Source organism: Bacillus sp. S2(2019), from assembly GCF_005144805.1.
GTDB classification, from domain to species: Bacteria; Bacillota; Bacilli; order Bacillales; family Bacillaceae; genus Bacillus; species Bacillus altitudinis.
This window is the reverse complement of record NZ_SWFL01000002.1, coordinates 804,787-862,457: the sequence shown is the minus strand read 5'-3', so window position 1 is coordinate 862,457 and position 57,671 is coordinate 804,787. Positions and strand designations below refer to the sequence as shown.

Annotated in this window: 49 protein-coding genes (2 of these 49 only partly in view); 29 read left to right on the top strand and 20 right to left on the bottom strand. The window is 41.9% G+C overall.

Features of this window, described 5'->3' with window-relative positions:
- From FBF75_RS09500 to FBF75_RS09475, 5 genes are all read right to left on the bottom strand, one after another.
- Positions 1-1,117, bottom strand: partial view of a response regulator aspartate phosphatase gene (locus FBF75_RS09500; protein WP_025208279.1) — the 5' portion only. Its footprint begins 62 nt before the window's first position; 1,117 of the gene's 1,179 nt are visible here — the first part of the coding sequence; it begins with the start codon at positions 1,115-1,117; the stop codon falls past the left edge of the window.
- A gap of 658 nt (positions 1,118-1,775) precedes the next feature.
- Positions 1,776-2,537 (bottom strand): ABC transporter ATP-binding protein, encoded by a 762-nt coding sequence (locus tag FBF75_RS09490; RefSeq protein WP_136944670.1) that lies wholly within the window; start codon positions 2,535-2,537, stop codon positions 1,776-1,778.
- 13 nt (positions 2,538-2,550) lie between these two features.
- Positions 2,551-4,878 carry an FtsX-like permease family protein gene (locus FBF75_RS09485; protein ID WP_099496976.1) on the bottom strand — a complete coding sequence of 776 codons (2,328 nt, stop codon included), beginning with the start codon at positions 4,876-4,878 and terminating at the stop codon, positions 2,551-2,553.
- Positions 4,875-6,128 carry an MFS transporter gene (locus FBF75_RS09480; protein WP_099496975.1) on the bottom strand — a complete coding sequence of 418 codons (1,254 nt, stop codon included), beginning with the start codon at positions 6,126-6,128 and terminating at the stop codon, positions 4,875-4,877. Before FBF75_RS09480 ends, FBF75_RS09485 begins: the two co-directional genes overlap by 4 nt.
- Before the next feature lie 69 nt (positions 6,129-6,197).
- Positions 6,198-6,848, bottom strand: coding sequence for a TetR/AcrR family transcriptional regulator (locus FBF75_RS09475; protein WP_008347371.1), 651 nt, complete (start codon positions 6,846-6,848; stop codon positions 6,198-6,200).
- A 160-nt stretch (positions 6,849-7,008) separates the two neighbouring features.
- On the opposite strand from FBF75_RS09475, the gene FBF75_RS09470 reads away from it, so the two are divergent.
- The 7 genes from FBF75_RS09470 (at position 7,009) to FBF75_RS09440 (ending at position 13,771) form a co-directional block, all read left to right on the top strand.
- On the top strand, positions 7,009-8,121 hold the full coding sequence (locus FBF75_RS09470; protein WP_048001209.1) for a CdaR family transcriptional regulator: 1,113 nt from the start codon (positions 7,009-7,011) through the stop codon (positions 8,119-8,121).
- 117 nt (positions 8,122-8,238) lie between these two features.
- Complete coding sequence (locus FBF75_RS09465) at positions 8,239-9,510, top strand: GntP family permease (RefSeq protein WP_099496974.1); 1,272 nt, start codon at positions 8,239-8,241, stop codon at positions 9,508-9,510.
- A 29-nt stretch (positions 9,511-9,539) separates the two neighbouring features.
- Positions 9,540-10,679 (top strand): glycerate kinase, encoded by a 1,140-nt coding sequence (locus FBF75_RS09460; RefSeq protein ID WP_136944669.1) that lies wholly within the window; start codon positions 9,540-9,542, stop codon positions 10,677-10,679.
- A 93-nt stretch (positions 10,680-10,772) separates the two neighbouring features.
- The gene (locus FBF75_RS09455) at positions 10,773-11,111 is read left to right on the top strand and encodes a zinc ribbon domain-containing protein YjdM (protein ID WP_017359922.1); all 339 of its coding nucleotides are present in this window, start codon (positions 10,773-10,775) and stop codon (positions 11,109-11,111) included.
- 328 nt (positions 11,112-11,439) lie between these two features.
- Positions 11,440-12,369 carry an ABC transporter ATP-binding protein gene (locus FBF75_RS09450; protein WP_136944668.1) on the top strand — a complete coding sequence of 310 codons (930 nt, stop codon included), beginning with the start codon at positions 11,440-11,442 and terminating at the stop codon, positions 12,367-12,369.
- The gene (locus FBF75_RS09445) at positions 12,366-13,316 is read left to right on the top strand and encodes an ABC transporter permease subunit (RefSeq protein ID WP_008347358.1); all 951 of its coding nucleotides are present in this window, start codon (positions 12,366-12,368) and stop codon (positions 13,314-13,316) included. Before FBF75_RS09450 ends, FBF75_RS09445 begins: the two co-directional genes overlap by 4 nt.
- A gap of 26 nt (positions 13,317-13,342) precedes the next feature.
- Positions 13,343-13,771, top strand: coding sequence for a DUF4064 domain-containing protein (locus tag FBF75_RS09440; RefSeq protein ID WP_007497283.1), 429 nt, complete (start codon positions 13,343-13,345; stop codon positions 13,769-13,771).
- 45 nt (positions 13,772-13,816) lie between these two features.
- Here the strand turns inward: FBF75_RS09440 and FBF75_RS09435 are convergent, their stop codons facing one another.
- The 7 genes from FBF75_RS09435 to FBF75_RS09405 all read right to left on the bottom strand — a co-directional run bounded on the left by FBF75_RS09435 (position 13,817) and on the right by FBF75_RS09405 (position 23,411).
- Entirely contained in the window at positions 13,817-15,145 is a 1,329-nt protein-coding gene (locus FBF75_RS09435) for a CitMHS family transporter (protein WP_017359919.1), read from the bottom strand.
- Between the two features lie 294 nt (positions 15,146-15,439).
- Complete coding sequence (locus tag FBF75_RS09430) at positions 15,440-17,506, bottom strand: beta-galactosidase (RefSeq protein WP_136944667.1); 2,067 nt, start codon at positions 17,504-17,506, stop codon at positions 15,440-15,442.
- Positions 17,507-17,529: 23 nt separating this feature from the next.
- A complete protein-coding gene (locus tag FBF75_RS09425; protein WP_136944666.1) occupies positions 17,530-18,738 on the bottom strand; it encodes a glycoside hydrolase family 53 protein in 1,209 nt (402 codons plus the stop codon).
- Between the two features lie 11 nt (positions 18,739-18,749).
- Positions 18,750-19,592 (bottom strand): galactooligosaccharide ABC transporter permease GanQ, encoded by an 843-nt coding sequence (gene ganQ / locus FBF75_RS09420; protein WP_007497274.1) that lies wholly within the window; start codon positions 19,590-19,592, stop codon positions 18,750-18,752.
- A 1-nt stretch (position 19,593) separates the two neighbouring features.
- Complete coding sequence (locus FBF75_RS09415) at positions 19,594-20,832, bottom strand: carbohydrate ABC transporter permease (RefSeq protein ID WP_045033662.1); 1,239 nt, start codon at positions 20,830-20,832, stop codon at positions 19,594-19,596.
- 145 nt (positions 20,833-20,977) lie between these two features.
- Positions 20,978-22,243: a galactooligosaccharide ABC transporter substrate-binding protein GanS gene (gene ganS / locus FBF75_RS09410; RefSeq protein WP_008347347.1), complete on the bottom strand. Its 1,266-nt coding sequence runs from the start codon at positions 22,241-22,243 to the stop codon at positions 20,978-20,980.
- A 172-nt stretch (positions 22,244-22,415) separates the two neighbouring features.
- On the bottom strand, positions 22,416-23,411 hold the full coding sequence (locus tag FBF75_RS09405) for a LacI family DNA-binding transcriptional regulator (protein ID WP_057078847.1): 996 nt from the start codon (positions 23,409-23,411) through the stop codon (positions 22,416-22,418).
- Between the two features lie 172 nt (positions 23,412-23,583).
- On the opposite strand from FBF75_RS09405, the gene FBF75_RS09400 reads away from it, so the two are divergent.
- Positions 23,584-24,483 (top strand): LysR family transcriptional regulator, encoded by a 900-nt coding sequence (locus FBF75_RS09400; RefSeq protein WP_025208260.1) that lies wholly within the window; start codon positions 23,584-23,586, stop codon positions 24,481-24,483.
- 16 nt (positions 24,484-24,499) lie between these two features.
- Here the strand turns inward: FBF75_RS09400 and FBF75_RS09395 are convergent, their stop codons facing one another.
- The 3 genes from FBF75_RS09395 to FBF75_RS09385 form a co-directional block, all read right to left on the bottom strand.
- Positions 24,500-26,176 carry a hypothetical protein gene (locus tag FBF75_RS09395; RefSeq protein WP_136944665.1) on the bottom strand — a complete coding sequence of 559 codons (1,677 nt, stop codon included), beginning with the start codon at positions 26,174-26,176 and terminating at the stop codon, positions 24,500-24,502.
- An 82-nt stretch (positions 26,177-26,258) separates the two neighbouring features.
- Entirely contained in the window at positions 26,259-26,669 is a 411-nt protein-coding gene (locus FBF75_RS09390) for a hypothetical protein (protein WP_076821413.1), read from the bottom strand.
- Between the two features lie 12 nt (positions 26,670-26,681).
- Complete coding sequence (locus FBF75_RS09385; RefSeq protein WP_136944664.1) at positions 26,682-28,166, bottom strand: lipase family protein; 1,485 nt, start codon at positions 28,164-28,166, stop codon at positions 26,682-26,684.
- 129 nt (positions 28,167-28,295) lie between these two features.
- On the opposite strand from FBF75_RS09385, the gene FBF75_RS09380 reads away from it, so the two are divergent.
- The 7 genes from FBF75_RS09380 (at position 28,296) to FBF75_RS09350 (ending at position 35,650) form a co-directional block, all read left to right on the top strand.
- A complete protein-coding gene (locus FBF75_RS09380; RefSeq protein WP_035704010.1) occupies positions 28,296-28,802 on the top strand; it encodes a DUF1433 domain-containing protein in 507 nt (168 codons plus the stop codon).
- Between the two features lie 81 nt (positions 28,803-28,883).
- Positions 28,884-29,366, top strand: a complete 483-nt coding sequence (locus FBF75_RS09375; RefSeq protein ID WP_136944663.1) for a DUF1433 domain-containing protein — start codon at positions 28,884-28,886, stop codon at positions 29,364-29,366.
- A gap of 97 nt (positions 29,367-29,463) precedes the next feature.
- The gene (locus FBF75_RS09370) at positions 29,464-30,399 is read left to right on the top strand and encodes a nucleoside hydrolase (RefSeq protein ID WP_099496961.1); all 936 of its coding nucleotides are present in this window, start codon (positions 29,464-29,466) and stop codon (positions 30,397-30,399) included.
- 116 nt (positions 30,400-30,515) lie between these two features.
- Positions 30,516-31,349, top strand: coding sequence for a MurR/RpiR family transcriptional regulator (locus FBF75_RS09365; RefSeq protein ID WP_169476088.1), 834 nt, complete (start codon positions 30,516-30,518; stop codon positions 31,347-31,349).
- A 193-nt stretch (positions 31,350-31,542) separates the two neighbouring features.
- On the top strand, positions 31,543-33,087 hold the full coding sequence (gene gntK / locus FBF75_RS09360; RefSeq protein ID WP_136944662.1) for a gluconokinase: 1,545 nt from the start codon (positions 31,543-31,545) through the stop codon (positions 33,085-33,087).
- 24 nt (positions 33,088-33,111) lie between these two features.
- A complete protein-coding gene (locus FBF75_RS09355) occupies positions 33,112-34,440 on the top strand; it encodes a GntP family permease (RefSeq protein ID WP_136944661.1) in 1,329 nt (442 codons plus the stop codon).
- A gap of 109 nt (positions 34,441-34,549) precedes the next feature.
- On the top strand, positions 34,550-35,650 hold the full coding sequence (locus FBF75_RS09350) for a DNA alkylation repair protein (RefSeq protein WP_052320660.1): 1,101 nt from the start codon (positions 34,550-34,552) through the stop codon (positions 35,648-35,650).
- A gap of 218 nt (positions 35,651-35,868) precedes the next feature.
- On the opposite strand, the gene FBF75_RS09345 is transcribed toward FBF75_RS09350, so the two are convergent.
- Positions 35,869-37,206 (bottom strand): amino acid permease, encoded by a 1,338-nt coding sequence (locus FBF75_RS09345; protein ID WP_007498042.1) that lies wholly within the window; start codon positions 37,204-37,206, stop codon positions 35,869-35,871.
- 318 nt (positions 37,207-37,524) lie between these two features.
- On the opposite strand from FBF75_RS09345, the gene FBF75_RS09340 reads away from it, so the two are divergent.
- A complete protein-coding gene (locus tag FBF75_RS09340) occupies positions 37,525-39,039 on the top strand; it encodes a methyl-accepting chemotaxis protein (protein WP_017358622.1) in 1,515 nt (504 codons plus the stop codon).
- A 41-nt stretch (positions 39,040-39,080) separates the two neighbouring features.
- Here FBF75_RS09340 and FBF75_RS09335 read toward each other — a convergent pair whose 3' ends face one another.
- Entirely contained in the window at positions 39,081-40,064 is a 984-nt protein-coding gene (locus tag FBF75_RS09335) for a Gfo/Idh/MocA family protein (RefSeq protein ID WP_008345742.1), read from the bottom strand.
- 144 nt (positions 40,065-40,208) lie between these two features.
- A complete protein-coding gene (locus FBF75_RS09330) occupies positions 40,209-40,568 on the bottom strand; it encodes a MerR family transcriptional regulator (RefSeq protein ID WP_007498034.1) in 360 nt (119 codons plus the stop codon).
- A gap of 311 nt (positions 40,569-40,879) precedes the next feature.
- Between FBF75_RS09330 and yidA the strand changes: the two genes are divergently transcribed.
- The gene (gene yidA / locus FBF75_RS09325) at positions 40,880-41,692 is read left to right on the top strand and encodes a sugar-phosphatase (RefSeq protein ID WP_008345739.1); all 813 of its coding nucleotides are present in this window, start codon (positions 40,880-40,882) and stop codon (positions 41,690-41,692) included.
- A 35-nt stretch (positions 41,693-41,727) separates the two neighbouring features.
- Here yidA and FBF75_RS09320 read toward each other — a convergent pair whose 3' ends face one another.
- A complete protein-coding gene (locus FBF75_RS09320) occupies positions 41,728-42,735 on the bottom strand; it encodes a helix-turn-helix transcriptional regulator (protein ID WP_136944660.1) in 1,008 nt (335 codons plus the stop codon).
- A gap of 125 nt (positions 42,736-42,860) precedes the next feature.
- Here FBF75_RS09320 and FBF75_RS09315 point away from each other — a divergent pair, with 125 nt between their 5' ends.
- From FBF75_RS09315 to FBF75_RS09305, 3 genes are all read left to right on the top strand, one after another.
- A complete protein-coding gene (locus tag FBF75_RS09315) occupies positions 42,861-43,568 on the top strand; it encodes a class I SAM-dependent methyltransferase (protein ID WP_136944659.1) in 708 nt (235 codons plus the stop codon).
- On the top strand, positions 43,565-44,659 hold the full coding sequence (locus FBF75_RS09310; RefSeq protein WP_136944658.1) for a saccharopine dehydrogenase family protein: 1,095 nt from the start codon (positions 43,565-43,567) through the stop codon (positions 44,657-44,659). Before FBF75_RS09315 ends, FBF75_RS09310 begins: the two co-directional genes overlap by 4 nt.
- Positions 44,660-44,851: 192 nt before the next feature.
- A complete protein-coding gene (locus tag FBF75_RS09305) occupies positions 44,852-46,123 on the top strand; it encodes an MFS transporter (RefSeq protein ID WP_046526804.1) in 1,272 nt (423 codons plus the stop codon).
- Positions 46,124-46,252: 129 nt separating this feature from the next.
- Here FBF75_RS09305 and FBF75_RS09300 read toward each other — a convergent pair whose 3' ends face one another.
- Entirely contained in the window at positions 46,253-48,076 is a 1,824-nt protein-coding gene (locus tag FBF75_RS09300; protein WP_136944657.1) for an acyltransferase family protein, read from the bottom strand.
- Between the two features lie 239 nt (positions 48,077-48,315).
- Here FBF75_RS09300 and FBF75_RS09295 point away from each other — a divergent pair, with 239 nt between their 5' ends.
- The 9 genes from FBF75_RS09295 to FBF75_RS09255 form a co-directional block, all read left to right on the top strand.
- Positions 48,316-49,191, top strand: a complete 876-nt coding sequence (locus tag FBF75_RS09295; RefSeq protein WP_035702610.1) for an aldose 1-epimerase family protein — start codon at positions 48,316-48,318, stop codon at positions 49,189-49,191.
- A gap of 60 nt (positions 49,192-49,251) precedes the next feature.
- Positions 49,252-50,196, top strand: coding sequence for a sugar-binding transcriptional regulator (locus tag FBF75_RS09290; RefSeq protein WP_048002487.1), 945 nt, complete (start codon positions 49,252-49,254; stop codon positions 50,194-50,196).
- Positions 50,197-50,280: 84 nt separating this feature from the next.
- On the top strand, positions 50,281-50,952 hold the full coding sequence (deoC, locus tag FBF75_RS09285; protein WP_017358631.1) for a deoxyribose-phosphate aldolase: 672 nt from the start codon (positions 50,281-50,283) through the stop codon (positions 50,950-50,952).
- A gap of 167 nt (positions 50,953-51,119) precedes the next feature.
- On the top strand, positions 51,120-52,301 hold the full coding sequence (locus FBF75_RS09280) for a NupC/NupG family nucleoside CNT transporter (RefSeq protein ID WP_017358632.1): 1,182 nt from the start codon (positions 51,120-51,122) through the stop codon (positions 52,299-52,301).
- A gap of 24 nt (positions 52,302-52,325) precedes the next feature.
- Positions 52,326-53,627, top strand: coding sequence for a pyrimidine-nucleoside phosphorylase (locus FBF75_RS09275; RefSeq protein WP_039164991.1), 1,302 nt, complete (start codon positions 52,326-52,328; stop codon positions 53,625-53,627).
- Between the two features lie 547 nt (positions 53,628-54,174).
- Positions 54,175-54,618, top strand: coding sequence for a MarR family transcriptional regulator (locus FBF75_RS09270; protein ID WP_008345718.1), 444 nt, complete (start codon positions 54,175-54,177; stop codon positions 54,616-54,618).
- Positions 54,619-54,632: 14 nt separating this feature from the next.
- A complete protein-coding gene (locus FBF75_RS09265; protein WP_008345716.1) occupies positions 54,633-55,271 on the top strand; it encodes a nitroreductase family protein in 639 nt (212 codons plus the stop codon).
- Positions 55,272-55,296: 25 nt separating this feature from the next.
- Positions 55,297-55,590: a putative quinol monooxygenase gene (locus tag FBF75_RS09260; protein WP_008345714.1), complete on the top strand. Its 294-nt coding sequence runs from the start codon at positions 55,297-55,299 to the stop codon at positions 55,588-55,590.
- Positions 55,591-55,779: 189 nt separating this feature from the next.
- Positions 55,780-57,671 carry the 5' portion of an immune inhibitor A domain-containing protein gene (locus FBF75_RS09255; protein WP_008345712.1) on the top strand. It continues 490 nt past the right edge of the window, so the window shows 1,892 of its 2,382 coding nt (coding positions 1-1,892); its start codon is at positions 55,780-55,782; its stop codon lies beyond the right edge, outside the window.

Sequence of the window (57,671 nt, the reverse complement as noted above, 5' to 3'; positions counted from 1 at the left end):
TAAACTCACTTTTTTCATCATAATTCCTCCAATTAAGTGTAGTGTGTTCCAATTGATAGGCATCCTTCAAAAAGAGGTATGCTTGGTGAATTGAACCCAGCTCTTCAAAGTGTTTGGCAGCTAGTGCACTTAATTCACGGGCACCTTCAACATCCTTTAATTCTTTCAGAATACTGATGTCATCGAAACAGGTTTGAGCTTTTTTGGATATGTCTTCAGTGAAATATAGGTGATAGAGAAAATTCATTTTTGCTGTATAGATGGGGTTTCTGTCTATTTCTTGTTTTTGTTTGACCAAGTCAAAATAATAGAGAGCTTGCGACTTTTCATCAATGGAGAGTAGCTCTTTTAGTAACATAAACATGGAGTGTTCGAAATAACAAGATGAAAGGTAGTTATCATCACTAAGAGCCTTTTCTAGGGCATCAATACATTTTTTTGATTCTCCAGCTTCGGCATATAGAATACTGATATTGTGATAAAGCTGTGATGCTAGAAAATGATCGTTTAATTGATTTGAGATGTGTAATGCTTTTGTGTAGTAATTCTCAGCTCTTTTGAAATCGCCAATATCCATGAAGTTGGTGGCTGCGATCACAAAAGCTGCTGCCAGTCTTCTTTCATAGCCATCATGACCTTTGAAAATATCGATAGCATTCTGAATATAATGAAGTGAAATCAGGCTTTGGTGAAGCATCATATATAGGTTTGCGACCTTCGTATGGAATTCTGCTACTTCTATTTCATCAGGAATGTTTTGTAGTTTTTTCTCAGCAATTTTAAACAGTCCGATGGCTGATGCATAGTCTCTGTTATATGAAGCGTAAAGGGCTTTATATAGGTAAAAATAATATTCAATTAAGTCGTTTGTTTTAGAAGGGTATTCTAGCACTGTCGGTTCATTCAGTTTTTTACCTCTTCGTTCATATAACATGAGCTTAAATTTGCCTTCTAGCAATGAATAGTAGGTCAAGACCTCCTGATTCTCTTCCATCTCTTGAAGTAATTCCTTTAATTCTGTGTAGATTGTCTTTGCATTGTGCACATCATGCTTACGAATGGCAATTCGCCAATCATTTAAACGGTTCCCCACCTGTTCAGCTGAAATGATTTTCATGGAAATTTCACCTCTTTAACATCCTTTCGCCTGTTTCAATAAAAAACGATATCACAATTTTTGGTAAAATATAATCGTTTCTGGGAGGTGATTGACAGGAGGTAATAAAAAGGACCTTATGTCATGAGATGTACGTTATTGTATTGATGATTGATTGTTTATTCAAATGAGTAAAATCTTTTTTTGGAAGTCTAAAAACGTGATAGATACTATTAGTTTTAAGTTTATGGTCGAAAATACCATCCAAATATATGAAATAAAGCTTTTTTAGCTATGAGAGAAGAACAATGAAAGGTCGATCTAGAAGGGAAAATCAGTTATGATGTTGCTAGATGATTTTGGAAAAGAAACTGGTAGTTACTGAGAAAGGTGAATATCCAAGACAAGTGTTGACCTTTCAGAAAGGATGTTGAAATGAAAAAAAGATTTCAAATGTTAAACTGGCAAATGACAATTGTGATGACGACGCTTTTACTTGTTTTAGTCACTCTTTATATCTCAAAGAGATACTTTTATAGCAAAGAAATTGAGTTGCTGACAGAATCTTGTCAACAAGAAGACGGCAAAATCATACTAGAAACAAATAGTATGACTATGGATTACTCCTTTGAGTGTAAGAAAAAATAAAACAGGCAGCTTTCTGCCTGTTTGACACCAATTAAAACCCTAAGTTTTGTAACCACTTGTTTAACAAGGCCTCTCGTTTCTCAGCGGTGAAGCGATCGTATTTTCCTAAATTTAAATGGGCTGAAATTTCACCGTCATTCATAAATAAAATTCTTTCAGAGCAAAGGGCCACTTTTGGATCATGGGTGACGAGAAGCAAAGTTGTTCCTTCAGAATTGATTTGTGAAAAAATATCCATGACTTCCTTTGTGGTGCTTGAATTAAGAGCACCTGTGGGCTCATCGGCAAAAAGAATGTTTGGTTCATTCATAAGAGCTCGACAGATAGAGGCTCTTTGGAGCTGTCCTCCTGATACTTCTGATAAATATCTATCAGCTAAATGATCAATATCAAGTTTCTCCATTAGATATTTTGCTCGTTCATTGACTTCTTTTCTCGTCATTTTCTTCGCTAAGTAAGCTGCAGCAATGATGTTATCAAATAGATTGAGGTTTTTTAGTAAGTGGCTGTGTTGAAAGACGAATCCCATCTCTGATAAGCGCAAAGCTGTTAACTGTTTGTCTGTCATTTCTGATAGCAGTTGACCTTTATATTTGATTTCTCCTCTGGAGGATGTCTCTATACCGCTAAGTTGATAAAGCAAAGAGGTTTTTCCGCACCCTGAAGGTCCCATAATGGTGACAAATTCTCCACGTTTAATGGTTAAGTGAATATTTCTAAGAATGGTCTGTTTTTGTCCTTTAAATGAATCAATTTGTAAAGACAATTGTTTCGCTTCAATTAATTGTTCCATGTGAAACATCTCCTTATGAAAGTGTATGACGGCTGATTTTACTAGAAAAAAAGGACTTCAATAACCACGAGATGACAGTTACATTCACCATAAACAGCAGGAGAGGATACACGATCCAAACCCATTTCGGGGCTAACCACTGAAGGCTGGATGCTCCTAATGATGCGCCGCCTGCACTTATCAACGCCGGACCAATAGTATGAACAGCGATTGCTCCAATGAAGGCACCAATAGAGAGAACGACGATAAAACTTGTTAAGTATTGATAGGTTAAATCTTTTTGAGAAAAACCAATCGTCCTTAACAAGTGAGTACGATTTGAATCTTTCGCCCTTAACATGTGCAGAAACATCATTAACATGAGGCTGGCTGTTCCAAAAGCTGCGATGGTTGAAAATAATGCAATCACTTTTACTAGAGATGCGGTGCTTCCTATTGTTTGATGCACATATTCTTTCGTATCTGTCACTTTTGCAGGAGACATATTTGTTTCAAGTGCTGCTTTTTTTCCTGCCATGTCTATTCCTTGTTTTAATTGTATTTGAATGGTTTTCCAAAGGGATGATTGAGGAAAAGGCTGAGATAATGCTTTAGCTGTTTTCCCTCCGTTGGTGACATCTTGATAAATGCCGGTAACCATTTTTTGAACTTGCTGTCCATTTGTGGCGAGAGTGACTTTTTCGCCTATCTTTTTCTGAAGTGAGTCAGCACTTAACACCGATAAAGCAATCTCTTCCTCCTTAAACGGTTCCCTTCCTTGTAAATAGGTGAGAGGGAATGCTGATAGATCACCTGTTTCTAAATAGAGCGTTTCTAGTGTATTCTCCATTGTTTTGGCTTGTAGAGAAGTTGTTTCATAGACGGCAGATGTTTGAATGTCTTGGTCTACGCTAATCATAGACTCTATTTTATTTGTACTTTTCTCTAAATGGTTTCCCTGCCGAATATCAATTCGAAGGTCACTTTTTCCTGAGCCAAGATATGTGACGAAATCGGGTGATTGTAATGTGTACCATAACTGAATCGGCATTAACATTAAAAATGTACAAAGCGCAATAATACAGGTAATTGTTGAATACACCTTTATTCGCGAGAACAGATCTTTCAAACCAAACCAAAAATTGACTGGGAGGAATCTGTTTTTCTGGAGGTGCATAGGAATTTGTTTTTTACGGCTTGGTGAGCTTATGCCGCCTTGAATGGCTTGAGCGGCTGATATTTGACCAAATCTCCTTAGGACAGTATAGCTGAATGAGATGACGATCATTGCCGTCAAAATTGATACCAAAAGCGGGATCACCTGATGAATAAAAGAGAGGCGATTCCCCATATATTGCTGAATATTGGCTGTAAACAAATCACCAAACATGAGCGTCATTAAATATCCTGCTATACACCCTATACAGGCAAGCACAGCATATTTCCCAACGTATAATTGTTTGATTTTTGATAAAGGGATTCCAAGTACTTTTAAGATTCCAATTTCACGTTCATCCTCTTCTATAGCGGCGGTCATAGCGAGACGAAGAGAGAGGAGAGAAATGCTAATGAGTAGAAAGCAGACAAGAAGGAGAATGGCGATCACCATACCATCTGTTAGGGCATTCAGCATGCGAAGCAGGGGTAATGTGACAGCAGGCCCCTGTTGTGGCAGCTCAGATGATTGATAGAGTGATTGAAAAGCATCTGCTTGACCAGCATCATGCAATAAAAATTCAATTAAGTACTCCTTTTTTTGAAACACTTGATTCAGTGCCGCCCAGTCCGCATCATGCAGAAGAAATCTCTTTGAACTGACAAGACTTGGATTCATTTGGGCATCTCGTAAGAACGTTTTGATTTGAAAAGAGAATTGATGAGAGCCTTTTGTAATGAGTAACCTTTCGCCAATCTTTAAGTGGTATTTTTGTTGAAAATAAATAGGGACTGCTACTTCTCCTTTATTTACAGTGAGCTTTTCATTTCGTTCGTTTAAAAGGAAATCAAAATAGCGATTTTGCTTTACAAATAAATGATCCATCACACCCGCTTGAGCAGGCTCCTGCCCGAACTTGATGCTGACATGTTCGATCGGAATCATTGGAACAATTTGATGTGCCTTCACCATCGACTGTTTACTTGAAAATGTATCGACCGCTTTTTCATCTAAGCTCCCATCGTGCATTTGGACAAAGTCTGGTGCTTTGGCTGATTGGAGTAAATCAGAAATGGAACCATTCAACTGGACTGTCATTTGCGCAGCGCTTGTTGCTAAAAATGATGTCATCATGATGCAAAGGGTTAAGCCGATTGAAATGAGACGGTGGCGGGTTAGGTCTTTCTTGATAAACGTCAATCTCATGAGGCTGATTCTCCTTCATGTCGAAGCATATTTTTTGTAAGGAAGGCAAGTGCAAACATCAAGGCACTGACGATTAACACGGTCACATACATGCTGGCGGAAAAAGTGTTGAACAAGAACCCGTACATCATTTGACCGAGCGGTGCAGCACATTGAGAGACCATTGTCAGATTGGCCATGACTTTTCCTAATTGAGCATTGGGTGTTTTCTTTTGCACATGTGAGATGACAACGATCGAAATCATGGTGAGCAGCATGGCAATTGGGAGACACCCTGCTAAAAAGAGAAAATAGGCTGGAAATGTCCCAAATTGAAGAGCCACCTTGGATGTTGAAAAAGCAACAGGTAGCAAAATGACTGCGATGACGAGCAGCCAGCGATACAAAGTAGGAATGCGCCAATGTTTCGCTACAAGCCCAACTAGCAGGGCGCCTGCGATGACGGCAAACTCAATGATGCCCATTCCTATTCCATACATGATGTCACTGCTTTTCATTGTGACCCTTAAAATAATGGGACCTCCAACGATAAAAAATGGTGTGAGGATGAAATTTAGCAACGCTGCAAGCAGCATGGCTCTTTTTAAAAATGGCTGGCTTCCGATATAGGAAAATCCTTGTTTCATATCTTTCAAGAGTACTTTGGTCATCGGTTCTGCGAGTGGGCTAGGTGAGAAAGAGATATTTAACCGTAAAAGCATGCACGCTGATAGAAAAAATACAATGCTGCTAGCGCCTATGATGACCTGGCTCCCAATGAGTCCGTATAAAACGCCGCCAATGATAGGAGCGACAACACCTGAAAGGGCCTGCACGCCATTCACGATGCCATTCGCTTGTTCTAATTTTTCTTCTTTCACTAGCTGAGGAATACTGGACATCACAGCAGGAGCATAAAACGTACTCATGACACCAAGGAGAATCATGACGGCTCCAATCATATAAAGTGAATCATGACCTGAAAATAACCAGAAATAAAAAGCCAGAATCATAATGCCAGTAAGAACATCAAATAAAATCATCAAATTTCTTCTGTTAAACCGGTCAGCCATTGCTCCTGCTAATGGCGAAAGGAGGAGCGGGATATTGGATAAAGCGAAAAGCAGAGCATATAAATCAACACGATGTGTCATATCCAAGACGTGTAAAGATAGAACAAAACGAATCAAGGAAGACCCGAAAACGGAAATAATTTGCCCGAGAACGAGATAAATAAAATGGGTGGAGCCATTTTTGGCTGATAACGACATGAAAATCACTCTCCTTTTAGACCGACCGTCAGTCTATAATGTATGCAGGATTGGTATTGAAGTGACCAATCACTGATTATTGTCTTCCGGTTCTCCAGTTAAACGTTGGAGAAGGAAGGAGAAACTTCCCTTTTCTGCATGTAAAGAGGCTTCAAGGATTGCGATAAATGCTAGCGCCCGTTGTATGCTTTCCGCTGTGGTCCATTGGAAAAGTCCCTCATCAAAGATAACCTGTGCAGAAGCGAGAAGAAATTCGACCGTCTCTTGCGGATAATCCGTTTGAAATATCCCTTCTTCTACCCCTTGCTGAATGACTTCTGCTAAAACGGGTGATAGCTCTGTAATGGCTTTGATCAAGCTTTTTTGATGCATCTCTGCATTAGCAGGCTGATGAAATTGTTCGATCATGCCTTCTTTATGGCTGCCCTGTTTAGGAGATTGTGCCATGATGATGCGAAATAATTTATCAACCACTGAGATATCTGGATCAGCGGCAATACGCTTTGCCTCGATGATATCTGCTTTTATGATCCGGTCAATGATTGCATCCATCACTTCTTCTTTGGAAGTAAAGTAATAATAGAATGTGCCTTTTGCAATGCCAACGGCTTTGAGGATGTCAATAATTGTGGTTTGCTGATAGCCTTTGGTTGAAAAAAGCTTCTCTGCTGCATTCAAGATGTCATTTTTGCGTTCCTCAGGATGTTTAACGGTTCTCATAAAGCCATCCTTTCTTTTGACTAGACTGTCGGTCGGTCCCTTGATTTGATTAAACACTTTTTGGCGTATCTTTGTCAACGGCTGTTTTTTTAAGCTTTGCATTTATTGTGCAATGACACTATGATACATTGAATGAAAACCCCTTCAGGAGAGATGCTGAATGCAATTTTTAACCAGTGAATTGGCTCAAGAGATGGTTGAACGTACGATGCATATTTTACATCAAAACATCAATGTCATGAATGCAGATGGTGTCATTATTGGGTCTGGTGAACGAAAAAGGATTGGACAAGAACATGATGGAGCACGTCTAGTGCTGTCAAGCGGAGATAGTGTGGAGATTGATCAGGAGACGTCCCGCCGCTTAAAAGGCGTGAGACCTGGAATCAATCTGCCTATTTGCTTTCGGGAACAAGTTGTTGGTGTCATTGGGATTACGGGTGAGCCAGAGGACATTCGTCATCATGCCGAGCTGGTGAAAATGGCAGCTGAGCTCGTATTAGAGCAATCTTTTCTGCTTGAACGCTTCCAGTGGCGGCAGCGAATAGAGAGTGAAATTGTGAATCAGCTCATCTCCGAGTCTGACATGGGTGATCATCAGCTGAAACACCGTGCTGACTGGCTTGGAATGGTTTTAGACAAGCGGCGAATGGCTATTGTTTTTCAGCCGATTCCATCGTCTGAGGACACTGTACACAAAATGATGCATGCCATTCAATACGATAAGAATGCGGATGATTTACTAGGCATGACCTTCCGTCATGAATTGATCCTGTTAAGACAGCCGATATGTGACCATCAATTCAAGCATGTGATCGAACAGCTGCAACAAACAATGGCAGGTGCAGTTGATGGACAAGTGCTAGTGGGTGTAGGAACTGTCGCTGAGGACATGAGTCAATTACCGTTGTCCTTTCAGCATGCGAGAGAGGCCCTGCGGTTAGGAAAGGTGCTCCATCCAGAGGAAAGCATATATGTCTTTGAATCTTATCAGCTTGAAAGCTTGTTTATAAAAGCGAGAGCCGCCAAAGAGGGCAAACGGTGGAGTGATTTTTATCATCCGCTGATACAAGAAATGGAGCTCGTTCAAACGTTAAAGGTTTACATTGAAGAGGGCGGGGATTTACAAAGAATCGTTGATCGTCTATTTATTCACCGCAATACACTGCGATATCGTTTAGATAAAATCCAGGCATTGACCGGAAAAGACCCTCGTCATGTGAAACAGTTGATGGAGCTGTACATAGCACAATTGGACAATCAACTGTCTTAATTGTGCATTTGCACAACTAGATTGAGAAATAAATAAAAGAAGTTCATTTAGATTCACAACTCGATCCCAATGAGTAAACGCTTACAATTAAGAAAAGACAATCAGGAGGGATGGAGAATGGGTGGAGATGTGACAGTAAGTACATTAGGCGCATTGACTGCGCTTGTGATCGCTATTGTTCTCATTTTAAAAAAAGTATCACCTGCTTATGGCATGCTGGCAGGCGCATTTATTGGCGGTTTGGTTGGCGGTGTAGATATTGTGCAGACCGTGAACGTCATGATGGAAGGCGCAAAGGACATGATTCCGGCTGTTCTTCGAATCATGGCGGCAGGTGTACTGGCAGGGGTTTTAATCGAGTCGGGTGCAGCATTATCTATTGCTGAGGCCATCGTCAAAAAGCTTGGAGAGGCGAGGGCACTTTTAGCACTCGCACTTGCAACAATGATTTTAACAACGGTGGGTGTTTTTGTAGATGTAGCAGTCATTACAGTAGCACCAATCGCACTTGCCATTGCCAAGCGTGCAAAACTTTCTAAAACGGGGATTTTACTTGCGATGATTGGAGGAGGGAAGGCGGGGAATATCATGTCACCGAATCCGAATGCCATTGCAGCCTCTGATGCTTTTGGTGTCCCGCTTACTTCCCTGATGGCGGCAGGTGTCATACCGGCTATTTTCGGGATAGCCGTCACGTATGTATTAGCCAAAAAGCTTGCGAATAAAGGGACACCAGTTCTGGAAGAGGGAGCAGACCAAGGCGAGGTTCAAGTACCTGGTTTTCTACAAGCGCTTGTCGGCCCACTTGTGACCATTCTCTTGTTAGCCTTGAGACCGTTGTTTCAAATAAATATTGATCCAATGATTGCCTTACCAATAGGCGGAATTGTTGGCGCTCTTTTCATGAAAAAAGGGAAGTTTCTCAATGATTATGCGATGTCAGGGCTGCATAAAATGTCAGGTGTAGCGATCATGTTACTAGGTACAGGCACATTAGCTGGAATTGTATCGAATTCTTCCATGAAAGAGGTATTTATTCAAGCGCTTGACGCTTCGGGATTACCTCCTTACTTGCTTGCACCAACGTCTGGAATTTTTATGTCGGCAGCCACAGCTTCGACAACTGCAGGGACGGCAGTTGCAAGTGGTGTATTTAGCGGAACTCTTATTGGTCTTGGTGTATCTGCCCTTTCAGGCGCAGCTATGATTCACGCTGGCGCAACTGTGCTAGACCATATGCCGCACGGAAGCTTTTTCCATGCAACGGCGGGAAGTGTTCAAATGGATATAAAAGAACGGTTGAAATTAATGCCCTTTGAATCGTTAATTGGTTTGACATTAACTGTGGTATCGACCATTATCTTTGGTATTTTCCAGCTGTTCGGCTGAGGATTTAATGAGAAACGAGGGGTTTTTGGATGAAAATTGTGATCGCACCAGATTCATTTAAAGAAAGTTTATCTGCTTATGAGACAGCATGTGCCATTGAACGAGGATTTCGCTCTATTTTGCCAGATGCAGAATATATGAAAATCCCAATGGCAGATGGAGGAGAAGGCACAGTTCAATCGTTAGTGGATGCGACAGGCGGGAAGATTGTCCAGCAAGTGGTCACGGGTCCGCTTGGCAAACCTGTGGATGCCTTTTTTGGTATGTTGGGAGATGGTCAGACAGCTGTCATAGAGATGGCAGCAGCATCAGGATTACATCTTGTCCCGCCAGAAAAACGGAACCCCTTATTCACGACGTCTAGAGGGACAGGAGAATTAATGCTTGCAGCGCTGGATAAAGGAGCGAAGCATTTAATCATTGGGCTTGGCGGAAGCGCAACAAATGATGGCGGCGTTGGCATGATGCAAGGTTTAGGCGCTTCTTTTCTCGATAAAGCAGGCCAAGACCTCACGCCGGGCGGTGGATCACTGAATCAATTAGCTTCTATTGATCTATCTCGATTGGATCCAAGATTGCGATCAGTCCGTCTGGAAGTGGCGTGTGATGTGGATAATCCTTTAACGGGTGAAAGAGGAGCGTCTGCTGTGTTCGGTCCTCAAAAGGGAGCAGATACAGAAATGGTTCAACTGTTGGACAAGAATTTATCTCATTTTGCACAAGTGGCTAAGCAGCATCTTCATGTCTCCTTTGGTGAGACGGCAGGTGCAGGAGCGGCAGGAGGACTGGGCGCGAGTTTATTAGGCTTTTTACAGGCTGATCTGCAAAAGGGAATCGATATTGTACTGAAAGCCGTACATTTTGCTGACGTACTAAAGGACGCTGACCTAGTCATTACAGGGGAAGGCCGGATTGATCAGCAGACCATTTACGGAAAAACGCCGATCGGTGTAGCCAAAGCTGCGAAACAATATGGACTCCCTGTCATTGGCATCGCTGGGTCTCTCTCAAAAGACAGTGCAGTCGTACATGATCATGGCATTGATGCACTTTTTAGTATTGTCCCTGGCGTCACGACTCTGGCTGAAGCCATTCATGATGCTAGTGTGCATGTAGAGAGAACAGCGCGGAATATTGCGGCCGTCATGACATTTGGAAGAGATAAGTAAATGATGAAAAATGTTTCCTTTTCTATCACATTTCTTTCTATAGAAATGTGGTAAAATGGTTCTAAATGAAAAAGAAAGTTGGAGGAAACACAAATGTCTAATCTACCGAATTGTCCATCGTGCAGTTCAACCTATACATACGAGGATGGCAGCATGCTTATTTGTCCAGAATGTGCGCATGAGTGGTCGCTAGAACAAGAACAAGCGGCAGAGGAACAGCTTGTTGTCAAAGATGCGAATGGAAATCTATTAAGTGATGGTGACACGGTCACTGTGATTAAAGATTTAAAAGTCAAAGGTTCTTCTTCGGTTTTAAAAATAGGGACGAAGGTCAAAGGGATTCGTTTAGTCGAAGGCGATCATAACATTGATTGTAAAATTCCTAGTTTTGGCGCAATGAAGTTAAAATCGGAGTTTGTGAAGAAAGTATAATGTATGAAAAGAGGCTGTCGACCATCAGCCTCTTTTTTATTTCGATATTTATAGGTGAAAGGTATAATCTTAAACATCATTTCATACATATGTACCTGTTGAAAATGATTCTTTTTTTAAAAAATCAAGCCTCTTTTCTTATAAAAATTCACGCTTTTCTTAACCCTACCTTAAAAAAGGCAGATGATTCTCTAAATTTTGCCTAATCCCCTTCACAACTTTTGGGCATTGCTGTACCATATGGAAGTGTTCTTCTATTTTTGACGGATCATGGTGTTTATCAGGAAATAGATGATAGATGATACTTAGACAAAGAAGGAGAGGTAACGTGACGAACGTTTTAGAACTGCAAAATGTATCTAGGCATATTCGCGGGAAAAAGATTGTTCAAGACTTGAGTTTCTCTGTCCAAGCGGGCGAAGTCTTTGGCTTCTTAGGGCCGAATGGCGCAGGAAAAACGACAACCATTCGCATGATGGTCGGTCTTTCTCCCATTACATCCGGTGACATTCTGATTAATGGTCATAGTATTCAAACTTCATATCAGCATGCCATCCAAGATGTCGGTGCAATTATTGAAAATCCAGAAATGTATAATCATTTAACGGCAAGACAAAACCTTGTTCATTTTGCCAGAATGAATGGAAAAGTGGATGAAGGTCGAATTGATGAACTGCTAGAACTAGTTAGTTTGCAGCATGTGAAACATAAGCGTGTCCGTACGTTTTCATTAGGAATGAAGCAGCGTTTGGGGATTGCTCAGGCATTGATACATAAACCGAAACTGCTAATCTTAGATGAGCCGACCAATGGACTAGATCCAGAGGGAATTCGTATGATACGAGATTACTTGAGAAGGCTGGCAAAGGAAGAAGGGCTTGCTGTCATTGTTTCAAGTCATCTCATGTCAGAAATGGAATTGATGTGTGATCGTTTCGCCATTATTCAAAAAGGAAAGCTGATTGCGATTGAGGATCAGCGTGCGGAGACGAAGCAGGATGATTTGGTCAATTATCGAATGAAAGTAGCATCAAGTGAGATTGAAGAAGCTCAAAAGCTCATTGAAGCATTTGAGGAAGGTATCACAGTTAGAGAAGAGGAGCAGTACTTATTCTTCTCCATCCTAGAAGAGAAGATGCCACAATTGATTCGTCATTTGAGCGAGGCTTCTATTCATTTGTACGAAATCAAAGTAGAAAAACAAACCTTAGAAGATAAGTTCTTAAGCTTAACAGGTAAAAAGGAGGCAGACGTATGATTCGCCTCATTCAAAACGAGTGGATGAAAATCAGTTATCGTGTGGGTACTTGGATTATGGTTGGGCTTCTTGTTTTAGGTATGATTGCGACGTTGATTTTTGCTGTTAAGACAAATGACGGAGATCAAGCATCCGGTGATTGGAAAACTGAGTTGCAAGAAATCAATAAAGCAAAGAAGCAAGAATTGAAAGAGGATAATATAAGATTTTATAAGAGATCCCTTGAAACCGATATAGCGATCAATGAGTATCGAATCAAACATGATTTACCTCCAGCCGATCAATTCGGTAAAAATGCATGGACTTATGTGAAAACAAATGCTAATTTGCTTCAGCTGGTAGGTGTATTTGTGATTATTATTGCAGCCACAATTGTCTCGGCTGAATATAAGCATGGTACAATTAAATTATTACTGATTCGTCCGCCATCCAGGTTGAAGGTTCTTTTGTCTAAATACTTTACCGTCCAACTATATTCACTTTTCCTAATCGCTGTCCTATTTATCTTATCCTTTATCTTAGGTGCGATATTCTTTGGACTAAACAATGATTATGTGTATTTGGCTTATCAAAATGGTGAAGTCATTGAACGGTCTCAGTTTGCAAATATGGTCTCTTATTATTTGGCGCATTGTGCTATGTTTGTTGTATTAGGGACACTTTCTTTTGCTATCTCAACGGTGTTTAGAAGCGAGGCCATTTCCATAGCGATTAGTGTATTAGCCTATGTTGTCGGAGCATCCATCACAAGCATTTTGATGTTCTTCTTTGATTGGGCGAAATACTTATTGTTTGCCAACGATCCTGTACAGTATTTCGCAGAAACACCTACTTATATCGAAGGCATGTCCCTAGGTTTCTCACTAACGGTCCTAGTCATTTATTGGGCCATCTTCTTGGCGGTTGCTTTAATCGTCTTCCAAAAGCGAGAAGTAAAAACAGGTTAATTTAACTTTTTAGGAGGTTTCTATCAATGATTAAGCGTAAAGGTGAAAAAATTATGGGGATTATCAGTATTGTCCTCAACGTAATTGGTGTTGGTTTTGGGGCATTGATGCTCTCTGTGGACCCAGCATTTTATGAAGAAATGAATGAAATTTTACAAGAGGAAGGCAGCGCCTTGCCAGTTGAAACACTTGAAGCTTCGGTTCATGCCTTTGGCGTTCAGTTTATGGTTGTTTCCGCAATTGCGGCTGTCTTAGCCCTTGTTGGTGTGATTGTCTTGAAAACAGATCGCCGTGCCGTGCTTTCTGGTATTCTTTTCTTGGTTTCGGCTGTGACTCTTTTAATTGGAACTGTTGGTCTTGCTTTCGTTCCGATGATCTTGTTGCTAATCGTTGGATTGATGTCACTGATTAGAAAACCGAAAACAGACATTCACACGAGTGAATATCCTTCATAATTCAAAGAAAAAGACATGCGCTGATTTTGCGCATGTCTTTCTTTTTTATATGATGCCAATCAGTTTGGCGACGATGAGTAAAACGATACTGAACCCCCACATCCAAAAGAAGGAGTAGCGGATATGTTTCCCCATATCGACCCCTGCAAGACCGATGGCGAGCCATACAGCAGGTGCAAGAGGGCTGACAAAGGTGCCGATGATATTTCCAATCATCATGGCGTATGCTGCAGATGTCCCTGACACGCCAACCTCTGATGTAATCGATTCGACAATCGGCAGAAGTGCATAATAATAGGCATCCGTACTTGTCAGCATATCAAGCGGAACCCCAAATATCCCCACAATGATATGTAAAAATGGCAGTAAGAAAGCTGGCAAAATGTGAATGCTGTCCACTGCAATCGCCTTTAGCATGCCCGTTCCTTCAAGAATCCCTAAAAAAGAACCTGCGGAGAAAATAACAGCCGCCATCATTAGTGCACTCGGGGCATGTGCCTTAATTCGCTCCATTTGTAAATTCACATTTGGAAAGTTAATCAGAAGTGCTAGTGAAAGACCAATCATAAACATATAGCTAGCAGGAATCACGTTCAGCACAAGAAGGACAACAACAGCTAAAAATAGAATGAGGTTGACCCACATTAAGTGATAACGCTTTAAAGACGCATCGCCTGTTTCGCTGATCGATTGAATGGCACGATCCCAATCGGCGCCTTCTAATTGGACAGCGGCTACTTCATTTGCGGCGATTTTCACCCGAATTCGTTTTTCTTCTCTTTTTCCTAAAATGAATGCCATTCCTAATACGAGCACGACCCCGATCAGCTGAATGGGAATAAGCGGTACCCACAGTTCAGATGGGTCCATATTTAGAACACTTGCTGCCCGTCCTGTGGGGCCAGCCCATGGAATCATATTGGTTAATCCAGCACTCGTCCCGATTAACAAAAGCAATAAATAAGGACTCATATGTAATTTTTTATAAAGCGGAAGCAGTGCAGGTACAGTTAATAAAAAGGTGGTAGCTCCTGCTCCGTCTAAGTGTGCGATGACCCCAATCAAGGCAGTTCCCATCGCAACTGTGACAACATTTCCTTTTGTCAGCTTGATTAATGCTTTAATTACAGGTTCAAAGAACCCTGTATCTTGTAAAATGCCAAAAAATAAAATGGCGAAGATAAACATGGTCGCCACTGGCAATACTTTGATAATCCCTTGTTCAAAGAAAGTTTGAATGTCATTGATACCAAACCCCGCGATGAGCGCCCCTATTAAAGGCACCATGACCATGGCGACAATTGGACTCGCTTTCCCCCAAATCAGCAAAACAACAATCGTTAAAATAATCAACAATCCAACAAACGTTAACATAAGCCCCTCCCCCTACAATAAACCGTTTACATTTGTTTGTTTTTATACCAATGCAGTCCCACATCTGCATTGAAAAAAAGAGTATCAAAAATATGAGTATTAGGCAACCGCTTTCATACCTATACAATGGTAAAAAAGGATGGTGAATCCAATCGTGGCGCGGTGTTCAATATGTCAAAAAATTTAGATAAAAAATAATGATTCTATTGGTAATCTACTACCGGAAGAGATTTTATAGGTATTTAGATTCACTTAAAAGTAAAAAGCGCCCTTTGGATGGACGCTTCTTTCACGCTATTTTTTCAAAATAACGTATTCGTAAGGATTCAGTTGTAACTGTTGAGATGTATGCTGTCCAGTCAGCATATTTTCATAGCTTTCCGCTGAATCTAGTGAAATGTTCTGTTGCTGTTCTGTAAAATTCATCATAAACACAAAGTCCTGCGATCCATCTGTTCGTTTCTGGACACTGACGCCCTCTGGAATCGAAGAGGATAGGATCGGTTGTATGCCTATTCCTGTGATAAGGTCTTCGTAAAAATCATCATAAAACGCCTGCTCATTTTCAGAAGCCATATAGTATGCTTTCCCTTTGCCAAATGGACGGACAGTAAGGGCGGGCTGTCCTTCATAGCAGCCATTCTCAAAATGCCCTAACACAGAGGCTGTTTCAGGATGAATGGACTCGCAATATTGCCCGACATGATAAGTGCGTCCATTTCCTGTGGTCATTAAGACGTGTTCATCTGGCATCAATGTGTTGATTTCCTCTGCCCAAACCCCAAGTACATGGCGGAGAGGGCCAGGGAAACCACCGAGGAAACAGAGGTCGTTTTCATCGACCATGCCGCTCCAGTACGTTGCCACAAAAATGCCGCCCTCTTTGACAAATGCTTCGATCTTTTCTGCCACGCCTGGTTTGATCATGTAGAGCATTGGTCCAACAAGCACTCGATAGGATGAGAAATCCTTTTCCATCCCGACAATATCAACAGGGATGCCCTTTTTCCAGAAACTGCGATAGTGAGTTTGGCAAGCCTCTACATAGCGTTTGTTGGTATTATTTAAGCCTTGCGCATCATCAATTGCCCAATGGTTTTCCCAATCATATATGATGGCTACTTCTGGTTGAACGGATGTACCTGCAATCGGCTGAAGCTGCTCCAGCTGTTTTCCTAAATCAGCGACTTCTTGAAACACACGCGTGTGTTCATGTCCTGAATGATCCACAACGGCTCCATGGAATTTTTCAGAGGCGCCTCGGCCTTGTCTCCACTGGAAATAAAGGACGGAGTCGGACCCGTGGGCAATCGCCTGCATGGCAGAGAGGTGTGCCATTCCTTTATGCTTCACCTTATTCACTTCATGCCAGTTCACGAGGCTTGGTGTGCTTTCCATCACAAGAAACGGCTGACCATCCTTTAATGACCGATATAAATCATGAACGAAGGCGACGTTTGACGCTAATTCTGCAGTGGTTTCTCTGCCGCTATGCCATGCTGGATAGCTATCCCATGAGATCACGTCGACTTCTTTTGCAAATTGATGATAATCCAGTCCAAGGAATGGACGCATATGCGGATAGTCGCCCATAAAATTGGTGGTTACTGGCACATGAGGTGTTAATTCTCTCAGCGGTTCAATTTCATTTTGATAAAAATTGATCGTTTGCGCTGTGACAAAACGCTTCCAATCTAGGTTCATGCCATGAATCATGTGCTCGCCATGAGGGGCTGGTGACTCGATTTGCGACCAATCGGTAAAGGTGTGGCTCCAAAATCCCGTCCACCATGCTTGATTCAAAGCTTCAAGGTCATGGTTGTATTTGTCTTTCAAATAGTTTCTAAATGCTTCTTGGCAAAGATCACAATGACATTCACCGCCGTATTCATTTGAAATGTGCCACATGATCAGCGCTGGATGGTCCTTGTAGCGTTCAGCAAGCAAACGATTGAGTGTATTCGTTTTTTCTCGATAAACTGGTGAGGTAAAGCAATGATTATGGCGAAGTCCGTGCAAGTTGCGCTGGCGGTTTGCTTCAACGCGTAAGACTTCTGGATATGTTTGCGAGAGCCAAGCAGGTCTTGCTCCGCTTGGCGTGGCGAGAATGGCGTGAGCTCCCTGTGCTGCCAAGCGGTCCATGATATCATCCAGCCAGGCAAAATCATATTCCCCTTCTTTTGGCTCGAGCTTGCTCCAAGCGAAAATGTTGATAGAGAATGTTTGACAGTGTGCAAGCTTCATTAATCGAAAATCTTCGTCAATGATCTCCGGCATATGAAGCCATTGATCAGGATTATAGTCGCCACCATGCAAAAAGCCTTTCACATTTGGGTGAACGAGTGGGTAACGCTTTCCCATTTTGTCACGTCCTATCTGTTTAATTACGGTGTCATTTGTTTAAATACATCAAGAGAAGGCAGGGCTTTTCCGTTGAAATCAAACATGGCCTGATTTTCCCAAGCATTCCCGACTGTGCCGGTTGTTTGAATATAAGCGAGCCCGTATTGACTAGACCACGGAGCACCTTTTGCTGGAATCCAAAGCGGCTCCCAATAAAAGAACCCTTTCCCACGATGGTTTTTCACTTGTGAAATTTTTTCTGATAGATCTCGTATAAAAGATGCCTGCCCTTGTGGTGATGCTGGATAACCGGCCGTATTGACTGAATCTTGGTTAAATGAGTTATCGAGGTTATCACCATTTGCTGTTGTAAAGCCGTAGGCGGTTTCTACCACGATGACATCTTTGTTATAGCGGGCGCTAATATCATTCATGTTGTTAGTAAGACCGCTAAATCCCCCGTCCCAATACGGGTAGTAAGATAAACCGATCGTATCGAAGGAAACGCCTCGCTTGGTGATTTCATCAAACCACCAGCGAGATGCACCATTGTCCCCCCCATGTGCAAGATGAAGCATGACTTTGATGTTTGAATCGACAGAGCGGACAGCATTTGTTCCCGCTTTTAGCAAAGCAGCGAGCCGGTCAAATTCACCGCCGCCTTCACCCCAGCTCTTTCCGTTCGGCCAAAGCATACCTGAATTCAATTCATTCCCGACCTGTACCATATTTGGCAGGGCATTTTGTGCTTTCATCGCTTTAAGTACATCGCTTGTGTAAGTGCCAACAGCTTTTTCTAAATCGCTTTGGGAGAGATTGGTCCAAGCTTTCGGTTTGAACTGTTTACCGGGATCGGTCCAGAAATCACTGTAGTGAAAATCAAGCAGAACTTTCATGTTTTGTGCTTTTGCACGTTTCGATAGAGCAATGGCGGTATTTAAATCGTTAGTCCCGCCGTTATAGGCACGGCCTTGGTTGTCGTATGGATGGTTCCAGAGTCTGATGCGCACATAGTTGACACCTTTCTCTTTTAATAGCTTGAGCGGATCAACCTGCTGCCAGTTTTGGTTGTAGTATTTGCCGCCGCTTCGCTCCACTTCTGCGAGCATGGAGATATCGGCTCCTTTGATGAAATCACCTTGCAATCCATTGATCGGTTTCACCGAAATCGAATCAGCCTTTGCTTCAGGCAGAATACCTAACCCCATCAGAAAGAAAACGACAACAGTGACAAGCAACCATTTCTTCATCAAATCTCCCCTTATCCTTTTGTCCCGCCTTGTGTGAGGCCGGATACAAATTGTTTTTGTAAAACAAGAAACAATAAAGCAACTGGAATCGCAATGAGTAAAGCCCCGGCTGCAAAGGTCGTGTAGCTGGCACCCATTTTGTCTGATACAAGATTGTATAGACCGATTGGGAGCGTATACATTTCGGGTGAACGGACAATGACACTGGAGATGATGAAATCACCCAGCGGTCCTGTAAATGAGTTGATGGCAACAACGGCTAAAATCGGCTTGGCAAGTGGCATAATAATTTGGATGAAAATCCGGAAATGCCCTGCGCCATCCATTCTGGCTGATTCATCGAGATCCTTTGGAATCGCATCAAGATAACCTTTCATTAAATACGTATTCATCGGGATTTGTCCGCCTGCATAAATCAAAATCAATGCGAGGTGGCTGTTAATGAGTCCAAGCATTTGAGCCAATACAAAAATGGCAATCAGCGCTGAAAATTGAGGAATCATTTGCAGCAGCAAAAAGAGCATCAGTCCATTCTTGCGTCCTTTGAATCGGAACCTAGAAAAGGCATAACCTGTAAAGCTAACAAGGATCAACGTTAAGAGCATAGTCGCAATACTGATTTTCATTGAGTTCCAATACCATTTTGCATAAAGTGCTCCCTGACCGAAGAAGAGTTCTGTAAAGTGACTGAACGTTGGATTCTTCGGAAACATGCTTGTGCTCATCAGGCTATTCCCAGGATTAAAGGAAGCACCGATCGTCCAAAGGAGTGGATATAGAATACAAACGGAGGCAATGAAAAGGATGAAATAAGTGATACTCAGGCGAATGAGCTTATTTTGTTTTGATCCCATATCACATCATGTCCTCCTCTTTAAATGAATTCGTTCTCTTAAACTGCCAAAGTGCAATGGCGATGACGAAGATCGACAGTAAGATCGTAACAGCGGCAGCGAGTGCATATTGAGAAGATTGCATCGTCAGTTTGTAAATCCAAGACACCAAGATGTCCGTTCCCCCAGCAGTTGAGCCAGCCACAGGCGGTCCTCCGCCATTAAATAAGTAGATGATATTAAAGTTGTTAAAGTTAAACGTATATTGCGTAATTAATATAGGTGCAATTGAATAGAGGACAAGCGGTAATGTAATGGAACGGAATTTCTGAAAGAAATTTGCCCCATCAATGGTTGCAGCCTCGTATAAATCTTCAGGAATGGCCTGCAAAACGCCAGTTGTCATAATGAACACAAAAGGAAAACCAAGCCAAGTCTGCATCGCAATAAGAGCGATTTTGCTCCAAAATGGATCTGTCAGCCATGGTTTTGGATCAATTCCAATCGATGCAAAAAGGGTATTGTTGATCGCACCAAACGTGTCGTTAAACAATCCAGCAAACACCAAAATGGTCACAAATCCTGGAACAGCCCACGGCAGAATCAAAATCGTTCTGAAAAACCGTTTTCCTTTTAAATCTTTTTGATTGAGCAGAACCGCTAGGAAAATGCCGACAGCACATTGAAGGGTCGATGCAGCCAACGTCCATACGACCGTCCAGCCTAGTACATCAATGAATGTGTCTCTCCAAATATCGATTGAAAAGATATTTTGAAAGTTTTTGATGCCTACCCAATCAATGAGATTGGCAGGAGGCGAGTGGTATAAATCATAGTTTGTAAAGGCCAGCGCAAAGCTGAACATAATAGGAAAGACAACAGAGAATAGAAGTAAAAAGAAAGCAGGAGTGCTCATTAAATAAGGAAAGCCTTGGTCGATGAGCTGATGGTATTGAGCACGGATGGAATGAAGCGGAACCCCTTGATCACGTTTCTTTCCGTTCATAAATGCATCTCGTATCATGAGTACATAAAAACCGATGCCAAATCCAGCTGTTAAAAGTGCAATAATTCCTTTTGCTAAAAGGAAAACAGAGTTGTCACGAGGCAGCATCGTACCAAGTGTGAACAGCCCCCAGAAGCCAATATTGAATAAATCATAAAACACAAGTAGAAAAGAAACGCCAAACAGGAAAAAGAGTGCCCCTTTGCCATACTGTTTGTTGTATATTTGCCCCATCCCGGGTATAAGAGAGAACATTAGCGCCCGTCTCCGGTGTGTCTTTGATTCCACTATGTGTGTGCGGTCTAGTTCAAGGTTACCCGTCACGTCTAACACCTACTTCATATGAAATTAGATCAAGTGCAGGCAGCATGATAGATGAACAGCTACCTGCGCTTGATGTTTATTTGGAGTGATTCGCTTTAATTTGCGAGTCGATTTGTTTGACCGCGTCATCAAATGCCTTTTTCACATCGGTACGGCCAGTCGCAATCAGTCCTAATGCACTGTCAATCGGCTTCCACACCTCTGCCATCTCTGGATTGTTCGGAGTCAGCGTGGCATATTTCGTTTGCTTTGAAACAGCATCCGCATTAGCGTTTTCAGTAATGACTGGGTCTTTCATCAGCTTTTTCACTGGTGGAATTTCCTCTGTTACTTCAAAGCGCTTTTTCGAATTTTTTTCGTTCGTGATAAACTCAACAAATTTTTCGGCAAGTTCTTTATTTTTAGAATAAGAGGAGACGTTGTAGCTCTTTACACCTAAGAACGAGCTCATATGTTTTCCGTTAGGGAGTGTTGGCAATTCCGTCACGCCATAGTCGATACCCGCTTCTTTATAAGGACCAAATGACCATGGACCAGAAATGACAGCCGCTGCCTTTTTCTCAGTGAATAAGGAATTGAGGACATTGATTCCTTGCTCACCAATGATGCCTTTCGGGAAAAGTCCTTCGCTAAAGAATGTCTGAATGTATTTTCCGCCTTCGATGGCACCATCGTTATTAAGACCAATATCATTGACGTCATAAGACCCATCGTTTTTCTGTTTGAAAATATAGCCCCCTGATCCGCCTAATACACTTTGTGCGTAGTAAATTTCATCCCACTTCGCAACAAAACCGTATTTCCCGTCCTTTGTCAGCTTTTTCGAAAGGTCATACCAGCCATCGAGTGTCGTTGGTGCCTTTTTCACAAGGTCTTTGTTATAGAAAAGCACAGTGGTTTCAACGGATTTTGGCAGGCCATACAGCTTACCATCTACCGTTTGTGATTGAATCGATTCGTCTGTGAAGGAATTGATTACTTTTTGATCTGGTTTGATTTCTTGTAACAATCCCTCTGTGACAGCTGATCCAATTTGGTCGTGAGGCATGGTGATGACATCTGGACCAGTGCCGGCTGCGCCATCAAGACGAAGCGCTTCAATTTGGTCGGCATATGCTTTTTCGACTACTTTGACTTTCACGTCGTTTTGTTTTTCAAATTCTTTGACGGCGTCTTGAATCCCATCAGACTTTTTGACATCCTCCCACACTAGCAAGGTCTTTGTACCTGTAGATGCCGGCTGTGTACCGCTTGAATTGTCATCTCCTGGTCCGCATGCTGACAGTAGCAGCACAGCAGTACCAACGACTGCCGATAATGTCGCCCATTTTCCCTTTTTCATTCGTAATCCCCTCTCGTTCTTTTTTCACAGATGATAAGAAAACGCTTTCTTAATGTGAGAATATCAACTTGAGTAAAAAAAGTAAACACATTTTATTAAATTTATTAAGTAAAATTTTTTACCGAAATAAAGAGAAAAGAAGCCCGCCACATACGGCAGGGCTTCCAGCTGTTTATATCGTGCTTTTCCGAAAGACAGGATCTGAGGCAATCAGCACGGTTTTTGGTAATGTTCTGCCATCAACAAGTCTTTCTAAAAGTAAATCGACAGCTGTCTCGCAAAGTAAAGAGGTATGGATGTGATAAGTTGTGAGCGGTGGTGACACATATTGAGAGACGTGAATATCGTTGATACTAAAGACACTCACTCGATTTGGTAAAGAAAAACCGCGTTCATTTAATGCTTGTAAACAGCCTATCGCAAGAGGATCACTTGCGACACAAAAAGCGGTTGGCAGGTGATCACCGAGCTCGTCGATCGCCTTCATCATCAATGAATAGCCTTCATCTACAGAGAAGTGGTGACCGATATAGACCAATTGTTCATCCAGTTTGTTGTGTGCTGTCATGTACTGGCGGAAGGTCGTTTCACGAATATCTGGAATACGCCTATTTGTATTGAGATCAAGATCTGTCCCGCCAATAAATCCGATGGATGTGTGCTGTTTTTCGATAAAAGAATCAATAATCTTTTCTACAATTCGTTTCAGGTTTGGTTTCACAGAATCAAAGCGGTCTTCATCTGGTGATGTATCAATAAAGACGATATGTTTTGTGATCGCATATAATTGATCAAGCTCAGTTTTTTTAAATCGACCGATGGCGATGATGCCTTCTGTAGAAGGATCAATCGATTGAAGACCATCAGACGGGTTGTAAGCGGTAACATTTAAGCTTCGGGTATTGGTGAGTTCCTCAATGCCTAGACGAATGGATTTAAAATAAATATCTTCAAGCTCTTCTTTTTCGGTCATCCAATAGAGAAAGGCAATTTTTTTTAGTGAATGTTTGAATGTCTTTTTTTGATAGGACAAAGCTTCTGCTGCCGCGTATACTCTCTCACGTGTTTGATCCGTAACCGATAGGTTGGGATCTTGATTCAATACGCGAGACACGGTGGCGATGGATAATCCGGCTTTTTCCGCAATGTCCTTTATTTTAGCTGCCAAGTCAGCACCTCCTATAGAAAATATCTCCTTTCAGTATAGAGTCTTTAAAAAAATTAGTAAATATTTTTATTAAATTGATTGCGTTTAGACTGTTCTTTACGATCTCGAAAGGAATTAGTAAGATATATGTATTGAAGATGTAGGATTAAGATTTCTGATAGGAGAGGGACAGATGTATTATGATGCACTGAAGACATTTGTGACAGTTGTGGAAGAGAAAAACTTTACTAAAGCAGCTCAGAAGCTACGGATTTCTCAACCGAGTGTCAGTCTTCACATTAAGAATTTGGAGCAGGAATTTCAGACGGTTCTGCTCAATCGTTCGCCAAAGCAATTAACGGTGACGCCAACTGGGGATATGCTGTACCATCGATCAAAACAAATCATCCGTTTATATGAACAGGCGAAGCAGGATATTTATGAGCATCATCATCTGGCACGAGGGAAGCTCACGATTGGAGCGAGTTTTACCATTGGGGAGTATGTACTGCCGCAAATCTTGGCACAATTTCATCAGCTCTATCCGCATGTTGATATTGAGGTAGTCATTGATAATACAGAGGCGATCGCTAGACATGTTCGGTTGTTCCATGTCGACATCGGACTGATCGAAGGACAAACCAATGACAAAGAACTCTCTGTAGAAACGTTCCTAGAGGATGAACTGTATATCGTTGCCCCATTAGACCATCCGTTTGCAAAGAAAAAGGATGTCACCATTGATCAATTGCAAAATGAAACATGGATCACAAGAGAAGAAGGATCTGGGACAGGAGAATACTTACAGCACGTCTTGAAATCAAATGGACTGAAAGCGCGGACCTTTGTGACATTTAGCAGCAATCAAGCGATTAAAGAAGCTGTCATTCATGGAATGGGGCTGTCTGTTTTATCTAAATATGTGCTCCAGCGGGGCAGCATTGGCGGGGAATTGGCTGTCATTTCTGTGAGGGGAATGGACTTTAAACGGACATTTTCCTATGTCGAATCCCCGATGACAGGTGGGAATAAAAATAAGGAATTGCTTGTTGAGTTGTTGAGAAAAGAGAAAAAAGACGCTTCTCCGCAGTAGGAGAAGCGTCTTTTTTTTATAATCCTTTGATGTTGATTTCATCGACTGGGAGGAAAATCTCACCTGTATCTGTATACTTCATGTTGACTTGATCGCCTTCTTTTAAATAAATAATAAGAGGCTCTTTTTCAGATGACATCGTGTAGTTTTTCCCATCGTCTAGTAAGAAGGTGACGGTTGTATAATCACCGGTCTTTTCCTTATACACCCTTTTCACTTTACCTGTTGACTCTTTCTTTTCTTGCTTTGATGAACTATTGACGGTACCACCGCCTTTTTGAAGAGCTGTTTTATAGGCTCTTAGTGCTTCATTTGGTGTAGAAGCGTATGCGGCGATCTCAGGATTGGCTGCCGAAACAATAAAGTAGTTTTGCAGGAATCCGTTTGAATCGAGAACAGGTGTAAGCCAGCTGGCTTCCCCATAGAAATTATAAAGAATCGGCATGCGGCCCTTCCATTTCTTCTCGATAAATCGTTTCTCAATAATTTGCAAAGCTCCCTGTGAATCCATGTAGGATTCTTCAAGATTACCCGTATAATACGTGGCTTTTCCTGTTCGGGCATTTGTTAGTGCATACCCGAGCATGGAATCAACGCCCTCTTTTGGACTCGTGAAATCTGTGAAGTAATACATATCCCCTTTTGAATCAAACACCGGACTTACATTGGCTTCAGTCCCCTCATCAGAAGGCAGCTTCACATCTGATTTTCCAAAGAGGCTGTTCCAGAAACCATGTACATAGTTGCCGAAGTAACTATTTTGCAGACTGACAGCCTCTGGCGAAACAGCGCCATCAATAAAGGCTGGTACTTTGTCTAAGGCGTATTTCTTCGTTTCACCTGTTTTGGCATCCACAACAACCACACCTGAAGCTTTAAACCCGTTTCGTGCAGTGATGAAATCCCCAAATGTTTGGATGTAATAAGGCTTGCCATCATCATTGATCTCTAGCTGCGTGTCTCCATAGAAAATCAAATCTGGGTACTGAAGACGGATATGCCGCTCAATTTCCTTATTGAAATAGGAAGAAGGCGTATAGACCATCTCGGTTTTCACAAACTTTGGATTGGCAGATGAGTCGGTCGCACTTAATGTAAAGTAACCCGGTGTGCTACCAGAACGAATCCATTTAAAGAAATCGGAGAACTCGACGGGAGCGATATACACATACTCACCATTGACCTTCTGAATTTGCAAGCTACCCAGCTCGTAGTAGCTCGTGTTTGGCACCTGTCCGAACGATTTCTTCATCTTATTGCGAGCAAATTGCGGTGGTACACTCGCAGGTGTTTCTGTCTCATCAAACGCTTTGATTTCGACTTTTTGATCCATCTTAGACACGTCGAATTTCTCATTTGCATTGAATAGAAAAGCGGTTGCCATATAAACACCGAGCAACAATAATATGAGAAATAAAACGCCCTTGATCTTCCGCTCCAATCCCACTGATAAAAAGGCACCTGCTGCTGTCACAACAAGTCCAATGAGCCACAGTGATGATGGGTTGCGGTCTAAATTGGTGATGTAGTAGAAGCCGAAAATCCCGATGATAAACAGCAGGGCAAGTCCCGCAATCCACATAAGCGGCACCTGTTGTTCAGTCCCTTTTTTTCTAACGATTAACCTGAGTGGTGTGAGCAAAAGGGTCAGGACAAGACCGATCACAACCGAAAATAACAACATATATCCCACAAACAGATCTCCTTTCAAATCAATCACTCTTTTAGTATATACGAGTGAGACGGGGAAAAGATTCACCGGATGGCAGGTTCATTTAAATGCCGATCGAGTCGATGGCGGATTGAACATCTTCTTTCAGCTCAAAAAATGTGAGTCTTTGTTCGATTTTTTCGATTAAGGCGTCAATGGCTTCACCTGACATATGGGTTTGGATGTTCCTTTGATGTTTGTACACGTTAATCAGAAGGTCATCAATCAGATCTACTATTTTTTTGGCTTCTTGGCGATCCTCTGCAAATTCATTTTGAAGTTGATGCCGGATGGCTCTGATCAGCGCTGTTTTCTGTTCTTCTTTGATCTTTGCCTTCAAAGCAGCCAGCTCTGCTGGTGTCATGTCTTCCGTGTTAAAGTTTGCTTGAGAGAAGATGGAGCTTGATGTATGCGTATCTGTCATTCTTTGCAAAAAACGATCTGCATCTGTTGGTTGTTTCTTTGAAAATTCCATTTGTCGTACTCCTTAAGAAATACCCATGTTCTTGGCTAGGGCCGTATCTGCATCGTGGTATTGTTTTCCTAGCTGGCTCATATCATCTGATATTGAGTCCAACCACCTTTTCATATTCATCGCATGATCAATCGCTGCATCATACTTTTTGACCGAATAGAACTCATTTTCAAGACCCTCTGTTTTTAAGTGGCGAATGACAGCATCCACATCTGAAGCCGTCAGCTGATCATACGAGCCAAAACCGACAATTTGTTTGTATCTTGAACGAACGCGTTCCACTGATTGATCCACTTTGTCATCGAGTTTCTCAATTTTGCGAATGATTTGCTGCATATGGTGCTCGGCATATGTGGAGAATGTACGACCTGTGTTCATAAGAACATGCGACTTGATTAAAATCGCTACCACACTTTGCGGGTGAACATTTGATTGGCTCAATTGATGTAACATGGCGGCAGTGAGAGAAGGGTTTTTTCTCAACATATCATCAATGGTTTGAACGGAGCCATCTGACGAAAAGGAATACCGGTCTAAGCCATGGCTGCCGGCGAGGGCTTCAAGAAATAAATTCGCATCAAGTGAAGGATTCACACTCATTGCCCGATTGAGGAGATTTTTCATAAATTGGACGGCCTTTGAGGAGTCCTCAGTGTAATCGACGCCTTCAGGTAAAGCGGCATCATACATCACTTTCACACGACCGATTTCTGTCGTATGACGATTTAAGAGAGAAAGCCCGTCATTGAGATTGATATATTCTGTTAATCTACTACGGTAATCACCTTTTAATGCTTTGGCTTGCAGACCATCCGATAGATTTGGGTAAATATTCGGATTCTCAAAGGTGACCCCGCCTTTAATAAAATCATTTTTGACAAGAACATAAGAAGCATTTGACCCGCCAAGTGAATGCCCTGTCACATACATCTTCGCATTCGGCATTTTCTTATGGATCTCTTTTGCATACCGGTCCGCCTGCACCATTTGATTCTCTGCGCCGTGTTCAAAAGGGATATTTTTAATCAAATACTTCGTATCTGAAATCAACCAATCTTGTACAATCTCATTTGTATAGGTCGTTGTCCCTGTCGTCATCTTCGTCGTGACTTCCTTTGACGTCTCTGACTGGCTAAAAGGAGGAAGCTTTGTCAAAATGGTAGAAAGAAGATCATCTGACTCTTTTTTTCCATGTTTTTTAATGGTATCTTTATATTGGCCTGCGCCAATTGGTTCTGAGCCGCGGTAGGCGATGACGGCGTTTTTGATTTTGGTGAGGTCTTTGCCTTTACCGGATCGAATAAAGTCATCCTTTGATACCAGAGTTAGTGAGTTAAGCCCTTTTTCTGTTTCTTTATAGTCAATGACATACATTTTTCTATCATTGCTAATTTCTATTTCTTTATAGTCCTTATAGTTTTTAATAGCATAAGATTTTGTTGATATTTCTTTATAGTCTTCGTCAGTAAGCTTAAATCGAGTTGACTTTATGGTCAATATTAACACTCCTGTTATCTTTATATTTGGTAATTATATTATGTAGTGGTATAAATATCTATTTTAGATCTATCGCTTATTATACAAAAAATATCTCTATTATATCAATAAAAGGTGGATATTATTTAAATGAAAAATACAATTAAAATTATATGTGTTCTAGTTCTCGTCATAGTTATCTCAGTGATTTTACTTATTCTAGAATTTGACAAGAAAAAAGAATCAAACGATGCGGGAGGAAAAAATATCGTGGAAGAAAGAGAAAAGAGTGATCAAGAATTAGCAGAAGAGTTTGCAGAGAAGATGAAACCCAAGATTGAAGAGCACTTACACAAAAGAGATATTCATAACTTTATAAAAACCATAACGTTTGAAAAAGATGTGACCATTAACCCAATGGGAGATATTACGATTGATGGTTATGTAAATGATGAACCGGAAAAGTACGGTTTCTCAGCTTCTTTACAATATAGAGCTAAAAAAATCGGTTCAATGAGTTATGACCCTGATTTATCAGACCGCTTTATAGATTGGGAAGAATATAAAGATGAGCCGGAAGTGAAAGAAAATTACCTTAAAAGTTTTACTAAGGAGGAACGTGATCAGTATCTGAGAGACATTGGAGAAAAAGAGTAAAACAGGTACTAGCCTACCTGTTTTTATTTTGCCAAATTCAATAGTCAGCTGATTAAAGTTCATTAAGGAGTTTTGCTTTTTATGAAAAATATCATGAAATTTTCTATCATAATTGTGGTCGCCGTCATCTCCGTAACTGTGTTTGTTGTAGAGTACATTCATCAGAGTTTTTCAGATGAAGTAGTGCAAGAGAAAAGCGATCAAGAAAAGGCCGAAGAATTCGCAGAAAAGATGAAACCAAAAATTGAAGAATATTTACATGAAAAAGATATTCACAATTTTATTAAAACCATCACATTTAAAAAAAATGTATCTATAAGCCCTATGGGTTATGTCACAGTTGATGGATATATAAATAACGATGCAGAAAAATATCATTTTTCTGCATCATTAATATACAAAACTAACGAAATCGCTTCGATGAGTCATTCCCCTGATTTATCAGATCGTTTTATAGACTGGGATGAATATAAAGATGAACCTAAAGTGAAAGAAAATTTTTTGAATAGTCTCTCTAAAAAAGAACGTGAACAGTATCTCAACGATATTGGAGAAAAAGAGTAAAAAATATCCGTTATCAATTTGTTCCCTATAAATGATGACTAAAGTAATATGCTATTAATCAATAAAAACACTTTCATTTAAAGGAGAGCTTTCAAACATGGCAAATAAAAAGAAATTGATCTTGGATGTAGACACTGGAATTGATGATGCGATTGGTATTTTGCTTGCAGTGAAAAGTAAGCGGTTTGATATGTTGGGGATCACAACGGTGTGCGGGAATGTGTCTGTTGAAGCGGCGACGTTGAATACGTGTAAAGTGCTTGAGCTGGTTGAGGCAGAGGAAATCCCTGTCATCAAAGGTGCAGTAACGCCTCTTTTGAGAGCCCCTCATTATGAACATCGGGTGCATGGGGAGGATGGAATTGGCGGCGCTTTAAAGGACGCCCGGCCTAAGAAGACCGCAGATGAAGGTTTTGCGCCTGATTTTATCATTGACCAAGTGTTGAAGTATCCGAAGCAGGTTACGCTTGTGTTGACAGGGCCGTTAACGAATTTAGCCCTTGCGGTAAAAAAATGCCCTGAGCTGATTCATCACGTGAAAGAAGTCATTTTTATGGGGGGTGTCGTGCAGGGACAGGGGAATGTCACACCAGTTGCGGAATTTAATACATATGCAGATCCAGAAGCGGCGAAATTGGTGCTGGAGGCTGGTTTCCCTTCATTGACTCAAGTAGGGCTGGATGTCACGAGACAGGTCTTGTTAACGGATGAGAGAATTAATGCCATTCAAAATGAAACGTTAGCCAGTTATATCAGAGAGAGCACAAGCATTTATCGCCAGCGCTATTTTGAGCGGAATGGGGTGTGGGCATGTGCCATGCATGATCCGCTTGCTGTAAGTCTTGCAATTGATAAACAACTTGTGAATACACAGGCTTTTCATGTAGAAGTGGAGACGAAGAGTGAGTTCTGCGATGGTCAAATGATATGTGATTTTCAGCATCAATGGGGAAAAGATCGCAATCTTCAAGTGTGTATGGATGTAGATGCTGAAGGGTTTTTTGATTTAATGATCAAAGTCTTGAATTCTTAAAAAAGAAGTCTGTGCAAACAGGCTTCTTTTTTATAAGATGGGAACATGAGGAAATGTATGCGCTCACATGAATGAGGAAGGAGTGAAGTCAATTGGCTTCTGTCAGTTTAAGTAGTATGGATAAGATAAGGGCAGCAAGCAGAGGATTGCCGCCAAAACTGAAAGCAATTGCTGAGCATATTACGAGTGAGCCCCGCGACATCATCCATTTGTCGATTGTCGAGCTTGCCAAAAAGACAGAGAGCTCAGAGGCAACGATTTTTCGTCTTTGTAAAAGGCTTGGATTTGAGGGGTATCAAGATTTGAAGATTGCTATTGCCCAGGAAATAGACCAAACGAAGCCTGATTATGTAGATGAAGAGATGAGTCTTGACGATGATACTGCCATTTTTATGCAAAAGGTATTTCAGGCAAACATCACTGCATTAAAGGATAGTTTTCAATTGTTGAATCCAGAAGATGTAGAAAAAGCCGTACAATTAATCCATGAAGCAGAGCGCTTAGAGTTTTATGGCAGCGGTGGGTCTGGCCTCATCGCCACAGATGCTTTTCACAAATTTATGAGAACAGGCATCAACTGTATTGTTCATACAGATTCTCACTTTCAAGCGATGTCGGCAGGTCTGCTTGATCAAAAGAGCACAGTGCTTGGTATATCTCATTCTGGTCGAAATAAGGATTTACTGGATGCGATGAAAACAGCTAAGGAAAAAGGAGCGAAAACCATTGGCATTACAAGCTATCAGCGTTCTCCATTGAGTCAGCTTGCAGATGTCACGCTGTATACATCAACGCAAGAAACGGCTTTCCGAACGGAAGCGATGTCCGCTAGGCTTGCCCAGCTTACTGTGATTGATGTGCTATATTTTGCGCTTGCACATTTAAGGCAGCAGGAAACATTAACAAACTTAAAGCAAATGAGAGAAACCATTTCTCAAAAAAGAGTGTAATGGTTTCAAAAATAAATTTTTCTATTAGTGAAAAATGCTGTTGTGGTAATGATTCTAAGGTTTTAAATGAAAATTATTTTCTTTTTGGTCGTTGAATGTCGAAAAAAATATTCCTATAATGGGATTTATCAGGTACATCGGCACCACGACACCACGACACTTTATTTCAAATCAATGATTGGGCGTGATACAGATGAAGGGAAACCAGGCGGTAATTGGTTTGGATATTGGAACAACAAGTACAAAGGCGGTTCTATTTGGACCACAGGGGAAAGTCATATCAAAACATTCTGTTCCTTATGACCTCATTCACCCCCAGCCAGCATGGGTTGAGCAGAACCCTGAACATATTTTAGATGCTGTGATTGCGAGTGTAAGAGGCGCATTGACGAAAGCAGCATTTGATGCAAAAAACCTCATAGGTGTGGGAATTAGTACGGCGATGCATTCCTTAATCGTCATGGATGAAAATGGAAAAGCATTAACAAACAGTATCATTTGGGCTGATAACAGAAGTGCAGAACAAGCGAAACGAATCATAGCGGACTTAGATGGCTTTCAAATTTATAAAAGAACCGGAACACCGATCCATCCAATGTCACCGCTTTCAAAAATACGATGGATCAAGGAAATGACACCTGACGTCTTCAATCAGGCAGCAAAATTCATTTCCATCAAAGAGTATGTTCTTTATCATTTCTTCGGTCAGTATGTGGTCGATTATTCAATAGCATCAGCAACAGGACTGTTCCGATTGGAAACGCTTCAATGGGACGAGAAGGCACTACGTATTGCAGGAATTCAGGTGAATCAGCTGTCTGAACTTGTTCCAACGACGCATCAGCTGCGTGGGCTTCAGCCAGAAATTGCGCTGCGAATGGGCATTGAAGAAGATACACCATTTGTTGTGGGTGCAAATGACGGTGTACTAGCGAATCTTGGTGTTGGTGCAATTGGCAAAGGTGAGGTAGCAGTCACGATTGGGACAAGTGGTGCAGTACGTACAGTCGTAGATCAGCCAATTACAGATGAGCAATCAAGAACATTTTGCTATGCATTGACGGACAAGCATTGGGTCGTCGGAGGACCGACCAATAACGGCGGAATTATGCTGAGATGGCTGAAGGATGAATTTGGGTCGTCAGAGGTGGAGGTAGCAAAGCGTCTAGGTGTAGACCCTTACGATCTAATGATTGACATTGCAGAAAAGGTTCCAGCTGGCTCAGAAGGACTGCTGTTTCTACCATTTTTAACAGGTGAGCGAGCACCTTATTGGAATCCAAACGCAAGAGGCACGTTCTTTGGGATTGGTCTTCAGCATAAGCGCGAGCACTTTATTAGAGCCGTGTTAGAAGGCGTCATTATGAGTGTTTTCTCGATCGGTGTGGCACTAAGAGATTTAACAGGTCCAGCGAAGGATGTCAGGGCTTCTGGTGGATTTGCGAGATCCCCTCTATGGCGACAGATTTTGGCAGATACGATGGGCAGAGAAGTGCTCGTTCCAGAGAGCTACGAGGCTTCCGCACTTGGGGCGGCTGTCCTTGCACTTCATAGTTTAGGTCATATGGAAGAGATAGAAGAGGTGCAGGAATGGATTCGTATTTCTGCCCGCCATGAACCAAATATGAAGAACAACGAAACATACATAGAGCTGTTTTATTTATATGAGCGTCTCTATGACAAACTGAAGGATGAATTTGATGTCATTAGTGCGTTGCAATTAAAACAAAATCGTTAAACATCGGGGAAAAGGTGGGAGAACATGCTTTTATTCATTGTGATTGCGGCGATTGTCCTTTTACTCATTCTCATTACAGTCGCTAAGTTGAATCCGTTTGTGAGTTTGATCATTACCTCTATGCTAGTAGGTTTTGCTACAGGAATGGATTTACAGGAAATCATTCAATCGATTAAAACGGGATTAGGGAACACGTTATCATTACTGGCGATTGTGCTAGCGCTTGGGACGATGCTTGGGAAAATGATGGCTGAGTCAGGGGGCGCTGAGCGGATCGCTCAAACACTCATCAGCCGATTTGGGACGAAGAATGTGCATTGGGCGATGATGTTTGTAGCCTTTATCGTGGGGATACCTGTCTTTTTCCAGGTCGGATTTGTTCTTCTCATTCCCTTACTCTTTACCATTGCGATTGAAACGGGCATTTCGCTCGTGACGATTGGGATTTCATTAATCGCAGGCTTGTCTGTTGTGCATGGGTTAGTCCCGCCTCACCCAGCTGCAATGGCAGCAGTAGGCATCTATCATGCCAACGTGGGGAAAACGATTTTCTTTTCAATCATCGTCGGTTTGCCAACAGCTATTATTGCTGGACCGCTGTACGGTAAGTGGATTGGAAAACGGATACATAAACCAGTTCCAGAGCTGCTCAGAAAGCAATTCACGGAACGAAATGCTGATCGGAAGCTTCCAGGTTTTGCAAATACGATGTTTACCATTTTGGTGCCGGTCATTCTTATGCTGCTTGCCACGTTGGCGGACATTATTTTGCCAGAGGATAGTATGTGGTATCAGATGTTCAAGTACATTGGAGATCCTATAACAGCTTTACTGATTGCGACAGTGTATTCTTTCTTTAGCCTTGGCTTTATACAAGGGATGAGCCGTGACCGAGTGCTGTCATTCAGTAATGATTGTTTGGGACCGATCGCTTCCATTCTGCTTGTGATTGGTGCAGGCGGAGCGTTCAATAATGTATTGATCGATTCAGGCGTTGGGGATTATATTGCTGATTTAGCCAAACACTCCCCAATCTCACCGATTTTACTTAGCTGGCTGATTGCTACGGTTATTCGTGTGGCAACAGGATCTGCTACAGTATCCATGATGACAGCGGCCGGAATTGTAGCCCCAATCGCTGCATCCATGCCGGATGTGAGCAGAGAGCTGCTTGTTTTAGCAACAGGAGCGGGTTCACTGATTTTGTCTCATGTCAATGACTCTGGTTTTTGGCTGATCAAAGAGTATTTTGGTATGACCATTAAAGAGACGTTCTTGACATGGACGGCTATGGAGACCATCATTTCCGTTAGCGCCATTGCATTTATTATGATCATTAATATGTTTATATAACGGCACAACAGCTCAATTCTTCGGGATTGGGCTGTTTTTGGTTTGTTGTTATGCCGCTTTTGACAATTTAGGATAAAATAATGATATTGAGCTATGGGAGGCGGACACGATCGAACCTTTAAAACATGTATATAATAAACCATTTATTCAACATTTAGCAGAAAAACTTGCGCAAGCGTCAACTGTATTTGATGCTGATCACTTTCAGCAGCTTGTGTTTCAAGAGGATTGGGAGCAGCTCGAGTTGAAAGGACGAATGAGAAGAGTAACTGAATCGATGCACGCCTGTCTGCCTGAGGATTATGAGAAGGCAATCGATGTACTGCGTCAGACAGCACCGCATTTTACAGGGCTCAGTGCGCTTGTATTTCCAGACTACGTCGAGACATATGGTGTTGACCATTGGAATATCTCGATCAAAGCACTTGAATTCTTTACACCGTTTTCCACTGCTGAATTTGCCGTTCGACCTTTTCTCATTCGAGATCAAGAGAAAATGCTGGCGCAGATGCTTGTGTGGTCACAGGATCAAAATGAACATATTCGCCGTCTCGCTAGTGAAGGATGCAGGCCTCGTTTGCCGTGGGGATTATCCGTCCCTGCGCTGAAAAAGGACCCTTCTGTCACGCTGCCCATTTTAGAAAATTTGAAGTCAGATTCGGCCAAGTATGTGCAAAAAAGTGTGGCGAATCATTTAAATGATATTTCTGCAATTCAGCCAGACCTCATGAAGCAAATGGTCAAAAGCTGGTATGGAACCAATGAACATACAAACTGGATTGTCAAACATGCATCCCGTACGTTATTGAAAAAAGGCGATCCAGATATCATGGCTTTATTTGGCTATGGAGATGATCCGTCTATCCAAGTAACGGATTTGAAGGTGACGCAAGACCCCGTTCGTATTGGAGAGAAACTGACCTTTCATTTTATTCTTCAGGTTGATAAGCCATTAAAGCTGCGCGTAGAGTATGCCATTGATTACGTGAAAGCTCGTGGTACACGCAATCAAAAGGTATTTAAAATCACAGAATTTGAAACAGGATCGGCGCTGCATAGAGAATTTGTCCGGTCACAGTCGTTTCAAAATATGACAACGAGAAAGCACTATGAGGGCATTCATACATTAACCATCATCATCAACGGCATCCCAAAAGCGTCTGTTGATTTCGAAGTCGCAGCAGCTGCTCATGAAAAAACCCGCCACTGAGGCGGGTTTCAGCGTGTAGACAAACCCTCGCATTCGGTGTCAGTCCTGCGCGCTGGTGCTCACGAATGTCAAATTCGCTCCGCGCCAGTACTCGTCCTTCCTAGACTGCAAAGGTTTTCTATCACGCTGAAAAGAAGACAAAGGGCTAAAATCAAGTTCATTTTAGCCCTTTGTCAACAATTTGATACCCGCCACTGAGGCGGGTTTTTGCTTCGTTTCTAAGCTTTCTTTTTCATTAAGAATGAAGCAATGATGGCGGCTGCTAAGAAACCGATACTGATAATCGAGCTAGGTAAGTTCTCTGGTCTGAATAGGAACAGAACAAAACTGACACTGAGTACAAGACCAGCAAATAAAGTGAAATACGGAAATAACCAAACTTTGAAATACGGTTCCTGCGGATATCTTGGACGCAGTTTCAAATGAGCCAGACAGATGCTGATCCAAATAAGAGAAACCGCAAAACCAGGGATAGCCAGCATATAGCTGAAAATTTGATCTGGGTACAAGTAAGCAAAGAATGTTCCGATTAAAAGAAACAGAACGGTCACCCATAAACTTAAAATAGGTACACCTCTTTTGTTGACCTGTGCCAGCTTTTTTGGACCGCCGTCTGATTTAGATAGAGAATGAATCATTCTCGTCGTACCGTAAATACCAGAGTTGGCGGCAGATAGAACAGCTGTAATTAAGACGAAATTAATGAAGTGAGAGGCACCCTGCATGCCAGCTGCTGAAAAGACTTGGACAAAAGGACTGTTATTCGGATCGATTTGATTCCAAGGAATGAGTCCGCAAATAATCAAAATCGGCAGTGTGTAAAACAAGATGATGCGCCACATCATACTTTTGACAACACCAGGTAACACCTTTTCTGCATCCTTTGTTTCTGTAATGGTCAGCCCGATCAATTCAGAGCCTCCATACGAGAAGATCACTACTAATAATGAGGCAAAGACAGCACCCCATCCGTTCGGGACAAAGTTTTGGTAATTGGTGAGAACAGGCGTGCTTTGTTCGCTCGGAATGATTCCAAATAATAATGCAGCACCGAGAATAATAAACACAATAATAACGAAAATCTTCATTCCAGCGAACCAAAACTCAATTTCACCAAAGTATTTTACATTATTTAAATTAATTCCGATGACTAAGAGCGAGCAAAGTAAACATAAAGACCATAATGGTACGTTTGGCATCCAATATTGAAGCAAACTCCCCGCTGCAATGATTTCAATGACACATACAGTGAGCCACATAAAACAGTAAACCCATCCGACAACAAATGAAAAACGTTGACCAAGCGCAATCTGTATGAGGTCGCGAAGGTTATTCCCCGGGTAGACGATGGCCATTTCAGCTAAAGCCGCCATGACAATGAGAAGAAGCAATCCAGCAAATACATAGGAAAAGATAACTCCAGGACCTGCTAAGCCGATTGTATCGGCACTTCCTTTAAAGATTCCTGTACCAATGACCCCGCCCATCGCAATCATGCGAATATGACGCGGCGATAAAAGCTTTTTTAATTCGTGTTGTTCCTGATTCGCGCTCATGACGTTCTCCTTTTTTAAAATGCTTATGTTCCATTTTCTTTTTTCGAGCGGTCAGTGTCAATATAAAAAAAGAGATTTTTCAGACAAAATAGGCGGTTGATTCTATCAAATGAGCCGTTTTCTTCCATAAATCTTTTCCATGACCCATCCCCAAAATCTGAAACTTCGTGAAAAAATGAACTTTTGCCTTCATTCTGACATAAACAATTTTCAGTTTTTGTCGATATATCTTTTGTATTACTAAAGTCCTAATAAAGAATTGTTTATAACTGTAAAATATTTCAAAAACGTACGAAAGAATGAAAGGAGTTATTGAAGATGTTTATGAGAAAAGCAAGTGATTCATCGTCGGAGGCCCTTCTAAGTGAAAGCAGTCAATTAGTTGAACGAATAGAGAAGGGAGATTTTTCAGCCAGAATTGATACTGCTGCATTCTCTTCTAGTCAAACAATAGAAGCAGTGGCTCAAATAAATGAAGCGTTGCAAAAGATGCAAGAAGCGCAAGAAGATATTCATATGCGTATGAATTTAGTGACAAAAGCCATTCAAGTGGGTCTATGGGATATGACGGTTGTAGCAGGAGATCCTGTGAATCCAAAAAACGAATTCACATGGACGGATGATTTCCGCAGAATGCTAGGTTTCCAAAATGAAAACGATTTTCCGAATGTCTTAGACAGCTGGGCATCTCGAATTCATCCAGATGAGCAGGAATACACCTTGAATGCATTCTCTACGCATTTATTGGATCATTCTGGCCGTACACCGTATGATATCGAGTATCGTCTGAAGTTGAAAAATGGCGATTATCGCTGGTTCAAAGCAACTGGAACGACGATTCGAGATCGAAATGGTGTACCTCTTCGTGTGGCAGGGGCTCTTTTTGATATTCATGATCAGAAATTGAAAGAAGAAGAGCTGCAAGCATTCGTGACAAGATATGACTTGATCAACCGTGCGCTTGTGGAAGCGCCTTGGGATATGGTTGTAGAGGCTGGCGATCCTGTCAATCCAAACAATGAATTCTGGTGGTCTCCACAGTTTAGAAAAACGCTTGGTTTTACAGATGAAAAGGATTTCCCGAACGTGTTGAGCAGCTGGAGTGATCGTTTGCATCCTGAAGATAAAGAATCGGCTCTCCAAGCTTTTGCGGATCACTTAAATGACCATTCTGGCCGCACACCATTTGACATTGATTATAGATTGCAGAGTAAAAATGGCGAGTATCGCTGGTATCATGCGGGCGGTGAAACCATTCGTGATGAGAAGGGTGTCCCTTTACGTGTCGCAGGAACGATTCGTGATATTACGTTAGAAAAAAATAAAGAAAAAACAGCGAATGAAATGGCTTCTCAAGTAGAGCAGCTTTCAAGTTCTATTAGTGAAATGGTATCTGGCATCAGTTCTGTGACAAACCAAGCACAAGAGCTTGCTGTCGCTCAAGAGCAGTCAACGTCTGCTGCTAATCTGGCGAAAAACAGTGCAGATGAGACGAAGAACATTTCAGACTTAATCAAAGAAGTGGCAAACCAAACGAATCTGCTTGGTTTGAATGCCGCGATTGAAGCAGCAAGAGCAGGCGAGCAGGGACGCGGTTTCTCAGTCGTTGCCGATGAAGTGCGTAAGCTAGCGCTTCATAGTGCCAATGCGACAGAAAATATCGAATCTAGTTTAACTGAAATGAAAACACAAATCGATCAAATTCTTGAAAATATCTCCAATATGACAGCTCTTACGCAAACACAGGCTGCTTTAACAGAGCAAGTGAACGCTTCAGTTGATGAAGTGAATCATATGTCTCAGCGTCTGGTGGCATATTCAAAGAGTATCTAATGTCAAAAAACCGCCTTTTCATCAGAAGGCGGTTTTTTTATTTAAGCATGATCCGCTGGGAAAACAATACCGGCGTCTTTCCTAGCGGCTTCAAGAACCTTCATGACAGAAAGACTGTCATCAAGCCATTCATAACACTTTTCGACATTTCCTGTTTCAATGATATGCTGAAATGCTTCCGCTTCATAAAACAGGCGGTTTGAATTGGTTTGTGCATTGAGTGAAGTGACTTGGTCTCCTATATGCAGCAACACTTCCTCACAGCCATTCGCACCATTTTTCACATGCAGGAACCCTTTTTCCCCTTGAATCAAAGCGAAATTCATACTGCTTGTATCTTTGCTGCCAACACTTGTGGCGATGAAATCATTGTAAGTAAAAGTTAAAACACCAGATGTGTCGATGCCGTTTGGATGGCGGTTGGCCTGGTAACGAATGTCTTTCGGTGAACCAAATAGATTCATAATGAAATGAACATTGTAAATGTTAATATCCATGAGGGCACCGCCAGAAAACTCTGGGTTAAAGACATTCGGCGTTTCCCCGGCGAGCAGCTGATTATATTTACTTGAATATTGACTATAGTTGCATTGAACGAGTTTGATTCTGCCTAATTGATGAAGGTGTTTTTTGATTAAATGATAGTTGGGCATATGAACGGTCGTAATGGCTTCAAATAGGAAGAGCTGCTTTTCCTTTGCGAGAGCGATTAAGGCTTCTAGCTCTTTCACATTAGAGGTAAAAGGCTTTTCGCAAATCACATGTTTTCCGTGTTTCAATGCAGCCGTGGCATGCTCGCTATGTAAACGATTGGGTGATGCGATATATACCGCTTCTATGTGGGGATCTTCTAACATAGCGGTTAAATCCGTATAAGTCGTTTGCACCCCAAATTGATCTGCGAGTTTCTTTGCCGTAGCTTCCTTCCTTGAATAGACAGCGTGGCAAGAAGCACCTTCAAGCTGTTCAATTGCCTGGAGGAAACCTTCCACAATCACACCTGTTCCAATGGTTGCTATTCTCATTCTATTCATAACCCCTTCCATACGATTGATGTCACGTCAAGCTGTCTCTAGTATACCTGATGTTTTCATACAACGTGTACTTAACAGCTAGGCGCAGAGGGGTGCCAGTAAAAAATACCGGCACATCTTTGGCAGTCTCTACAATTAACTAATGTTAGCTAATGTTTGTTTCGTTAACAGTTGAATGGCCGCCTTCCTCTTTTTTAACTCTTGAATGGATTTTTGAATATCTTCTACTTTTTGTTCGAGCAGCTGTTCCGCTTCTGTTTTCGACTGTTTCTCGAATAGTGACGTGATAATTTCTCGAATTTCTTTGAGTGAAAAATCTAGCTTTCTTGCTTCAGTGATAAAGGATAGCATGAGTACATATTTTTTATCATATAAACGATAGCCGTTATGTGCTCTCTTAGGCTCGGGGAGCACACCCTCATTTTCATAAAAACGAATGGTTTCAATATGTACACCAGACATTTTTGACAATTTGCCTCTCGTAAATGTAATCATTCCCTGCACCTCCTTTCTTTGCTATCCATCATACAATTAGATTTGCTAGTTTCAAAATATTCTCCGATGAACATTTGTTCCTTTTCATACTGTTAAAATGACAGGTCTGTCCTATTCACAGCGGATTTCATAGAATAGGTTATAATAGATGAGGATGAAGTGATTTTTTGTTACAGATATGAACAAGTAGACAGTGTGAGAAAAAAACGATAGGCTAAAATAGGTACATAGTATGATGAACAGCATGTGATCATGTAGATGATCACTCAAAATAGTGACAGCATGTTTTGCTGAGAAAAGGGGAGCAGTGAATGTATAAATTAGTCGCAATTGATATGGATGGTACGTTATTAAATGATCAGCATATGGTGCCGGATGAGGTGTTTGAAGCCATTCAACAGGCGAAGGCAGAAGGCGTTAAAATTGTTTTATGTACAGGCCGGCCGATTGGCGGGGTGCATCGCTATTTAAAAGAGCTGCAGCTTGATCAAGAGGGGGATTATGTCATCGCCTATAATGGAGCGCTTGTACAAAACAGCCATACAAATGAAGTCGTATCAGAATTAACTTTATCCTATGATGATTTGACTTCTTTATATGAACTGAGCCGTCAGCTGGATACACCTATGCATTATTTCGATTCAGCTCATCTATACACACCAAATCGGGATATTAGTGAATACACGGTACTTGAATCGTACTTAACGAAATTGCCGCTCAAGTATTTACCTGTCGAAGAGGCAGACCCATCCATGAGACTTCCGAAGATGATGTATATTGATCAGCCGGAACGTTTGGAAAAGACGATACAAGCCATTCCATCTGAAGTGAAGGATCAGTACATGATGGTAAAAAGCACAGATTTCTTCCTAGAAATTCTTCATCCTGATGTGAGCAAAGGGAATGCTGTGAAGCTTCTAGCGCATGAACTGGGGATTTCTCGTGAAGAAGTGATGGCGATTGGTGACAATGGGAACGACGTGTCGATGCTAGAATTTGCGGGCTGTGGCGTTGCGATGGGAAATGCCATTGAAGATGTCAAAGCAGTTGCGGATGTTGTGACAAAATCCAATAACGAAGCAGGAGTAGCACATGTTCTGCATGAGCGAGTCATCGGAAAATAAAGAAAGAGCGGTCTACCAATGAGGTAGCCGCTTTTTTATATGTGTGAGAAAAAGTAAACAAGCATACGTCTGCTGTTCAAATTTGTTTTTTCGAGCATCGCCTTTACATGATCATGCACCGTATGAGGCGAGATAAATAACGTACTGGCAATTTCTTTTGTGGATTGTCCTTTTATTAAGCAGTCAAGGACGTTCATTTCTCTTTCTGTTAGCCGATATGTTTTCGCTATATAAGGAAGGATGTCACTTGTTTGAGCTCGTTTAATATGAATCATGACAGCCTCTTCCTGCCCGGCTGCTTGTGCTAAACGAAATGCTTGAAGAGAGAGAAAACGCCCTGTCGGCATTCTGGTGATGCTGACCGCTGTTTGGTCACCGCCGCCATATAAAAGCTTAGCACCTAATGCTCTAAACGGACGGGGCATGATGGCACCGTCATGAATTTGCTCAAAGGTTTGGAAGGTGTGGAGCCAATGAAGACCGGTTTCATTTCCATAAAGAAGATGGTAATCGTGTGAAAGAATGAGGAAGCCTTGGTGTTCCGCCGTTTCATCTTCTTCCGTTTCTCTTCTTTTAAAAAGTTCATCTCTCAGCTTGGCTGCGAGTGCTGGTGTTTGGCGACTAACCGCTTGTATATCTTGTTCATGAAAAGGTTCCTTCTCCTTTTTCCGATAAAGGCTGGCGATTCCCCAGCATTCACCTTGAATCACAAGGGCTGCCCGCAATTCATCTGCCCATCCGTTAGGCAACAAAATGTGCTGGTATCGACCACTATTGAGGTATTCTCCGCTTTGGACGAGACTGGCAACGTGGACAGGACCTTTCGCTAGATCTTCATGCTGGTGCACATCTTTTTTTAAATATTCATTTTGAAACAGCTCGTTATGTATGGCTTCAATCGGTTCATCTGTAAAAGAACCCGTCGAGAGGAGAGTAGCTGGATCAATGGTTGTGATACAGGCAGCATCAAAATCACAGATAGCAGCAAGTTCATCTCGAATGTTTTTTCTCAGCTGCTGAAAATGAGCGGCTGGATTGTTCATTTGATCTCCTCCTCAATATCCCCACTTTTAGGGATCGTTTTTTCTCATCTATCTTCTTACAATGAAGATAACATACCGTTAGTGTAAAGGGAACGAAGCAAAGCGGAAACTGGAGGAGAAGACATATGAGTGTAAATCAACATTGGCATGATCCTGTTGCTGAATCCTATGCGGCGACAATTGCACATAAAGTACCGGGCTATCATCTTTTGCATGAGCTGACAGTGGATAGAGTAGAAATCGAATTAATGGGAGCGGCTTCTCGCATGTTAACAGTCGGAGCAGGTGGGGGCGAAGAGATCATCAACATGCTTCAAAGAAATAAAGACTGGCATATCATAGGGGTTGATCCATCTCCAACCATGCTTGATATGGCCAAGCGCAGAGTGGCACAGCTTCATATGCAAGATCGCGTCACATGGTATGAGATGGCCTTAGACAAAGTGCCGGTTGAAAAGTTGTACGATGCAGCAGTAAGTTTGCTTGTCATTCATTTTGTAAAAGATCAGCTGACCTTTTTACAGGAGATCGCCCGCCGGCTTCAGCCAGGGGCGCCTCTCGTGCTGGCGTTTATTCAAGGAGACCCAGAAACGCCTGCATTTCAGCAGGAGCTTCATATGCTTTCTCTATTCATGAAGCGTCAAGGCTTGGGAAAGGAAGTGTTTACGTCCTTCCGAGAAAGGCTGGGTGTCACAACATATCCCGTGTCTGAAGAAAAGATGACAGCACAATTAACCGAAGCGGGATTTCAAGACATCAGACCTTATTTTCAAGCTGGCATGATCAAAGGGATTGTTTGTAAAAGAGGCAATAGAAAGGCGGTTGGAAAATGAGGTCAAAAGTGATGGTGATAGGCGGCTATGGACATGTGGGGCAGCAAATATGTCTTCAATTAAGTGACGTGTATCCAGGCCAAGTCTTTGCGGCTGGCCGAAGTTATGAGAAGGCTGAACAATTTGCACGCCAAACGAATGGGCGTGTACGTCCATTTCAGATAGACGTAAGACAACCAATGGATACGGACTGGATGGATGAAACGAAACTCGTGATCATGTGTCTTGATCAAGATGACACGTCATTTGCTGAAACATGCTTACGGTCAGGTATTGATTATCTCGATATTTCAGCAAAAGGAGCCTATATTGAGAAGCTAGCAAAGGTCCAGCAATCATTGAACGCAACGGCTGTGCTGAGCGTAGGTCTTGCACCTGGTCTCACCAATTTGCTTGCAGCGAAGGCGGCATCTATTCTGACCTCTGTGGAGCAAATTGATATTAGTATCATGCTTGGGTTAGGCGACCAGCATGGAAAAGCAGCTATTGAATGGACGCTTGATCATGTGCATACGGATTATGAGCTGACGAAGAATCATCAGCGAAAGAAAGTCAAAAGTTTTACTGGAGGGAAACGCATTGATTTTGGCAAAACGCTTGGAAAGCGGCAAGCCTATCAGTTTCCTTTCTCTGACCAGCAAACATTGCCTTCGACGCTCCATGTGCCTTCTGTGACAACAAGGCTCTGTTTTGATTCTCGCGCGGCGACACGTGCATTTGCTCTCACAAGGAAACTCGGAATGACGTCCCTTCTCACGATGCCGAAAATCAAGGAACGTGCCATTTCACTGATTCAATCTGCTCAAATGGGTACAGATCAATATGCAGTGAAAGTGGAAGCGGTAGGAATGAAGGGTAACGAAATTCATCAAGCAGCGCTTGGAATAAAAGGTCGCGATGAGTCTCAAGCAACGGCTCAAGTCGCAAGTGCTGTGGCACTGCATGTATTGAGCAAGCAGTTTCAGGCAGGTGTCTTTCATATCGAAGAATTATTTTCATTAGCGTATGAGAATGGTGATTTTGCGTTGGTGGATCAAAAAACGAACGAAAAGCACGCATTAGCATTGAGAGCCAGCCTTTTAACGGCATAAAAGAAAACGACAAAAGATACGCATCAGCTCAAAAGTACAGGTCAGTCATGTGGGCGCTTTATTCATAATCCGAAAACAACCGCTTGCTCTCCATGAAATGGCCGAGAGGTGGAAGAGATTTAATCAAGGGTTGTAGTCGGAACTGATATAATGGTTATATTGGGCAAATAAATCTCAAGTGGGTGTTTACAAGTGTTAGATACAGAACAAGATGTAGTGAAGAATTATATAGATTCACCCCAAAAATTGAAAAATTTATATAGACGAGTATTGTTCGTTGTCAGTCTATCGCAAATATTTGGAGGGGCTGGAATAGCTGCAGGAATTACGGTAGGTGCCATTTTAGCGCAACAAATGCTTGGAACTGAAGCCTATGCAGGAGTCCCAATCGCTTTATTTACTTTGGGGTCAGCTGGGTCAGCTTTCATTGTAGGAAAGCTTTCGCAACGTTATGGACGACGCATCGGTTTATCGACAGGTTTTGTTGCTGGAGGGCTCGGAGCAATTGGCGTTGTGCTGGCAGCTATGATGAATAGTGTCATTTTATTATTTGCATCGCTCTTCATTTACGGAGCAGGAACATCCACGAACTTACAAGCGCGTTATGCTGGGACGGACTTAGCGAATTCTAAACAGCGTGCAACTGCCATTAGTACAACAATGGTCATGACAACATTTGGAGCAGTAGCAGGTCCGAATTTAGTTGAAGTGATGGGTAAATTTGCAGTGTCCATTGGTGTTCCAGCACTTGCCGGTCCTTTTATTTTATCAGCAGTAGCATTTATTGTAGCTGGTCTTGTCCTTTTTATTCTGTTGCGTCCTGATCCATTAGACATTGCCCGAAGAATAGCAACTTACAAAGCAGAACATGGTCATGGAAATAAAGCAGATGCTGCTGATAAAAAAACAGATAAAAAAGGGCTTACAGTAGGTGCCACAGTGATGATCTTAACTCAAATTGTCATGGTGGCACTCATGACCATGACACCGGTGCATATGCAGCATCATGGTCATGGATTAGCCGAAGTGGGCATTGTGATTGGTTTTCATATAGGGGCCATGTATCTTCCTTCACCTATCACGGGTGTACTTGTAGATAAACTAGGACGAACAGCTATGAGCATAGCGTCGGGCATCACATTGTTACTTGCTGGTTTATTAGCAGCATTCGCACCAAGTGATTCAATGATTCTATTAATCATTGCTTTGTCTTTACTTGGATTGGGATGGAACTTTGGTTTAATTAGTGGTACTGCTCAAATAGTGGATTCTACAGATCCATCAACCCGGGCAAAAACCCAAGGAACACTCGATGTTTTTGTTGCGTTAGCAGGTGCTTCTGGCGGTGCCCTTTCAGGAATGGTCGTGGCGAATACGAGTTATGCTACATTATCTTTAAGCGGAGGAATTTTATCGTTAATTCTCATCCCTGTCATCGTTTGGTCTTTTAAAAGTAAAACATAATGCAGCTCCGTGCTCATCCATCACAAAAAAAGACATGCCTCCAATCATTGGAAAGCATGTCTTTTTTTGAATCTTCTATCAAAATACACAGAGCAACTGCACACATGTCTTCACAGGATGCTAGCTTTCTTATGATGCTGAGGACACATCTCCTTTTTTCTTGATACTGGCTTTAATGAGCTCAGTCAATGTGTCAGAGCCTTTTGTGGAAAGGTGAACACCATCTGGCTGAAAATAGGATGGCTGTCCGGTAGCGGCTGAATGCCAATCGACTAAGCTCACATTGTGATGTTGATTGGCCACACGCTCAATGACTGCATTCACATCATTTTCCCAAGATCTTGGAACGCGAGTGTTCACAAGAAAAATATGAGCCTTCGAGAAATGTTGAATGAATGAGGTCAAAGTCCCCTCTGTAAAATAACCATTTGTGCCAAGCTCAATAATAACAGAGGCATCAGCCTTGTTAAAAGAAGCATATTGAGGGGCGATGCGGATGGCTTCGTTCATTTGCCTTCCGACCCTTGCGTCAATGGTGATGGGTTCATAGGCCTTTTCTAAATTTGAAGCAATGTCTAACATGACGGAATCACCAATGGCAAGAACTTGGTTAAATTGTTTAGGATCCGCTGCTTTTTTCTCATGTTTGTCTTTCTTTTTCTTCACTTTTGATTCTGTCTGACCGCCTGCCTTTTGGGGCGCTGTCTTAATTTGTGTTACTTCCTTGGCATGTGGGGATGTATGAGACGAGCTAGACATGCCAATGGTAAATAAAATCAAAAGGACTGCGGCAATCCCAAGAAACACTTTGTTGGACATAGACCATTGCTTGATTCCTGTTTTCCAAATCGACCAAGAGGCAAAATAGTGTCTAAACCCGAGTTTACGAATCGGCTGTTCGATCAAACGATAGGAAGCCTCTGATATGAGTAGAATTGCGATGAGCTGCAATGTGACACGTCCTATGGAAGGCTGTCCAATCTCAATGACCGGTGTGGTCAGCACGATAATTGGATAATGCCATAAGTAGATGCCATAAGACCGCTTTCCGAGCCAAACGAGTGGTTGAAAAGACAGCCATTTCCCAATAAGACTGGCAGGATGGCAGACACACGCAATTAAGATCGCTGCATTCAAACAGAATAAAAGCATACCGCCTTGGTAGAGAAAGCCGTCAAATTCGTCGACTGCATAAACACATAAGAGGAAAATGACCATCGAACCGAATCCGGCTATTTGTAACATACGTCTGCCGACAGGAAGTAACTTTCTGCTGGAAAGTCTGTGCATGGGCCAGACAAATGCAAGACTGCACCCGATGAGGAGTGCAAACGCACGTGTGTCTGTTCCATAATAGATCCTGCTTGGGTCAGTATCCGGTGAATAGAGAATGGCCATCCATAACGCAGATACAAGTGCCAGACCAAAGGTGATCATAGGAAGATGGGATCTATTTTTCACCCATTTCAGTCCAGCAATCAACAGTACAGGCCAAATGAGATAAAATTGCTCTTCAATCGCCAAAGACCATAAATTTTTTAGTGGAGATACAGCATTGAAGCTGTCAAAGTAAGAGAGCTGATGAAAAATATACCACCAGTTACTCACATAAAAAAAGGACGATAAGGCATCGCCACGAATGGACATTAATGCATTTGAACCAGCAATGGCGCACCAGCTGACGATTAAAAAAATCATGACGTAGGCAGCTGGAAGCAGCCTTCTGATGCGGCCCATCCAAAAAGGCAGAAGCTCTTGATAGCCCAAATCCTGCTTATGCAGCAAGATGGTTGTAATCAAGTAACCAGAAATCACAAAAAACAAATCAACGCCAAGAAACCCGCCGCTTGCGGGTTCAATATGTAAGTGATAAGCAATGACCGCCAATACGGCAACAGCTCTCAGCCCATCTAATCCTAATATGTAACGTAAACGGTTTTCCTTGCTGTTCATGAAAAAGAATCCCCCATCAATGTCAAACGCGTCTTTTTTGTTGTCACTCCAAAAGAACAACGATTCTTTTATTTTATATAAGATTAGACGAATCAGCATTACATTTTGTTGGCGAATTTCTGTCTTTTTTAAAATTTTTTTATATGAAGAATTATTCTAAGGCTTGAGGGATTCTTATTTTTATACTCAAACCGAAAATCCCTGTCATAATAAAAGAAGAAGGAAAGGGGATGTGTTGAATGAGAACGATTGAAAATGATCTGTTATTGGTTCAAATCAATGAGAGAGGTGCCGAGGTGAGAGAGGTGCTTCATAAAGAAAGTGGACGTCAATATATGTGGTCTGGTGACCCTGCTTATTGGGGCAGGGTGTCGCCCGTCTTATTTCCGATTGTCGGACGGTTGAAGGATGATCAATACAAGATAGACGATCAAACGTATCAACTCTCGCAGCATGGATTTTTGCGTGATGTTGATTTTGAACTATTTGAAGAAGCAAAAGATCAGGTGATTTTTCAATATCAATCAAATGGCCGTCACACGTCACAATATCCGTATGAATTTACAGCGCGCATCAGTTATGCACTGTCGGAAAATGGACTAACGATTTCCTGGGAAATTGTTCATGAAGGAGATGGCACGATGTATTTCTCGATTGGTGGGCATCCGGCATTTCATGTCCCGCTTGTTGAAGGCGAGCAGACAGCTGATTATTCACTCACATTGATCCCTTCCACCGAACATGATCCAATTCAATATGAACTTCATGATTCACTTGTGAGAGAGAAGAAGAAAGGTGTTGAGTTTGAGTCGATTCAACTTCGCCCAGAACTTTTTCAGAACGATGCAATGATCTTTAGTCATATTGAGCAAGTATCATTGACTTCTCAAGCAGGTCACGGCGTTGAGGTCGATCTCAGTGGTTTTCCGTTCGTTGGTATTTGGTCTCCATATGATCAAGAAAAGGGAACAATGGCTCCTTTTGTTTGTATTGAGCCTTGGTATGGGATCGCTGATATGGAAGGGACAAACGGGCAGTATAAGGAGAAATTCGGCATTCAAACCTTAGAGAAGCAAGAGACCTTTCACGCAGCTTACACCATTTTCTTTAAATGAACATTTGTGCATGGTGAAGTGAACAATTTGTTATGATAGAGGAAAAAAGGAGGCGTACGAATGGATCGGGACAAACAGCAATTAAGTATTGAAGCAGCAAGGCTCTATTACTTATCTGATTACAGTCAGCAGGAAATCGCCAAGCAGCTTGACCTGTCGAGGCCAACGGTGTCTCGTCTGCTTCAGTATGCGAAGGAAAAAGGGTACGTCCAAATTACAGTGATGGACCCATTTGAGGATTTAAATGAGCTGTCCTTATTGCTGAAAGAAAAATATGATCTGCTCGAGGCTCATGTGGTATTTTCGCCAAAGGACGATTATCCAACGATTACGGATTACTTGAGCCGGTTTGGTGCAGATTATCTTCAAAATACGGTGAAAGACGGCGATATCGTTGGAGTGAGCTGGGGCACCACGATGTATCAAATTGCTCAAAAGATGCAACCTAAACAGGTAAAAGGGGTAGAAGTGGTTCAGCTGAAAGGTGGAATCAGCCATTCACATGTGAATACATATTCTGCGGAAACGATTCAGCTGTTTGCATCAGCTTTTCAAACGGCACCACGCTATTTGCCACTGCCTGTTGTGTTCGATAGTGCCGCCGTTAAAGAGATGGTCGAACAGGACAGACATATTCAGCGCATTATTGAAATGGGCAAACAGGCAAATATCGCTGTGTTTACTGTTGGGACGGTAAGAGATGAGGCGCTTTTGTTTAGACTCGGTTATTTCCGTGAAGAAGAAAAGGCGCTGCTCAAGACATCCAGTGTCGGAGATATCTGTTCGCGTTTTTATGATCAAGAAGGACGCATTTGCAGTGAAGCGATTAATAATCGCACAATCGGTGTGGAGCTGGATGATTTGAGAACAAAAGAGCGCTCCATTCTTGTTGCTGGTGGACATCGAAAGGTTGCCTCTATCCATGGGGCGCTGAGAGGAAAATATGCGAACGTATTGATGATCGATCAGCACACAGCAAGAGCTCTTTTAAATGTCACAAAATAGATGAACAAAATTTCATAACTATATTTACAATTGTTCAATAGTCATTTAAGATGAAAGTATCATATTTAAAAGGAAGTGTGAATCATGACAATAGCAAAGCTCATTGATCATACAGCACTAAAACCAGATACATCTAAAGCTGCGATCATGCAGTTACTAGAAGAAGCAAAGACATATCAATTTGCTTCCGTTTGTGTGAACCCAACTTGGGTATCTCTTGCGGCGAAAGAACTAGAAGGAACAGGCGTTGATGTATGTACAGTCATCGGTTTCCCGTTAGGTGCAAACACAACAGCAGTGAAAGCATTTGAAACAAAGGATGCCATTGAAAACGGTGCAACTGAAGTGGACATGGTCATCAATATTGCGGCATTGAAAGATGGCGAATATGATGCAGTTGAACAAGATATTCGTGCCGTTGTAGACGCAGCAAAAGGCAAAGCCTTAGTGAAAGTCATCATTGAAACTTGTCTACTCACGGATGAAGAGAAAGTACAAGCTTGTGAACTTTCTGTAAAAGCTGGCGCTGATTTCGTCAAAACATCGACTGGATTTAGTACAGGCGGTGCAACAGCTGAGGACATCGCATTAATGCGTAAAACAGTTGGACCTGACATCGGTGTCAAAGCATCAGGCGGCGTGAGAACAAAAGAAGACGTAGAAGCGATGACAGCTGCAGGCGCAACCCGTATTGGTGCCAGTGCAGGCGTTTCCATTATTAAAGGGGATCAATCAGCTCCTTCTAAAGACTATTAATTCATACGATCCTATGGTAGGATAACAATCATGACTCATTAGATGATGAAAAAGTCATATGCGGAAGGGTCTCATTTCTGGGATTTTCTTCCGCAATTTGTTTGCGAAATAGGGTTTGTTCCATACAAGCACATTAATGTAAACGAATTCATTCAAGGAGGAAAAACATGAAATACGTCATTGGTATTATCGGTTTGCTGGTGATTCTCGCCATTGCATGGCTGGCAAGTAACGGGAAAAAGCGAGTGAAATTCCGTCCAGTCATTGTCATGATTGTACTGCAATTTATTTTAGGTTATATTCTGCTCAATACAGGTGTTGGGAACTTCCTAGTCGGGGGCTTTGCAAAAGGATTCCAAATGCTTCTAGGCTATGCTGGTGAAGGGATCAACTTCGTATTTGGCGGTTTAATGAATGATAATGCGTCAACTTTCTTTATCAATGTCTTGCTGCCGATCGTCTTCATTTCTGCCTTGATTGGTATCCTGCAGCATTGGCGTATCCTTCCGCTGATCGTACGCGGAATTGGGTATTTGCTTAGTAAAGTCAATGGAATGGGGAAACTAGAATCTTACAACGCCGTAGCGTCAGCGATTTTAGGTCAATCCGAAGTGTTCATTTCCATTAAGAAACAGCTTGGATTATTACCTCAACAGCGTCTTTATACATTGTGTGCATCTGCGATGTCGACTGTATCAATGTCCATTGTCGGTGCGTATATGCAAATGATTAAACCGGAGTACGTTGTTACAGCACTTGTGCTGAACCTATTTGGTGGATTTATTATTGCGTCTATCATCAATCCATATGAAGTGTCTAAAGACGAAGACATGCTTGAAGTCGTAGAAGAAGAAAGACAATCTTTCTTCGAAATGCTCGGCGAATACATTATGGATGGTTTCAAAGTAGCCATTGTTGTGGCTGCGATGTTGATTGGATTCGTTGCATTAATTGCGATGATTAATGGTATTTTCACAGCTGCCATCGGTGTTTCTTTCCAAGATGTACTTGGATATGTGTTTGCACCATTTGCTTTCCTTGTTGGTGTACCTTGGAGTGAAGCGGTACAAGCAGGAAGTATTATGGCGACTAAAATGGTATCTAACGAATTTGTAGCGATGCTTGCTCTATCTGGCGACGGTCTTCATTTCACTGCTCGTACAGAAGCGATCATTTCTGTATTCCTTGTGTCATTTGCGAACTTCTCGTCTATCGGTATCATTGCTGGAGCAGTGAAAGGCTTAAATGAAAAACAAGGAAACGTTGTCGCACGCTTTGGATTAAAGCTGTTATTCGGTGCAACACTCGTCAGCTTCTTAACAGCAGGCGTTGTCGGTTTGATTTACTAAACTAAAAAAGGAATGGTGAAAACAATGAGAATGGTAGATATCATTGCGAAAAAACGTGACGGAAAAGAATTATCTTCAGAGGAAATTTCTTTCTTTGTCAAAGGTTATACGGACGGAACAATTCCTGACTACCAAGCAAGTGCCTTGGCGATGGCGATTTTCTTCCAAGATATGACGGACCAAGAACGTGCAGATTTAACACTCGCTATGGCAAACTCAGGGGACACAATTGACCTGTCTGCTATCGACGGCATTAAAGTAGACAAGCATTCAACAGGCGGTGTAGGCGATACAACAACGCTTGTACTCGCTCCTCTTGTTGCAGCACTTGATGTACCTGTTGCAAAAATGTCTGGGCGTGGTCTTGGACATACGGGTGGAACTGTCGACAAGCTAGAGGCAGTCAAAGGTTTCCACGTTGAAATTACAAAAGACGAGTTCATCGAGCTGGTGAACCGTCATAAAGTAGCGGTCATTGGACAATCAGGCAACCTGACACCTGCTGATAAAAAACTGTATGCCCTTCGTGATGTAACAGGGACTGTTAACTCAATCCCGCTCATTGCAAGCTCGATTATGAGTAAGAAAATCGCTGCTGGCGCAGATGCAATCGTATTAGATGTGAAAACAGGTGCAGGTGCTTTCATGAAAACACCTGAAGACTCTGAGAAGCTTGCAAAAGCAATGGTTCGTATCGGAAATAATGTTGGCAGACAAACGATGGCTGTCATCTCAGACATGTCTCAGCCGCTAGGATTAGCGATTGGAAATTCCCTTGAAGTGAAAGAGGCGATTGACACGCTTAAAGGCGAAGGCCCTGAAGACTTAAACGAGCTTGTGCTCACATTAGGAAGTCAAATGGTCGTTCTTGCGAAAAAAGCAGAGACACTTGATGAAGCAAGAGAAAAGCTAATTGAAGTCATGAAAAACGGCAAAGCACTTGAGAAATTCAAGGAATTTTTAGAAAACCAAGGTGGAGACGGCTCGATTGTAGATCAACCGGAAAAACTGCCACAAGCACCTTATCAAATCGAAGTGCCGGCAAAAGAATCAGGTGTGATCGCTGAAATCGTCGCAGACGAAATCGGTGTTGCAGCGATGATTCTTGGAGCAGGACGCGCAACAAAAGAAGACGATATCGACCTATCTGTTGGCATCATGCTTAACAAAAAAGTAGGCGATCGTGTAGAAAAAGGCGAATCTCTCGTGACGCTGCATGCAAATCGTGAAGATGTTGCGAATGTCATGGAGAAAATTTATGACAACATCCGCATCGCTGACCATGCCGATGCTCCGACTTTGATTCATACAGTGATTACAGAATAAAGTGAAAAAGACAAAAGTGAAGAATCGCTTTTGTCTTTTTTTATGTAAATTTTAGGTAGTGCTTCTTCTAGATATGATAAGTTAGATGAGTGGGAGGGGATAAACCATGAGAATGCTCAAACTCATTCTCTTTATTTTTGTTGTCTTGATGATCATTGGATTTATCAGCTACTATGTGGGACCAACAACAACACCAAGTTCTTAAGACGAGCAAAAGCTCGTCCCAGCGTGAAGACAAACCCTCGCATTCGGTGTCAGTCCTGCGCGCTGGTGCTCACGAATGTCAAATTCGTTCCGCTCCATTGCTCGTCCTTCCTAGACTGCAAAGGTTTTCTTTCACGCTGAAAAGAAGACAAAGGGCTAAAATAAACTACATTTTAGCCCTTTGTCTACGGTCTGAGACGAGCAAAAGCTCGTCTTTTTTGATTGAAATAAAAAATTTCACTTTATGAAACAAACCTCTTGCAATCATGAAACAATGGGTGTATATTAGTTGACGAGTCAATGATTGATATATCAACTAATTGATCTGAATAGAAAAGAGGGGATGGCATTGACTGCATTTTGCTCTGAAGAAGCAGAGGTATTATATCGTTTGCAGTGTGTGAACCGTATGATGGGCGTGAAGTTCGAAGCATGCACGGGCATCAGCCAATCAAGACTAGAGTTGCTATCACTGTTATTTCAAGCAGACGAAATCAGCCAGTCAGATTTGCAGAAAAAAGTAAATATTGATAGTGCGGCTGTGACGCGTCACTTAAAACAGTTAGAAACAAAAGGAATGGTCACGCGCAGAAGAAAGCCAGAAGATAATCGAGTCACGCTTGTTCGTCTGACAGAAGAAGGCAGAACAAGAATCGAAGCTTCTAAAAAAGAAAAAGAACGATTTATCTCAGAAATGCTTGAAAACGTAAGTGACGAAGAACGAAAGCTTCTCACTGATGTGCTCATCCGAATACAACAAAACATCGAAAAGATTCAAACAACCTAAAGGAGTGTTTCAACATGGCTACAACATTAAAAACAAACGATTTTATGGAAATTATGAAAGGACGCCGCTCCATTCGTAACTATGATCCAGCAGTGAAAATTAGCAAAGAAGAAATGACGGAGATTTTAGAAGAGGCAACAACAGCACCATCATCAGTGAATGCTCAGCCTTGGCGCTTCATGGTCATTGACAGCCCAGAAGGAAAAGAAAAGCTTGCACCACTCGCAAAATTCAACCAAACACAAGTAGCTACATCATCAGCTGTCATCGCTGTGTTTGCAGATATGAAAAACAATGAATACTTAGAAGAAATTTATTCAAAAGCAGTAGAAAATGGCTACATGCCGCAGGAAGTAAAAGAAAGACAAATTGCTGCATTAACTGCACATTTTGAAGCTCTTCCAGAGCAAGTGAATCGTGAAACGATCTTAATTGACGGTGGACTTGTGTCAATGCAACTGATGCTTGCTGCTCGTGCGCATGGCTATGATACAAACCCAATTGGCGGATATGACAAAGAAGTCATCGCTGAAACATTCGGCTGGGATAAAGAGCGCTATGTACCAGTTATGCTTCTATCCATTGGGAAAGCGGCTGACGAAGGTTATGCTTCTTACCGTTTACCGATCGATCGCATCACAGAGTGGAAATAATTTTTAAAAAAAGGGAGACGATCATATGATTATTATTCATGCAGGGATGACCATTCATCCAGAGAAAGAAAACGTATTTCTAGAAGAAATCAACGGTTTAATGAAAGCTTCACAGGAAGAAGCAGGCAATGTGTCCTACAAGCTTTTCAAGGATACAGAGAAAGAAAACACCTTTTTAATGGTAGAAGTGTGGAAAGATGAAGCAGCGGTTCAAAGCCATAATGCAAGTGCACATTTCCAAGCTTTCGTCGCAAAGGCAAAAGAATTTTTAGCCGCTCCACTTGATGTTGTTGCATATCAAGGAGAGCAGCTTTCATAGAAAAACAACAAACACCCTAGGCATTTATAGCCTAGGGTTCTTTTATTTTCGACAATTCGTTCCACCTATTTCAATCTCGTATTGTGCATTTTCCACAAAGTTTCTGAAAATAAAATGTTTTTCGACTTAAGTATATTGGAATATGCTAGAATTAGATATTATTTATTACCAAATTAGGGAGGAACCAATATGAAAAAAGGGAAATGGACGAGCATCGCACTAACAGCTGTCCTCAGTTTAGGCACATTGACAGCTTTCAGCACCCCTCTATCTGCCCACACCTCAGAAAAGTCAACATCCTCAGATGGTGGTCATTATTCAGGTATTCCATTCGACGCAAGTGTTGTCAATGAAGACCGCCTCATCAAAGCCTTGAAAAAACAAGGAAAGATCAAAAAGAATGCCAATGAGGCAGAAACCCAAAAAGCATTAAAGAACTACTTAAAGAAAAAAGAAGAAGCAGCGATGAAACAAAGCGCAAGTACCTTAACAGAAGAACCTGAATTCCTAAAAGAATACAAACAAAATGTACATAATAAACTAGCCAAAAAGAAAAAGTTAAAGAAGCATAAAGGAAAAGAAGGCAATCAAGTAAAGCCGGTGAAAAAGGAAAAATATAAAGGCGACGTCCGTAATGATAAAGTTTTGGTATTATTAGTAGATTTTAAAGATTATAAGCATAATAGTATTAAAAAAGAAGAGACTGATATGTACTATGACAAGTACGATCAGCAGCATTACCAAGATATGCTTTTCGGAAAAAATGGCTACATCGGTCCAGATGGTAAAAGAAAAGTATCTATGAAGCAGTATTATGAAAAGCAGTCCGGTGGAAGCTACACGATTAGTGGAACAGTAGCTGGATGGTATACAGCCAAGCATGAAGCAGCATATTATGGCGGGAACGTACCAGACGAATCAGGCAGTGACGGCAGACCGCGCGAATTGGTGAAAGAAGCCCTCGAAGCAGCGGCAAAGGATCCAAACATTGACCTTGGTGAATATGATCAATGGGACCGCTATGATATGGATGGGGACGGTGTTTATAATGAGCCGGACGGTATCATTGACCACCTCATGGTTGTACACGCTGGCGTAGGTGAAGAAGCTGGCGGCGGACAGCTTGGCTCTGACGCGATTTGGTCGCATCGCTGGTCACTTGGTGATGTATTTGAGATTCCAAACACTGAATCAGAAGTGGGTCAAGGCGGAAAGTTAGGCGCTCTAGATTATACGATTGAGCCTGAAGATGGCGCAGCAGGCGTGTTCACACATGAATTTGGACATGATCTTGGTCTGCCTGATGAATACGATACACAATACACAGGCAGAGGAGAGCCCGTTTCTTATTGGTCTATCATGTCAAGCGGAAGCTGGGCAGGTAAAGTACCTGGTACGGAACCAACAGGTTTTAGTCCATATGCAAAAGAAATGCTTCAAAACTTGCATGGCGGCAACTGGCTTTCTGGAAAAACCATTGATGGTAAGACATTAACAAAAAGCAAAACAGTTTTAATCGATGAAGCAGCAACAAAAGGAACCAACCATGATGCGGTTCGAGTCGATTTGCCAGATAAAGAGATTGTGGTCACTCAGCCTGCACAAGGGCAATATTCATACTTCAGCGGAACAGGTGACAATTTGAATGCTACCATGACGACATCAGGGATTGATTTGTCGAAGGGAAGCAAAGCCGAGCTTACGTTTAAAGCATGGTACGATATCGAAGAAGATTATGACTATGCGTATGTAGAAGTTCGTGAAACTGGGACAGACAAATGGACAACCATTGCTGGTAATATTACGAATGATCGAAATGAGGCAGGAGCGAATGAAGGCAATGGCATCGATGGGAAATCAGATGGATGGGTAGATGCATCTTTTGACCTTTCTGCTTATGCAGGGAAGAAGATCGATCTGCAATTCCGCTATACAACCGATGCAGGATATTCACTGCCAGGTTTATTTGTAGATGATCTAAAGGTTACAGCAGATGGAGCAAAAGTGTGGTCAGATGATGCCGAGGGAACGTCCACGTTCACTTTTAACGGATTCTCTCAATCTAATGGAAAACAATATGC

Bases quoted from the DNA above. Each gene is read 5' to 3' on its own strand.
- FBF75_RS09490 (WP_136944670.1), bottom strand. From the start codon at position 2,537: ATGGAACAATTAATTGAAGCGAAACAATTGTCTTTACAAATTGATTCA.
- FBF75_RS09485 (WP_099496976.1), bottom strand. From the start codon at position 4,878: ATGAGATTGACGTTTATCAAGAAAGACCTAACCCGCCACCGTCTCATT.
- FBF75_RS09480 (WP_099496975.1), bottom strand. From the start codon at position 6,128: ATGTCGTTATCAGCCAAAAATGGCTCCACCCATTTTATTTATCTCGTT.
- FBF75_RS09475 (WP_008347371.1), bottom strand. From the start codon at position 6,848: ATGAGAACCGTTAAACATCCTGAGGAACGCAAAAATGACATCTTGAAT.
- FBF75_RS09470 (WP_048001209.1), top strand. From the start codon at position 7,009: ATGCAATTTTTAACCAGTGAATTGGCTCAAGAGATGGTTGAACGTACG.
- FBF75_RS09465 (WP_099496974.1), top strand. From the start codon at position 8,239: ATGGGTGGAGATGTGACAGTAAGTACATTAGGCGCATTGACTGCGCTT.
- FBF75_RS09460 (WP_136944669.1), top strand. From the start codon at position 9,540: ATGAAAATTGTGATCGCACCAGATTCATTTAAAGAAAGTTTATCTGCT.
- FBF75_RS09455 (WP_017359922.1), top strand. From the start codon at position 10,773: ATGTCTAATCTACCGAATTGTCCATCGTGCAGTTCAACCTATACATAC.
- FBF75_RS09445 (WP_008347358.1), top strand. From the start codon at position 12,366: ATGATTCGCCTCATTCAAAACGAGTGGATGAAAATCAGTTATCGTGTG.
- FBF75_RS09440 (WP_007497283.1), top strand. From the start codon at position 13,343: ATGATTAAGCGTAAAGGTGAAAAAATTATGGGGATTATCAGTATTGTC.
- FBF75_RS09435 (WP_017359919.1), bottom strand. From the start codon at position 15,145: ATGTTAACGTTTGTTGGATTGTTGATTATTTTAACGATTGTTGTTTTG.
- FBF75_RS09430 (WP_136944667.1), bottom strand. From the start codon at position 17,506: ATGGGAAAGCGTTACCCACTCGTTCACCCAAATGTGAAAGGCTTTTTG.
- FBF75_RS09425 (WP_136944666.1), bottom strand. From the start codon at position 18,738: ATGAAGAAATGGTTGCTTGTCACTGTTGTCGTTTTCTTTCTGATGGGG.
- ganQ (WP_007497274.1), bottom strand. From the start codon at position 19,592: ATGGGATCAAAACAAAATAAGCTCATTCGCCTGAGTATCACTTATTTC.
- FBF75_RS09415 (WP_045033662.1), bottom strand. From the start codon at position 20,832: ATGTTCTCTCTTATACCCGGGATGGGGCAAATATACAACAAACAGTAT.
- ganS (WP_008347347.1), bottom strand. From the start codon at position 22,243: ATGAAAAAGGGAAAATGGGCGACATTATCGGCAGTCGTTGGTACTGCT.
- FBF75_RS09400 (WP_025208260.1), top strand. From the start codon at position 23,584: ATGTATTATGATGCACTGAAGACATTTGTGACAGTTGTGGAAGAGAAA.
- FBF75_RS09390 (WP_076821413.1), bottom strand. From the start codon at position 26,669: ATGGAATTTTCAAAGAAACAACCAACAGATGCAGATCGTTTTTTGCAA.
- FBF75_RS09380 (WP_035704010.1), top strand. From the start codon at position 28,296: ATGAAAAATACAATTAAAATTATATGTGTTCTAGTTCTCGTCATAGTT.
- FBF75_RS09375 (WP_136944663.1), top strand. From the start codon at position 28,884: ATGAAAAATATCATGAAATTTTCTATCATAATTGTGGTCGCCGTCATC.
- FBF75_RS09370 (WP_099496961.1), top strand. From the start codon at position 29,464: ATGGCAAATAAAAAGAAATTGATCTTGGATGTAGACACTGGAATTGAT.
- FBF75_RS09365 (WP_169476088.1), top strand. From the start codon at position 30,516: ATGGATAAGATAAGGGCAGCAAGCAGAGGATTGCCGCCAAAACTGAAA.
- gntK (WP_136944662.1), top strand. From the start codon at position 31,543: ATGAAGGGAAACCAGGCGGTAATTGGTTTGGATATTGGAACAACAAGT.
- FBF75_RS09355 (WP_136944661.1), top strand. From the start codon at position 33,112: ATGCTTTTATTCATTGTGATTGCGGCGATTGTCCTTTTACTCATTCTC.
- FBF75_RS09345 (WP_007498042.1), bottom strand. From the start codon at position 37,206: ATGAGCGCGAATCAGGAACAACACGAATTAAAAAAGCTTTTATCGCCG.
- FBF75_RS09340 (WP_017358622.1), top strand. From the start codon at position 37,525: ATGTTTATGAGAAAAGCAAGTGATTCATCGTCGGAGGCCCTTCTAAGT.
- FBF75_RS09335 (WP_008345742.1), bottom strand. From the start codon at position 40,064: ATGAGAATAGCAACCATTGGAACAGGTGTGATTGTGGAAGGTTTCCTC.
- FBF75_RS09330 (WP_007498034.1), bottom strand. From the start codon at position 40,568: ATGATTACATTTACGAGAGGCAAATTGTCAAAAATGTCTGGTGTACAT.
- yidA (WP_008345739.1), top strand. From the start codon at position 40,880: ATGTATAAATTAGTCGCAATTGATATGGATGGTACGTTATTAAATGAT.
- FBF75_RS09320 (WP_136944660.1), bottom strand. From the start codon at position 42,735: ATGAACAATCCAGCCGCTCATTTTCAGCAGCTGAGAAAAAACATTCGA.
- FBF75_RS09315 (WP_136944659.1), top strand. From the start codon at position 42,861: ATGAGTGTAAATCAACATTGGCATGATCCTGTTGCTGAATCCTATGCG.
- FBF75_RS09310 (WP_136944658.1), top strand. From the start codon at position 43,565: ATGAGGTCAAAAGTGATGGTGATAGGCGGCTATGGACATGTGGGGCAG.
- FBF75_RS09300 (WP_136944657.1), bottom strand. From the start codon at position 48,076: ATGAACAGCAAGGAAAACCGTTTACGTTACATATTAGGATTAGATGGG.
- FBF75_RS09295 (WP_035702610.1), top strand. From the start codon at position 48,316: ATGAGAACGATTGAAAATGATCTGTTATTGGTTCAAATCAATGAGAGA.
- FBF75_RS09290 (WP_048002487.1), top strand. From the start codon at position 49,252: ATGGATCGGGACAAACAGCAATTAAGTATTGAAGCAGCAAGGCTCTAT.
- deoC (WP_017358631.1), top strand. From the start codon at position 50,281: ATGACAATAGCAAAGCTCATTGATCATACAGCACTAAAACCAGATACA.
- FBF75_RS09280 (WP_017358632.1), top strand. From the start codon at position 51,120: ATGAAATACGTCATTGGTATTATCGGTTTGCTGGTGATTCTCGCCATT.
- FBF75_RS09275 (WP_039164991.1), top strand. From the start codon at position 52,326: ATGAGAATGGTAGATATCATTGCGAAAAAACGTGACGGAAAAGAATTA.
- FBF75_RS09270 (WP_008345718.1), top strand. From the start codon at position 54,175: ATGGCATTGACTGCATTTTGCTCTGAAGAAGCAGAGGTATTATATCGT.
- FBF75_RS09265 (WP_008345716.1), top strand. From the start codon at position 54,633: ATGGCTACAACATTAAAAACAAACGATTTTATGGAAATTATGAAAGGA.
- FBF75_RS09260 (WP_008345714.1), top strand. From the start codon at position 55,297: ATGATTATTATTCATGCAGGGATGACCATTCATCCAGAGAAAGAAAAC.